This is a genomic window from Aureimonas mangrovi (assembly GCF_014058705.1).
Lineage (GTDB): Bacteria > Pseudomonadota > Alphaproteobacteria > Rhizobiales > Rhizobiaceae > Aureimonas > Aureimonas mangrovi.
The window spans coordinates 1,448,020-1,505,072 of sequence record NZ_CP059692.1; the positions used below are offsets into that span (position 1 = coordinate 1,448,020).

53 protein-coding genes and 1 pseudogene (2 of these 54 only partly in view) are annotated in these 57,053 nt (G+C 67.1%); 36 read left to right on the top strand and 18 right to left on the bottom strand.

The window, feature by feature from the left end; all coding sequences use genetic code 11:
- Window positions 1-203, top strand: the 3' portion of a protein-coding gene (locus H1343_RS06725; protein ID WP_185985128.1) for a pyridoxal phosphate-dependent aminotransferase. 964 nt of this gene lie to the left of the window's left edge; 203 of the gene's 1,167 nt are visible here — the last part of the coding sequence; its start codon lies off the left edge, out of view; its stop codon occupies window positions 201-203.
- A gap of 71 nt (window positions 204-274) precedes the next feature.
- Here the strand turns inward: H1343_RS06725 and H1343_RS06730 are convergent, their stop codons facing one another.
- On the bottom strand, window positions 275-3,034 hold the full coding sequence (locus tag H1343_RS06730) for an Rne/Rng family ribonuclease (RefSeq protein ID WP_185985129.1): 2,760 nt from the start codon (window positions 3,032-3,034) through the stop codon (window positions 275-277).
- A gap of 581 nt (window positions 3,035-3,615) precedes the next feature.
- Here H1343_RS06730 and H1343_RS06735 point away from each other — a divergent pair.
- From H1343_RS06735 to prfB, 3 genes are all read left to right on the top strand, one after another.
- Window positions 3,616-4,809, top strand: coding sequence for an N-acetylmuramoyl-L-alanine amidase (locus H1343_RS06735; protein WP_185985130.1), 1,194 nt, complete (start codon window positions 3,616-3,618; stop codon window positions 4,807-4,809).
- 177 nt (window positions 4,810-4,986) lie between these two features.
- Window positions 4,987-7,431 carry a penicillin-binding protein 1A gene (locus H1343_RS06740; protein WP_185985131.1) on the top strand — a complete coding sequence of 815 codons (2,445 nt, stop codon included), beginning with the start codon at window positions 4,987-4,989 and terminating at the stop codon, window positions 7,429-7,431.
- 87 nt (window positions 7,432-7,518) lie between these two features.
- A protein-coding gene (gene prfB / locus H1343_RS06745; RefSeq protein ID WP_185985132.1) for a peptide chain release factor 2 occupies window positions 7,519-8,647 on the top strand; the annotation gives its coding sequence in 2 pieces (ribosomal slippage) (window positions 7,519-7,587 and window positions 7,589-8,647; 1,128 coding nt in all).
- A gap of 64 nt (window positions 8,648-8,711) precedes the next feature.
- Here the strand turns inward: prfB and H1343_RS06750 are convergent.
- Window positions 8,712-10,178: an HWE histidine kinase domain-containing protein gene (locus H1343_RS06750; RefSeq protein WP_185985133.1), complete on the bottom strand. Its 1,467-nt coding sequence runs from the start codon at window positions 10,176-10,178 to the stop codon at window positions 8,712-8,714.
- Between the two features lie 78 nt (window positions 10,179-10,256).
- Here H1343_RS06750 and H1343_RS06755 point away from each other — a divergent pair, with 78 nt between their 5' ends.
- Complete coding sequence (locus H1343_RS06755; RefSeq protein WP_185985134.1) at window positions 10,257-10,580, top strand: BLUF domain-containing protein; 324 nt, start codon at window positions 10,257-10,259, stop codon at window positions 10,578-10,580.
- Between the two features lie 75 nt (window positions 10,581-10,655).
- On the opposite strand, the gene rpmG is transcribed toward H1343_RS06755, so the two are convergent.
- From rpmG to H1343_RS06805, 10 genes are all read right to left on the bottom strand, one after another.
- A complete protein-coding gene (gene rpmG, locus H1343_RS06760) occupies window positions 10,656-10,823 on the bottom strand; it encodes a 50S ribosomal protein L33 (RefSeq protein WP_185985135.1) in 168 nt (55 codons plus the stop codon).
- A 207-nt stretch (window positions 10,824-11,030) separates the two neighbouring features.
- Window positions 11,031-11,777, bottom strand: a complete 747-nt coding sequence (locus H1343_RS06765; RefSeq protein ID WP_185985136.1) for an NUDIX hydrolase — start codon at window positions 11,775-11,777, stop codon at window positions 11,031-11,033.
- A complete protein-coding gene (locus tag H1343_RS06770) occupies window positions 11,774-12,169 on the bottom strand; it encodes a DUF983 domain-containing protein (RefSeq protein ID WP_185985137.1) in 396 nt (131 codons plus the stop codon). Before H1343_RS06770 ends, H1343_RS06765 begins: the two co-directional genes overlap by 4 nt.
- Window positions 12,166-14,442, bottom strand: a complete 2,277-nt coding sequence (gene rnr / locus H1343_RS06775) for a ribonuclease R (protein ID WP_246333405.1) — start codon at window positions 14,440-14,442, stop codon at window positions 12,166-12,168. The genes H1343_RS06770 and rnr overlap by 4 nt, the downstream gene beginning before the upstream one ends.
- 8 nt (window positions 14,443-14,450) lie before the next feature.
- Window positions 14,451-14,921: a hypothetical protein gene (locus H1343_RS06780; protein WP_185985138.1), complete on the bottom strand. Its 471-nt coding sequence runs from the start codon at window positions 14,919-14,921 to the stop codon at window positions 14,451-14,453.
- Between the two features lie 108 nt (window positions 14,922-15,029).
- Window positions 15,030-17,693, bottom strand: coding sequence for a type I DNA topoisomerase (gene topA / locus H1343_RS06785; protein WP_185985139.1), 2,664 nt, complete (start codon window positions 17,691-17,693; stop codon window positions 15,030-15,032).
- 117 nt (window positions 17,694-17,810) lie between these two features.
- The gene (gene dprA / locus H1343_RS06790; RefSeq protein WP_185985140.1) at window positions 17,811-18,941 is read right to left on the bottom strand and encodes a DNA-processing protein DprA; all 1,131 of its coding nucleotides are present in this window, start codon (window positions 18,939-18,941) and stop codon (window positions 17,811-17,813) included.
- A complete protein-coding gene (gene plsY, locus H1343_RS06795) occupies window positions 18,938-19,552 on the bottom strand; it encodes a glycerol-3-phosphate 1-O-acyltransferase PlsY (RefSeq protein WP_185985141.1) in 615 nt (204 codons plus the stop codon). The genes dprA and plsY overlap by 4 nt, the downstream gene beginning before the upstream one ends.
- Window positions 19,549-20,853: a dihydroorotase gene (locus H1343_RS06800; protein ID WP_185985142.1), complete on the bottom strand. Its 1,305-nt coding sequence runs from the start codon at window positions 20,851-20,853 to the stop codon at window positions 19,549-19,551. Before H1343_RS06800 ends, plsY begins: the two co-directional genes overlap by 4 nt.
- Entirely contained in the window at window positions 20,850-21,797 is a 948-nt protein-coding gene (locus H1343_RS06805; protein WP_185985143.1) for an aspartate carbamoyltransferase catalytic subunit, read from the bottom strand. Before H1343_RS06805 ends, H1343_RS06800 begins: the two co-directional genes overlap by 4 nt.
- A gap of 148 nt (window positions 21,798-21,945) precedes the next feature.
- Here H1343_RS06805 and H1343_RS06810 point away from each other — a divergent pair, with 148 nt between their 5' ends.
- The gene (locus H1343_RS06810; RefSeq protein ID WP_185985144.1) at window positions 21,946-22,455 is read left to right on the top strand and encodes a hypothetical protein; all 510 of its coding nucleotides are present in this window, start codon (window positions 21,946-21,948) and stop codon (window positions 22,453-22,455) included.
- Window positions 22,455-22,679, top strand: a pseudogene (locus H1343_RS16970) (DUF6105 family protein); the annotation flags it as partial. The gene H1343_RS06810 and the pseudogene H1343_RS16970, both read left to right, overlap by 1 nt.
- A gap of 45 nt (window positions 22,680-22,724) precedes the next feature.
- Here the strand turns inward: H1343_RS16970 and ruvX are convergent.
- Complete coding sequence (ruvX, locus tag H1343_RS06815; protein WP_185985145.1) at window positions 22,725-23,195, bottom strand: Holliday junction resolvase RuvX; 471 nt, start codon at window positions 23,193-23,195, stop codon at window positions 22,725-22,727.
- Window positions 23,196-23,283: 88 nt separating this feature from the next.
- On the opposite strand from ruvX, the gene H1343_RS06820 reads away from it, so the two are divergent.
- From H1343_RS06820 to H1343_RS06855, 8 genes are all read left to right on the top strand, one after another.
- The gene (locus tag H1343_RS06820) at window positions 23,284-23,985 is read left to right on the top strand and encodes a metal-dependent hydrolase (RefSeq protein WP_185985146.1); all 702 of its coding nucleotides are present in this window, start codon (window positions 23,284-23,286) and stop codon (window positions 23,983-23,985) included.
- 92 nt (window positions 23,986-24,077) lie between these two features.
- Window positions 24,078-24,365: an Asp-tRNA(Asn)/Glu-tRNA(Gln) amidotransferase subunit GatC gene (gene gatC / locus H1343_RS06825; protein WP_185985147.1), complete on the top strand. Its 288-nt coding sequence runs from the start codon at window positions 24,078-24,080 to the stop codon at window positions 24,363-24,365.
- Entirely contained in the window at window positions 24,362-24,835 is a 474-nt protein-coding gene (locus H1343_RS06830) for a GNAT family N-acetyltransferase (protein ID WP_185985148.1), read from the top strand. The genes gatC and H1343_RS06830 overlap by 4 nt, the downstream gene beginning before the upstream one ends.
- A complete protein-coding gene (gatA, locus tag H1343_RS06835) occupies window positions 24,832-26,313 on the top strand; it encodes an Asp-tRNA(Asn)/Glu-tRNA(Gln) amidotransferase subunit GatA (protein ID WP_185985149.1) in 1,482 nt (493 codons plus the stop codon). Before H1343_RS06830 ends, gatA begins: the two co-directional genes overlap by 4 nt.
- A gap of 19 nt (window positions 26,314-26,332) precedes the next feature.
- Window positions 26,333-27,829 (top strand): Asp-tRNA(Asn)/Glu-tRNA(Gln) amidotransferase subunit GatB, encoded by a 1,497-nt coding sequence (gatB, locus tag H1343_RS06840; RefSeq protein WP_185985150.1) that lies wholly within the window; start codon window positions 26,333-26,335, stop codon window positions 27,827-27,829.
- Window positions 27,826-28,326: a GNAT family N-acetyltransferase gene (locus H1343_RS06845; protein ID WP_185985151.1), complete on the top strand. Its 501-nt coding sequence runs from the start codon at window positions 27,826-27,828 to the stop codon at window positions 28,324-28,326. Before gatB ends, H1343_RS06845 begins: the two co-directional genes overlap by 4 nt.
- A gap of 84 nt (window positions 28,327-28,410) precedes the next feature.
- Window positions 28,411-28,788 (top strand): NADH:ubiquinone oxidoreductase subunit NDUFA12, encoded by a 378-nt coding sequence (locus tag H1343_RS06850; RefSeq protein ID WP_185985529.1) that lies wholly within the window; start codon window positions 28,411-28,413, stop codon window positions 28,786-28,788.
- Window positions 28,789-28,814: 26 nt separating this feature from the next.
- Complete coding sequence (locus H1343_RS06855) at window positions 28,815-29,297, top strand: DUF2155 domain-containing protein (protein ID WP_343048902.1); 483 nt, start codon at window positions 28,815-28,817, stop codon at window positions 29,295-29,297.
- 7 nt (window positions 29,298-29,304) lie between these two features.
- Here the strand turns inward: H1343_RS06855 and H1343_RS06860 are convergent, their stop codons facing one another.
- Complete coding sequence (locus tag H1343_RS06860; protein WP_185985152.1) at window positions 29,305-30,078, bottom strand: NAD kinase; 774 nt, start codon at window positions 30,076-30,078, stop codon at window positions 29,305-29,307.
- Between the two features lie 564 nt (window positions 30,079-30,642).
- Here H1343_RS06860 and H1343_RS06865 point away from each other — a divergent pair.
- The 19 genes from H1343_RS06865 (at window position 30,643) to H1343_RS06955 (ending at window position 50,990) form a co-directional block, all read left to right on the top strand.
- The gene (locus H1343_RS06865) at window positions 30,643-30,813 is read left to right on the top strand and encodes a hypothetical protein (RefSeq protein ID WP_185985153.1); all 171 of its coding nucleotides are present in this window, start codon (window positions 30,643-30,645) and stop codon (window positions 30,811-30,813) included.
- A gap of 201 nt (window positions 30,814-31,014) precedes the next feature.
- The gene (locus H1343_RS06870; RefSeq protein WP_425484653.1) at window positions 31,015-32,367 is read left to right on the top strand and encodes a DegQ family serine endoprotease; all 1,353 of its coding nucleotides are present in this window, start codon (window positions 31,015-31,017) and stop codon (window positions 32,365-32,367) included.
- 4 nt (window positions 32,368-32,371) lie between these two features.
- Window positions 32,372-33,712, top strand: coding sequence for a replication-associated recombination protein A (locus tag H1343_RS06875; RefSeq protein WP_185985155.1), 1,341 nt, complete (start codon window positions 32,372-32,374; stop codon window positions 33,710-33,712).
- Window positions 33,709-34,083 carry a fluoride efflux transporter CrcB gene (gene crcB, locus H1343_RS06880; RefSeq protein WP_185985156.1) on the top strand — a complete coding sequence of 125 codons (375 nt, stop codon included), beginning with the start codon at window positions 33,709-33,711 and terminating at the stop codon, window positions 34,081-34,083. The genes H1343_RS06875 and crcB overlap by 4 nt, the downstream gene beginning before the upstream one ends.
- Window positions 34,084-34,144: 61 nt before the next feature.
- On the top strand, window positions 34,145-35,134 hold the full coding sequence (locus H1343_RS06885) for an RluA family pseudouridine synthase (RefSeq protein ID WP_185985157.1): 990 nt from the start codon (window positions 34,145-34,147) through the stop codon (window positions 35,132-35,134).
- Window positions 35,134-35,826 carry an HAD-IA family hydrolase gene (locus H1343_RS06890; RefSeq protein ID WP_185985158.1) on the top strand — a complete coding sequence of 231 codons (693 nt, stop codon included), beginning with the start codon at window positions 35,134-35,136 and terminating at the stop codon, window positions 35,824-35,826. Before H1343_RS06885 ends, H1343_RS06890 begins: the two co-directional genes overlap by 1 nt.
- Window positions 35,826-36,542 carry an ATP12 family chaperone protein gene (locus H1343_RS06895; RefSeq protein WP_185985159.1) on the top strand — a complete coding sequence of 239 codons (717 nt, stop codon included), beginning with the start codon at window positions 35,826-35,828 and terminating at the stop codon, window positions 36,540-36,542. Before H1343_RS06890 ends, H1343_RS06895 begins: the two co-directional genes overlap by 1 nt.
- A 116-nt stretch (window positions 36,543-36,658) precedes the next feature.
- On the top strand, window positions 36,659-37,594 hold the full coding sequence (locus tag H1343_RS06900; RefSeq protein WP_246333406.1) for a D-alanine--D-alanine ligase: 936 nt from the start codon (window positions 36,659-36,661) through the stop codon (window positions 37,592-37,594).
- Window positions 37,582-38,481, top strand: coding sequence for a cell division protein FtsQ/DivIB (locus H1343_RS06905; protein ID WP_246333414.1), 900 nt, complete (start codon window positions 37,582-37,584; stop codon window positions 38,479-38,481). Before H1343_RS06900 ends, H1343_RS06905 begins: the two co-directional genes overlap by 13 nt.
- Complete coding sequence (ftsA, locus tag H1343_RS06910) at window positions 38,478-39,806, top strand: cell division protein FtsA (protein WP_185985161.1); 1,329 nt, start codon at window positions 38,478-38,480, stop codon at window positions 39,804-39,806. The genes H1343_RS06905 and ftsA overlap by 4 nt, the downstream gene beginning before the upstream one ends.
- A 130-nt stretch (window positions 39,807-39,936) precedes the next feature.
- Window positions 39,937-41,481, top strand: coding sequence for a cell division protein FtsZ (gene ftsZ / locus H1343_RS06915; RefSeq protein WP_185985162.1), 1,545 nt, complete (start codon window positions 39,937-39,939; stop codon window positions 41,479-41,481).
- Window positions 41,482-41,764: 283 nt separating this feature from the next.
- Window positions 41,765-42,712, top strand: coding sequence for a UDP-3-O-acyl-N-acetylglucosamine deacetylase (lpxC, locus tag H1343_RS06920; protein ID WP_185985163.1), 948 nt, complete (start codon window positions 41,765-41,767; stop codon window positions 42,710-42,712).
- A 148-nt stretch (window positions 42,713-42,860) separates the two neighbouring features.
- Window positions 42,861-43,793, top strand: coding sequence for an outer membrane protein assembly factor BamD (locus tag H1343_RS06925; RefSeq protein WP_343048903.1), 933 nt, complete (start codon window positions 42,861-42,863; stop codon window positions 43,791-43,793).
- Window positions 43,794-44,004: 211 nt separating this feature from the next.
- The gene (gene recN, locus H1343_RS06930; RefSeq protein WP_185985533.1) at window positions 44,005-45,678 is read left to right on the top strand and encodes a DNA repair protein RecN; all 1,674 of its coding nucleotides are present in this window, start codon (window positions 44,005-44,007) and stop codon (window positions 45,676-45,678) included.
- A 4-nt stretch (window positions 45,679-45,682) separates the two neighbouring features.
- Window positions 45,683-46,789 (top strand): FAD-dependent oxidoreductase, encoded by a 1,107-nt coding sequence (locus H1343_RS06935; protein WP_185985164.1) that lies wholly within the window; start codon window positions 45,683-45,685, stop codon window positions 46,787-46,789.
- A 27-nt stretch (window positions 46,790-46,816) separates the two neighbouring features.
- On the top strand, window positions 46,817-49,294 hold the full coding sequence (gene ligA, locus H1343_RS06940) for an NAD-dependent DNA ligase LigA (RefSeq protein WP_425484637.1): 2,478 nt from the start codon (window positions 46,817-46,819) through the stop codon (window positions 49,292-49,294).
- Between the two features lie 91 nt (window positions 49,295-49,385).
- Window positions 49,386-49,922: a YbjN domain-containing protein gene (locus tag H1343_RS06945; RefSeq protein ID WP_185985166.1), complete on the top strand. Its 537-nt coding sequence runs from the start codon at window positions 49,386-49,388 to the stop codon at window positions 49,920-49,922.
- Between the two features lie 61 nt (window positions 49,923-49,983).
- Complete coding sequence (locus H1343_RS06950) at window positions 49,984-50,694, top strand: AzlC family ABC transporter permease (protein ID WP_185985167.1); 711 nt, start codon at window positions 49,984-49,986, stop codon at window positions 50,692-50,694.
- Window positions 50,691-50,990 (top strand): AzlD family protein, encoded by a 300-nt coding sequence (locus H1343_RS06955; RefSeq protein ID WP_246333416.1) that lies wholly within the window; start codon window positions 50,691-50,693, stop codon window positions 50,988-50,990. Before H1343_RS06950 ends, H1343_RS06955 begins: the two co-directional genes overlap by 4 nt.
- A gap of 63 nt (window positions 50,991-51,053) precedes the next feature.
- Here the strand turns inward: H1343_RS06955 and H1343_RS06960 are convergent, their stop codons facing one another.
- Window positions 51,054-52,049, bottom strand: coding sequence for a TIM44-like domain-containing protein (locus tag H1343_RS06960; RefSeq protein ID WP_185985169.1), 996 nt, complete (start codon window positions 52,047-52,049; stop codon window positions 51,054-51,056).
- Between the two features lie 119 nt (window positions 52,050-52,168).
- A complete protein-coding gene (locus H1343_RS06965) occupies window positions 52,169-53,248 on the bottom strand; it encodes a Gfo/Idh/MocA family protein (RefSeq protein WP_185985170.1) in 1,080 nt (359 codons plus the stop codon).
- 175 nt (window positions 53,249-53,423) lie between these two features.
- Between H1343_RS06965 and H1343_RS06970 the strand changes: the two genes are divergently transcribed.
- On the top strand, window positions 53,424-53,927 hold the full coding sequence (locus H1343_RS06970; protein ID WP_246333418.1) for a BA14K family protein: 504 nt from the start codon (window positions 53,424-53,426) through the stop codon (window positions 53,925-53,927).
- Window positions 53,928-53,987: 60 nt separating this feature from the next.
- On the opposite strand, the gene H1343_RS06975 is transcribed toward H1343_RS06970, so the two are convergent.
- Entirely contained in the window at window positions 53,988-55,814 is a 1,827-nt protein-coding gene (locus tag H1343_RS06975; protein WP_185985171.1) for an aminopeptidase P family protein, read from the bottom strand.
- Between the two features lie 208 nt (window positions 55,815-56,022).
- Here H1343_RS06975 and H1343_RS06980 point away from each other — a divergent pair, with 208 nt between their 5' ends.
- A complete protein-coding gene (locus H1343_RS06980) occupies window positions 56,023-56,226 on the top strand; it encodes a hypothetical protein (RefSeq protein WP_185985172.1) in 204 nt (67 codons plus the stop codon).
- 101 nt (window positions 56,227-56,327) lie between these two features.
- Here the strand turns inward: H1343_RS06980 and H1343_RS06985 are convergent, their stop codons facing one another.
- On the bottom strand, window positions 56,328-57,053 hold the 3' portion of the coding sequence (locus H1343_RS06985; protein ID WP_185985173.1) for a 50S ribosomal protein L11 methyltransferase. The gene runs 135 nt beyond the window's last position; the window shows 726 of its 861 coding nt (coding positions 136-861); the start codon falls outside the window, past its right edge; its stop codon occupies window positions 56,328-56,330.

Below are 57,053 nucleotides of genomic sequence, written 5' to 3' on the forward strand. Positions count from 1 at the left end.
TCTACGCCTATGCCGCGATCCCGGAGCGCTTCGACAGCGCGAGCGCGCTCGCCGCCGAGCTCCTCCAGAGCTGCCAGGTTGCGATGACGCCGGGGCTCGACTTCGATCTCGCGCGCGGGGAGCGCTTCATGCGCCTGTCCTACGCCTGCGATCCGGCCTCGATGGCGCGCGCGGTCGAAAGGCTCGGGCAGGCGCTCGGCTGAACGGTCTGAGAATGGAAAAGGCCGGGGCGCCTCGCGGAGCCCCGGCCTTTCTATGTCTTTGGAAGCGTCGCTCAGCTCCCCGAGCGCATCCGCGACCACCAGCCGCTCTTCTTCGGCTTGGCGGCGAGCTCTTCCTCGTCAGCCGGTGTGCCGTTGGCGATGAGGCGGGGACCGCGCGTCACCGGCTCGGGCTGATCCACCGCTGCCTCGATCTCGCTCTCGACGATCTTATCGGAAGCCTCGATGGTCTCGTCCGTCATCGGGAAGACCTCGTCGAGCGGGGCGTTGTCGTCGCGGCTGGCGCCGGCTTCGGCGCTGGCAGCCTCGACCTCGTTCTCGTCCGGCGGGGTCGCGGCCTGGTCCATCTCGGCCGCTTCGCCGTCGAGATCGCTGTCGTCGCCGACCTCGCCCGAAAGGACGGCCACAGCCGGCACGAACTCGGGCTCAGGAGACCGCTCGGCCGCTTCGCCATCGTCCTCGTCGCTGCCGTCGATCGGCTCGCTGCGCGAGCCCGCACCGCCCGCCGCATCCATGACCGGTATATCGTTGTCGCCATCGCGGTTGCGGCGCCCGCCGCGACGCCCACGCCGGCGGCGCTTGCGCTCGCGGCCCTCTTCGTCACCATCGCCATCGGCCTGTGCGGTTTCGTCGGCGATAACCTCGGCGTCGTCCTCGTCGGTGTCGGTCGAAGCCTCCGCGCCATTGCCCTCATCGTCACCGCGTCGGCCACGGCCGCGCCCGCGCCGACGGCGACGCTTGTTGCGGCCGCCCTCTTCCCCGCTGCCCGCTTCCGGGCTTTCGGTGTCGGCGGCTTCCATTTCGGGCTCGGCGACGTCCTCGACCTCCTCGATCTCGACATCGACGGCCGCGAGCGGCTGCACCGGCTCGGGGCGCGGCTTGCGGGCAGCCTCGGCTCCGTTCTCGATCGAGATGTGCTGATGGCCGTCCTTCGTTTCGGAGGCCTGCAGCATGATGTGCAGCCCGTAATGGCGCTCGAGATCGGTGATCGTGGAGCGCTTCTCGTTGAGGACATAAAGCGCGGTCTGCGGCGGCACCTTGACGATGATGTCATGCGTGCCGTGCTTCTGCAGGTGCTCCTCGATGGAGCGCAGGACGTGCAGCGCGAGCGAGGACTCCGAGCGAATGTAGCCGTTGCCGGCGCAGACCGGGCAGGGCTGCATGGTCGATTCGAGCACGCTGGCGCGGATGCGCTGGCGGCTCATCTCCATGAGGCCGAAATGGGAGATGCGGCCCACCTGGATGCGCGCGCGGTCGTTCTTAAGGCAGTCCTTCAGCTTCTTCTCGACGGCGCGGTTGTTGCGCTTCTCGTCCATGTCGATGAAGTCGATGACGATCAGGCCGGCGAGATCGCGCAGGCGCAGCTGGCGCGCGACCTCCTCGGCCGCCTCGAGGTTGGTCTGGTAGGCCGTGTCCTCGATCGAGTGCTCGCGCGTCGAGCGCCCCGAGTTCACGTCGATCGCGACGAGCGCCTCGGTCTGGTTGATGATGATGTAGCCGCCGGACTTCAGCGTCACGTTCGGCTGCAGCATCTTGTCGAGCTGGCCCTCGATGCCCTGGCGCGCGAAGATCGGCGTCGCGTCGCGGTAGGGCTGAACGACCTTCGCCTGGCTCGGCATCAGCATCCGCATGAAGTCCTTGGCTTCGCGGTAGCCGGCCTCACCGGAGACGAGGATCTGGTCGATGTCCTTGTTGTAGAGGTCGCGGATCGAGCGCTTGATCAGCGAGCCCTCCTCGTAGACGAGGGCGGGCGCGGTGGAGGACAGCGTGAGTTGGCGGACCATCTCCCACAGGCGCATCAGATACTCGTAGTCGCGCTTGACCTCGGCGCGGGTGCGGTTGGCGCCGGCCGTGCGCAGGATGATGCCCATGCCCTTCGGCACCTCGAGGTCGCGCGCGACCTCCTTAAGGCGCTTGCGGTCGGCCGCGTTGGTGATCTTGCGCGAGATGCCGCCGCCACGCGCCGTGTTCGGCATCAGGACCGAGTAGCGGCCGGCGAGCGAGAGATAGGTGGTGAGGGCCGCGCCCTTGTTGCCGCGCTCTTCCTTGACGACCTGCACAAGCAGGATCTGGCGGCGCTTGATCACCTCTTGGATCTTGTACTGCTTGCGAGGCGTGCGGTTGCGAACCGGCACCTCTTCCATCGCGTCCTCGGAGCCGAGATCGTCGACCTCCTCGGCCTCGCTGTCCCCATCAGCCTCGGCGGCGGCCTCCTCGGCCGGCTCCTCGGAGCGGCGGCCGCGGCGGCGCGAACGCGAACGGGTGCGCCCCTTGGGCCCCTCGCTCGCGGCCTCGTTGCTCTCGGGAGCGTCAGCGTCTTCGCCGTCGGCAGGATCAGCCTCGGACGTCGGGGCATCCGCCGACACCTCTTCGCCGGCCACAGCATCGCGGTCGGCGTCCTCGACGACCTCGGAGACGCTTTCGCTCTCCTCGCTCGCGGCGGCCTTGGCCGACTTGCGGCGCGTGCGGCCGCGTGCGGGCTTGGCGGCCGCCTTGCCGTCCTCGTGCTCTTCTTCCTCGGCAACCCGCGCGAGTTCCTCCTCGATGAGGGCCTGACGGTCCGCCATCGGGATCTGGTAGTAGTCAGGATGGATCTCGCCGAAGGCGAGGAAGCCGTGACGGTTGCCGCCGTATTCGACGAAGGCGGCCTGGAGCGAAGGCTCCACCCGCGTCACCTTCGCCAGATAGATGTTACCCTTGAGCTGCTTCTTGTGTTCGGATTCGAAGTCGAATTCCTCGATCCGGTTGCCTTTTACGACAACGACGCGCGTCTCTTCGGGATGAGAGGCGTCGACCAGCATCTTGTTTGCCATGTGACCTGTACTCCCGGACCGGCGGGCCCCCGGCGCGGCCGGCTTGCGGCGACGGCGATGGCTGGGCTGGCGGGTCCGAATGGGCCGTTGCGGGGCGTTCCGTTCCGGCCCGAGGCGAGCAGCCGCGACCCTTGCGGGCGGAGGCAGGCCTGGGACGATGAACTGGAGAAAGCTGAAACCACGCAGGCGACCTGAAACAACAACGGTTGGTCGCGTTTATGCGACCGATGAAAGCCGCACGCAGGAAGATGGATTTTTGATCCGACCGACAGCATGCGGATGATCCGACCGGAACGGTGCGTCCGGTGGAAAAACTGTTCGAGACGGCCAGAGAAGCGGCTGCCGGGTGTCCTCTCGCGCATGGCGGTCCACCGGCCCTCACTGCCGAATGGTCCTGGGCCATGCTCCAAGGCCCGTGAGCCCGATCTGCATGTCTCACTTATGCTTTTATGATGCGCCAGCCTTGGAAACAAGTGTAAAGCCGAACGCGTGCGCAGCAGCGCCGAGGTCGAACGACGGTCCGTGCCGCGTTTCACCTTGCGGCTCTTTTTCTCACACCAAACGCCCAGATGCCCGCTTTCATGACAATCGCGTCGCCTCACCGCCTTCTGGCCGTCTTCTTTGCCTTCTTCTGCGCCATCCTCGCGCAGCCGGCGGCCGCGACGTCGGTCGTTACCAGCTTCGAGCGCACGGCCGCCGAAAACGCGGAAACGGTGACGATCCGCGTCGACAGCGAGCCGGAAAGCGAGATCATCCTGCTTCGCAACCCGGATCGAATCGCCCTCGACCTCTCCGACACGCTCACAGCCGTGCGCCCTGAGCTGAGCGAGGTGGAGGAGGCGATCGTCTCCGGCGTACGCGACGGGCTGGTTTCGGCCGATCGCTACCGCATCATCTTCGAGCTGTCGCAGCCGGCGATCCCGCGCTTCACCTCGCGCGCCGACGGTCCGGACACCGTCCTGGAGCTCGTCTTCGAGCCCGTCGAGGCAGCGGCCTTCGTGCGGGCCGCGCGAGACCGGGCCGGCCGCACGGTCACGGCCAACACTCCGGAGGGGGAGGGCGGTACGCCGACGACCTTCACGGTTGTTCTCGATCCCGGCCACGGCGGTGCCGACAATGGCGCGGTGGGGCGGGGCGGCACGCAGGAAAAAGACTTGAACCTCGCCTTCGCCAAGGTGCTCCGCGATACGCTTGCCGAGCGGGACGAGGCACTCGATATCATCCTCACCCGCGAGGAGGACGAACTGATTCCGCTCGCCGAGCGCTCCAATATCGCGCGGCGCGCCGGCGCCGACCTCTTCATTTCGATCCATGCCGATTCGATCCGCTATCGCGATCTGCGCGGTGCCACCGTCTACACGCTTTCGGCGCGCGCCTCGGATGCGCTCTCGAGCGAGATCGCAGAGCGCGAGAACGCCGCAGACCGCTTCGTCGGCAACGAATGGACCCAGGACACGCCCGAGATCCACGACATCCTCGTCGATCTTGTGAAGCGCGAGACCGAGACGCTTTCGCAGCGCTTCGCCGACGAACTCGTGATCGAGCTTCGGCGCGCCGACGTGCGCCTCATCAACAACCCCAAGCGCTCTGCGGGTTTCCGCGTGCTGATGGCGCCCGACGTCCCCTCCGTCCTCCTCGAGATGGGCTATCTGTCCAACGAGGATGACGAAGCGCTGATGCAGACGCGCGAGTGGCAGGAAGAGACGGCGGCCGTCGTCGCCGGTGCGATCGCGGACTTCGTGCGAGCGCGCGCGGTGCTCGCCGGGCAGCCATGACGGTCACGAGCGCAAGGTTGCAGGAAAACAACAGCTGCGTGGCCGTCGCCGGTCGCAACATGGCCGCGCCTTAATTATACTACAACGCCAGTCACTTCGTTCGACGACCGCGCGGCGGGACACAGACCAGGCCATCGGCTGCGATCGCGGCGATGCGCTATTCGGGGGCACCAGATCATGATCCGACTGCTCGGTTACTTTTTCGGTATCGGCACGGCGCTTGCGCTCGTCGCGGCAGGCGGCGTCGGGCTCTATGTCTCCGAGATGAGCAGCGATCTGCCGGACTACCAGGTGCTGGCAGACTACGAGCCGCCGGTGACGACGCGCATCCACGCGAGCGACGGCGAGATGATGGCCGAGTACGCCCGTGAGCGCCGCCTGTTCCTGCCGATCCAGACGATCCCGACGCTTCTCAAGGACGCCTTCCTCTCGGCTGAGGACAAGAACTTCTATGAGCATGCCGGCATCGACTACGAGGGCGTCGCGCGCGCCGCGCTCGTGCTGGCACGCGGGGGACCGATGCAGGGCGGCTCGACCATCACGCAGCAGGTCGCCAAGAATTTCCTACTCACCAACGAGCGTTCCGTGGAGCGCAAGGTGAAGGAGGCGATTCTTTCGCTGCGCATGGAACGCGCCTATTCGAAGGACGAGATCCTCGAGCTCTATCTCAACGAGATCTATCTCGGCATGGGCTCCTACGGCGTGGCCGCCGCCTCGCTCGCCTATTTCGACAAGGCCGTGAGCGAGCTCGAAATCCACGAGGTCGCCTATCTGGCCGCGCTTCCCAAGGCGCCCGAGAACTACAATCCGTTCCGCAGCCCGGGCGAGGCGATCGGCCGGCGCAACTGGGTCATCGCGCGGATGCAGGAAAACGGCGTCATCACGCCGGAGGAAGCTGCCGAGGCCGCCGCCCAGCCCCTCGACGTCAATCCGCGCCCCAGCGGTACGTATCTGCCGTCGGGTGAGTACTTCACCGAGGAGGTGCGCCGCCAGATCATCGCGCGCTACGGTGTCGACGCGCTGTACGAAGGCGGCCTTTCGGTGCGAACGACGCTCGATCCGCGCACGCAGCTCGAGGCGCGTGCCGCGCTCCAGCGCGGGCTGGTCGCCTTTGACGAGGCTGAAGGCTATCGCGGCCCCGTCGAGACCGTGGACATCGGTGACGACTGGGGCGCTGCGGTGAGCGAGATCGCCGCGCTCTCCGACGTTCCGGAATGGCGCCTCGCTGTCGTTCTGGAGACGAGCGGGGACAGCGCCCGTCTCGGTCTGCAGCCGCGCCGTGAGATTTCCGGCGCGATCCGCGAGGAGCGTGAGACGACCGACCTGGCGCTGGCCGATATGCGCTGGGCGTTGCGCGTGCGCCGCGAGGGCGAGCGCCGGGACGCCTCGCGCGTGGATCAGGTGCTGGCGCCCGGCGACGTCGTCTACGTCCAGGAGAAGGGCGAAGGCGACACCGGCTATCGCCTGCGTCAGCCGCCCCGTGTGCAGGGCGCCCTCGTGGCAATGGACCCGCATACGGGCCGCGTTCACGCGCTTGTCGGCGGCTTCTCCTACGCGCAGTCGGAGTTCAACCGCGCGACGCAGGCGCTCCGCCAGCCGGGCTCCTCGTTCAAGCCCTTCGTCTACGCGGCCGCTCTCGACAACGGCTATACGCCGGCCTCTGTCGTCATGGACGGGCCGATCTCGATCTCGGACGGGCGGGGCAATGTCTGGTCGCCGACCAACTACGGTGGCGATGGCGCCGGTGCCGGCCCCTCGACGCTGCGCTCGGGCATCGAGCGCTCGCGAAACCTGATGACCGTGCGTCTCGCACAGGAAGTCGGCATGGATCTCGTCGGCGAATACGCCGAGAAGTTCGGCATCTACGATCACATGGGCCGGTACCTGCCGATGGCGCTGGGCTCGGGCGAGACCACGGTTCTCAAGCTGGTTTCGGCCTACTCGGTGCTAGCAAATGGCGGGCGCTCGATGGAGCCCTCGCTGATCGACCGCATCCAGGACCGTTACGGCCGGACCGTCTTCCGCCATGACCAGCGCGTCTGCGATGGCTGCAACGCGCAAGGATGGGGCCATCAAGCCGAGCCGCAGCTTGTCGACAACCGCGAGCAGGTGCTGGACCCCATGACGGCCTACCAGATCACCTCGATGATGGAAGGCGTCGTCCAGCGCGGCACCGCGACGTCCGTGCGCGAACTCGGCGTGCCGATCGCCGGCAAGACGGGCACCACCAACGAATCGAAGGACGTCTGGTTCGTCGGCTACACGCCCGACCTCGTGACTGGCGTCTTCATCGGCTACGACAATCCAGCGCCGCTGGGCCCGCGCGCCACGGGCGGCGGCCTCGCCGCGCCGATCTTCATCGACTTCATGCGCCAGGCGCTCGAGGGCAAGCCTCCCGTCGATTTCCGCATCCCGGACGGTATGACGCAGATCATGGTCGACCGGCGTACCGGCATGGAGGCGCCGGCCGGCGGCGAGGGCACGATCCTCGAAGCGTTCAAGCCCGGCACCGGCCCGTCGGACGTCTACGAGGTCATCGGCATGGATTCGATGGCGGCGGCGCCTGCCCCCTCCGAGCAGGTCGAGCGGGCGATCATGTCGGGAGCCGGCGGCCTGTTCTGATTTCGGCCTTCGGGTTTACAGCTTGCGGGGCGGCCACTATGGTCCGCCCCGTTTTCCTTTCAGCGCGAGCATAGAGGGTAGCGGCATATGCGTGCCGAGATCGAAACGATCGTCGACGAAATCAAGCAGGCCGTAAGCCTGCTGAGGAGGCATCTTTGACTGGGATCACTCGGTCAAGGAACTCGAAAGACTGAACGCTCGTGCGGAGGACCCCTCGATCTGGGATGATCCGCAGGAAGCGCAGAAACTGATGAAGGAGCGCCAGCGGCTCGATGAGACGATCGCGGGAATCCGCGCGCTCGAGCAGTCGCTGTCGGATTCCATCGAACTCATCGCCATGGGCGAGGACGAGGGGGACGCCTCCATCGTGCAGGAGGCGGAGACCACCATCCGCGGGCTCCAGAAGGAAGTCGCGCAGCGCCAGATCGATACGCTTCTGTCGGGCGAGGCGGACGCCAACGATACTTACCTCGAGGTGCATTCAGGCGCCGGCGGAACCGAGAGCCAGGACTGGGCCTCGATGCTGCTGCGCATGTACATGCGGTGGGGCGAGCGGGCGAAGATGAAGGTCGAGGTGCTAGAGTCGAACTCGGGCGAGGAGGCGGGGATCAAGTCCGCCACCATTCTCCTCAAGGGGCACAACGCCTACGGCCGGATGAAGGTGGAATCGGGCGTGCATCGTCTCGTGCGCATCAGCCCGTACGATTCGGCTGCGCGGCGGCATACCTCCTTCGCTTCGGTCTGGGTCTATCCGGTGGTGGACGATTCGATCGAGATCGACGTCTCGGAAGGGGATGTTCGCATCGACACTTACCGTGCATCGGGCGCGGGCGGCCAGCACGTCAACACCACGGATTCGGCCGTGCGCATCACGCATCTGGCGACGGGTATCGTTGTGCAGTGCCAGTCCGAGCGCTCGCAGCACAAGAACCGGGCAACCGCCTGGAACATGCTGCGCGCCCGCCTCTACGAGGAGGAACTGAAGAAGCGCGAAGAGGCAGCGAACGCACAGGCCGCGTCGAAGACCGACATCGGCTGGGGCCACCAGATCCGCTCCTACGTGCTGCAGCCCTATCAGCTCGTGAAGGACCTTCGCACGGGCGTGGAGCACACGACCCCGCAGGATGTTCTGGACGGCGATCTCGACGAGTTCATCGAGGCCGCGCTCGCCCATCGCGTGCACGGCGGCGATCTTCAGGTCGAAGACGTCGACTGACCGCCTCGGATCGTTTGGATCGCAAAAGGCGGTGGGCGCAAGCCTGCCGCCTTTTGCGTAAGAGCTACTCGGTGAGGCTCGACAACGGGCTCTCGAAGGCGAAGCGCAGGCCCTCGCGGGCGTAGTCGATCTTCATTTCCTCGCCGATCTCGGCGGCGAGCGAGCGCTCGATCATCCGGCTGCCGAAACCACGGCGTGTGGGTGCCTCGTTGATCGGCGGACCGCCCATCTCGCGCCATTCGAAGGCGAGGCGACGTTCGCCATCGACGTCGAAGGTCCGCCAGGAAACGTCAATGCGGCCGGTTTCGTTGGAGAGCGCGCCATACTTGACGGCGTTGGTCGCCAGCTCGTGCAGCGCGAGAGACAATGCCGTCGCGACCTTCGGCAGAAGGCGAACGCGCGGGCCTCTTTCGCTGACACGCCCGTCCTCGCCGCGGAACGGGTCGAGCGACCGCGCGACGACCTCTCCAAAGAGCGCGCCCGCCCAGCCTTCACGGGTCAGAACGTCGTGCGTGGCGGCGAGCGCCTGCATGCGACCCGCCATCGTCTCCTGCGCCTGGTCCAGGCTGTGGGCGTTGCGCAGCGTCTGCGAGAAGATCGACTGCACCGTCGCCAGCACGTTCTTGACGCGGTGGTCGAGCTCGCGCGTGAGGAGCTCGCGATGCAGTTCGGCGCGCTTGCGCTCGGTGATGTCCGCGCAGACGCCGGAGAGCAAAATCGGATCGCCTTGCGCGTCGAAGGATGTCTGGCCGCGCAACTCGATCCAGAGCTCTTCATCGTCTTCCTTGAGGATGCGGCTCTCGATCTCCAACTCACCCGAGCCCGACATCGCGGCCCTCATCTCCGCGCGCCAGAGCAAACGGTCGGCCGGGTGGAGAGCCGATTCGAGGTCCTGCTGTGTGACGCTGTCCGCCACCTCCAACCCGAACATATGCCGGAAACGCTGCGAGGCGACGACCCGTCCGCCTTTCAGGTCGATCGCCCACGCGCCGAGCCGCCCGGCGTCCAGCGTGAAGCGCAGGCGCTCCTCGGTCCGGGACAAATCCGCGATGCGCCGCTCCAGCTCCTGTTCCAGCGAGGAGCGATCGGTCTTGAGGCGCGCCAGACGATTGATCTCGGCCGTCACGTCGAACTGCGAGGCGAAGAAATACATGAGGTCGCCGTCGGCCGCGAAGACCGGCGAGATGAGAAGGCGGTTCCAGAAGGTGGTGCCGTCCTTGCGATAGTTCAGGAGATCGATCTCGATCGGAACCCGGTTGGCGACGGCGTCACGGACGCGCCCGACGTCGTCGCGATTCGTCGCCGGCCCCTGGAGGAAACGGCAGTTGCGATTCAGCGTCTCGTCGCGGGAGTAGCCGGTGAGACGACCGAAGGCGTCGTTGACGAAGACAATCGGATTGTCGGGCTGCCGCGGATCGGTGATGAGCATCGGCATGCGGGTGGTGCGCACGGCCGAGGCGAACGGATCGGTCCCGTTATCGACACGATGGAGCTCGTGCTCGATCCGGCTTTCCTCACGCCTGTCTACCAAATGCCTGCCCCACAGCCCCCGGACGGCGAAAGCGCCGTCATGTCGGGATCGTATCCATATCGTCCGTCGTTATGAAGCATGGCAGTTCGTCTCGTCTACGCTTCCAAGCTCGCGTCCGGCGTCAAATCGTCCGACATCGACGCTATCGCCGCGACCTCCGCAGACCGCAACGCCCGTCGAGGCATAACCGGGATACTCGCGCTTGACGGTGATCATGTGTGTCAAATCCTCGAGGGGCCGGACGCCGACGTATCCAGCCTGTTCGACACAATCATCAAGGATCGGCGACATGAAGGCGTCGTGGAACTTCATCGCACGCCCATCGACAGGCCGCGCTTTGCCGGGTGGGGCATGGCGCGGCGGCCGATGATCGACGTGGTGATGATGGCCTACGCCGACTGACGCGCGGTTGGGTCCTGAAACGAAAAACACCGCCCGAGGGCGGTGTTTCGATCCGTCGTACGGCTGGCGAGAAGATTACTTGATCTTCGCCTCACGGAACTCGACGTGCTTGCGCGCGATCGGGTCGTACTTCGTCTTCGTCATCTTGTCGGTCATGGTGCGGCTGTTCTTCGTTGTCACGTAGAAGAAGCCGGTGTCCGCCGTCGAGAGAAGCTTGATCTTGATGGTCGTTGCCTTGGCCATGTCCTGTCCATCCGCCTTGCGATAGGTGCCTCTCGACATCCCCCTTGCGGGCTGACGGCGCTGGAGCGAGGCGTCTGTATCGGTTGTTCGTCTTGAAGCATCGCCCGGCTGGCCGGACAAGCCGCCGCTGGACCATTCGAGTGGACCCGCAGCATTCGAGCGCGGACACTAGCCAAAGACGCGCCGAAGTCAAGCTGCCGCGTTCTTCTACACGAACTCGCGCTGAAACTTCGCACCCTTGCGGCGATAGAAGGGCATCGGAACATCAGCGTCGCGAAGATCGCCTCGTTCGAGGCGCCGCGAAAGATCGCCGAGCACCTGCCGAGTGATGGGTGCCAGGTCCTCTCCGAGCATCTCGTCGACGGTGATCCAGCGCACGAGGTCGAATTCGTTCGTCGGCCGTTCCTCGAAAGGAACCTGCCGCGCGATCGAGGAAACGGGCACCGCGAAGAAGCGCGTGTCGTAGCGGCGCACGCGCTGAGGAGGGGTGATGGCGCGGGCGAAGGGAATCAGCACCTCGGGTTCCGGCGATATCCCGCACTTTGCGAAATCGCTCCAGAAGGGCGCATTGCTCACGAAGGCTACGCCGGCACGGCCGAGCATGATGCCGGTCTCTTCGAAGGTTTCGCGAATCGCAGCGAGCGCCAGGGCGCAGGCGCGCTTTTCGTCGAAGCGGCCTCCCACGCGTGCCATCAGCCGTGCTTCGGCCGGTCCTTCGATCGAGAAGGAGGGGGCGAGGGCGAGGTCGGACCGGTCGATCCGGCCGCCGGGGAAGACGAGCTTGCCGGCCATGAAGACGTGCGCGTCGGCTCGCCGCCCGACGAGGATGCGCGGCGGCTCGGACGTGTCGTCGATGATCACGACGCTCGCCGCGTCGCGCACCCGCACGCGCTTCGCATCGACGCGCGGAGCGGGCCGGCTCAGCGCCTCCCGCGCCGGCCCCGCCTCGATCAATGCCCAGCCCCCTCTTCGCCTCCCGCAAAACCATGCATCCGCATGGCCCATTGCAACCCGATCGTCGCGCCCTTGAGCGGCTTGAGAAGAACGAGCGACAGAAGCGTCGTCACCGGAATCCAGATCGCCAGATGCGCGACGAGCGAAAGCTCGGCCATCTGTTCGGCCGCCATGAACAGCGCCACCACGATATGGCCGACGATGAAGACGGTCAGATAGGGCGGCAGGTCGTCGGCCCGATGATGGTGGAAGACTTCGCCGCACTCGGCACAGGCGTCGACACTGGTCAGGAAGCCTTTGAACAGCCGCCCCTTGTCGCAGTTCGGGCAACGCAGGCAGAACCCACGCCACATCGCCTGCGCGACCGGTCTGGTTGAATGATCGATGCTCATCGTCTTTTCCCCGCGCGGTTGCGCGCCCGGCCCGGCACGCTTGAGGCTCCACGCTGGAAGCGCTTGCCCGCCTTGTGGAAAGAGGCGTTGGAACGCGGCAGTTCGCGCGCCTCGCTCAGCATCTCGAAGCGCATGGCACCGGCCAGCGGCGCTGCCTCGACAAGCCGGACGTCGACCATATCGCCGAGGCGGAAACCGTGCCGGCTGCGCTCGCCGACGAGGCTGTGCGCGGCTTCGTCGTAATGGAAATACTCGTTGCCGAGTGTGGAGATCGGCACGAAACCGTCGGCGCCATAGTCCGGCAGCCTGACGAAAAGGCCCGCTTTGGTCACGCCCGTCACGCGGCCGGTGAAGTCCGCCCCGACTCGGTCGACGAGGTGATGGGCGATGAGGCGATCCACCGTGTCGCGCTCGGCAGCCATCGCACGCCGCTCGGCCTGGCTGATCTCGTCGGCCGTCTGGTCCAGCCGCTCCTCATCCTCGCGCGAAAGCCCGCCCGGTCCGAGCCCGAGAGCGGTGACGAGCGCGCGGTGGACGAGAAGGTCCGCATAGCGCCGGATGGGCGAGGTGAAATGCGCGTAGCGAGACAGGTTCAGGCCGAAATGGCCGACATTCTCGCGCTGGTAAAGCGCCTGGCTCTGCGAGCGCAGCACCACCTCGTTGACAAGGCTCTCATGCTCCGTGTCCTTCACGCGGGCGAGGATGCCGTTGAAATGCGCCGGGCGCAGGTTGCCACTCTTGGCCAGTGGCATGTCAAGCGTCTTCAGGAAGTCCCGCAGCGATTCGAGCTTGGTCATCGAGGGGGTGTCGTGTGCGCGGTAGAGAAGCGCCTGGCGCTTGGCCTCCAGCGTCTCGGCCGCCGCGACATTGGCCTGGATCATGAACTCCTCGATCAGCCGGTGGGCATCCAGGCGGGCGGGCACGACCACACGCTCGACACGCCCTTGGCTGTCGAGGAGGATCTTGCGCTCGGGCAGATCGAGATCAAGCGGCTGGCGCTTCTCGCGTGCGATCTTGAGCGCGGCGTATGCGGCCCAGAGCGGGCGCAGCACTTCAGAGACGATCGCCGGATCCGCGTCACCCTCGACGCCGTCGATAGCCACCTGCGCCATCTCGTAGGCGAGCTTGGCATGGCTGCGCATCATGATGCGGTGGAAGCTGTGACGCCGCTTTTCGCCCTCGGCCGAGAAGACCATGCGCACGGCGAGCGCCGGGCGGTCCACAGCCTCGCGCAGCGAGCAGAGGTCGTTGGAGATCCGTTCGGGCAGCATCGGCACCACGCGATCCGGGAAATAGACGGAATTGCCGCGCAATCGCGCCTCGGCGTCGAGCTTCGAGCCGGGGCGGACATGAAACGAGACGTCGGCGATCGCGACCGTCACGATGTGGCCGCCGGGGTTGGCTGGATCCTCGTCGGGCGCGGCGAAAACCGCGTCGTCATGGTCCTTGGCGTCGCGCGGGTCGATGGTGACGAGAGGGAGGGCGCGCCAGTCCTCGCGCGATTCCATTGTGGCAGCGCCGGCCTTCTCGGCCTCTTCCAGCACGGCCTTGGGGAAGACATGCGGAATCGAATGAGCGTGCAGGGCGATGGTGGAAATGGCGCGCTCGGACGCCATCGACCCGACGATGCGGGTGACGCGCCCACGCGGGAAGCCTGCGCGCGGACGCGAAAGCGCCTCGACTTCCACGAGATCGCCGCCCTTGGCCTCGCCGGCGTCCTCGGCGGAAACGGCATATTCCAGCCCGCGCCGTTCCACCGGCTCGACACGCCCGCCGCCGCCCGGCATGGGACGAAAGACACCGAGCGCAATCGACCGGTCGGCCTCCAGAACGCGGATCACCCGCGCCGTCGGTCCGTCCTCGGCCTCGTAGTTCAGGTTGCAGAGTGCGCGGTCGCCGACACCGGCCGTGCGCGCATCCCGGCTCTGCTTGAGACGGAAGCGCGGCGCCTCGTCCTCGCCTTCCCAGGAGACCGGCTCTGCGAGAAGTCCGCCTTCGTCGTCGCGGCCGGTGACGCGCAGCACGGCGACGGAGGGCAGGGCGCCCGGCCGCGTGTAGCGCTTGCGGCCACCTTCCACGACGCCTTCGGCCTGCAGGTCAGCCAGAATGTCTTTCAGCAGAACGCGCTCGTCGCCCTTCACGCCGAAAGCCTTGGCCAGATCGCGCTTGGTGGCGCGCTGTGGATTCTCGGCGATGAAGCGCAGGACCGCTTCGCGGTCGAGCGTCGGGGCGTTGCCGTTACCGGGTCGTTGGCCCGCGCGCTTTTTCTGCAAGATCGATCCTATCGATTGAACGTCTCCAGGGAGAGTACAGCATCGCAGTAGCTCCCGTCATGCGTCCCGACCCAGATATCGAGCCATCCGTTCGCGGGGCGCGTCAGGTTGATCTTCGCATCGAGATTGCCGGCGTCGTCATCGTCATAGAACCAGTTCTCGGACGCCGTGTTGATGAGGAGGACGCTGTCGCATTCGCTCTTGACGGAAACCGTAAGCGTATAACCGCTCATCCCGCTGAGGTTGAAGGAGAAATCCGGCTTGCTCATGACGTAGCCCTGCCCATCGTCCGTGCCGGGGGCGACGTTCTTGCAGCGCTGGATGCTCGTGTCGCCGCCCGCCCGCACGCGGAAGGTCTTCTCAGAATAGAGTTCGGAGCCGGAGAAACGGTGCGTCGATCCGTACTGGCTGGGATCGGGGCAGGCGAAGGCCGCCGCAGGCAGGACAAGGAGAAAGAATGCTGCAATCAGGAGGCGCATGATCAGGGCCTTTGGCGTGGAAGGAATGTGTCCACACTAAGGCAGCTTGATTGTCATATGCAATGACGTTGCGGAAGGTGGCGGACGATCTACGTCCGCCGCCGACGCTCAGTCTTTTGCCGCTGCCTTCTTGGGCGCTGCCGTCTTGGCCGTGGACTTCGAGGCGGCGCTCTTCTTCGTCGCAGACTTCTTGGCAGCCGCCTTCTTCGGTGCGGCCTTCGGCTTCCCCTTGCCGGTCTTCTCGGCGCGTTCCGTCAGAAGCTGGATCGCCTCCTCCAGCGTCACGGAGGCGGGGTCCTTGCCCTTCGGCAGCGTCGCGTTGACCTTGCCCGTGTTGACGTAGGGGCCGAAGCGTCCCTCGCGAACCGTGATCGATCCGCCGAGCGTCGGATGCTCGCCGAGCGTCGCGATGGCGGCCGGCGTGCCGCGCCCGCGCCCGCCGCGCTCCTTCTTCTCGGCGATGACCGTGACGGCGCGGTTGAGGCCGACGGTGAACACGTCCTCGACCGTCTCCAAATTGGCATAGGCGCCGTCATGCTGGAGGAAAGGGCCGTAACGGCCGAGACCGGCCAGAATCGGCTTGCCGCTTTCCGGGTGCAGGCCCACCTCGCGCGGCAGCGCCAGAAGCTGCAGGGCCTTGGTTAGGTCCATCTCCGCGACTTCCCAGCCCTTCGGCAAGGAAGAGCGCTTGGCCTCCTTGCCTTCGCCGCGCTGGACGTAGGGCCCGAAGCGGCCCGAGCGCAGCGTGACGCCCTCGCCGGTATCGGGATCGGTGCCGAGCTCCTTCGGGCCGTCGAGCCCGCCATCGTCGGCGCCTTCGGCCGAAAGCGAGGTGCCGAGCTGCTTGGTGTAGTTGCACTCGGGATAGTTCGAGCAGCCCACGAAGGCGCCGAACTTGCCGAGCTTGAGCGACAGGCGGCCGTTGCCGCAGCGCGGGCAGGCGCGCGGGTCCGATCCGTCGCCCTTCGGCGGGAAGACGAGGGGGCCGAGCTCTTCGTTCAGCGCGTCGAGGACGTCGGAGACGCGGAGTTCCTTGGTGCCGTCGACATGTGCGGAAAAGTCCTTCCAGAAGTCGCGCAGGACCTCCTTCCAGGACAACTCACCGGCCGAGATGAGATCGAGCTTCTCCTCGAGGCCTGCCGTGAAGTCGTATTCGACGTACTTTTCGAAGAAATTGTGCAGGAAGGCCGTCACGAGACGGCCCTTGGAATCGGGCAGGAGCTTGCGCTTCTCCTGCACGATGTAGTCGCGGTCCTGCAGTGTCTGGAGCGTCGCGGCGTAGGTCGAGGGACGCCCGATACCGAGCTCCTCCATCTTCTTGATCAGCGAGGCTTCCGAATAGCGCGGCGGGGGCTCGGTAAAGTGCTGCGTCGGCTCGACGGACCGCTTCTTCAGCGTCTCGTCGGCGCCGATCTGCGGCAGCCGGGCCGAATCGTCGTCCTCCTCCGCCTGATCGGCCTGGGATTTCGAATCGTCGCGATGGTCCTGATAGGCGCCGATGAAGCCATCGAAGCGGATGACGGACCCCGTCGCGCGCAATTGGGCCTTGCGGCCTGCGTTCTCGGCGAGGATCTCAACCGTGGTGCGCTCGATCTCGGCCGACGCCATCTGCGAGGCGATGGCGCGCTTCCAGATGAGGTCGTAGAGGCGCGCCTGATCGCGGTCGAGGAAACGCTCCATGTCCTTCGGCAGACGATCGAAGGAGGTAGGGCGGATCGCCTCGTGCGCTTCCTGCGCGTTCTTGGCTTTGGTCGAGTAATAGCGCGGCTTCTCCGGCACGTAGCGTTCGCCGAAGGTCTTCCCGATGGCCTTGCGCGCGTCCGCGATCGCCTCCGGCGCCATCTGCACGCCGTCGGTACGCATGTAGGTGATCAGACCGACCGTCTCGCCGCCGATGTCCATGCCCTCGTAGAGGCGCTGCGCCACCTGCATGGTGCGCGAGGCGCCGAAGCCGAGCTTGGCCGAGGCCGCCTGCTGCAGCGAGGAGGTCGTGAAGGGCGGCGAGGGGTTGCGCCTGGTCGGCTTGGCCTCGACGCCGAGCGCTCGGAAGGACGCGCCCTCCAGCATGTCGCGGATCTCGAAGGCACGCGCCTGGTTGCCGATCGACAGGCGCTGAAGCTTCTCGCCTTCATAGGCGGTGAGGCGCGCCACGAAGTCCTCGTCGCGCGGCGTGCCTAGCTTTGCGACGATCTGCCAGTATTCGTCGGTCTTGAATCGCTCGATCTCCGCTTCGCGGTCGCAGACGAGGCGCAGCGCGACGGACTGGACACGGCCGGCCGAGCGCGCGCCCGGCAGCTTCCGCCACAGGACGGGAGAGAGGGTAAAGCCCACGAGATAGTCGAGCGCGCGGCGCGCCAGGTAGGCGTCCACCAGCGGCTCGTCGATCTGGCGCGGATTGGCCATCGCGTCGAGGACGGCCTTCTTGGTGATGGCGTTGAATACGACGCGGCTGACCGGCTTGTCCTTCAGCGCTTTCTTCTGACGCAGGACCTCCAGCACATGCCAGGAGATGGCTTCGCCTTCGCGATCCGGATCGGTTGCGAGGACGAGGGCATCCGCGCCCTTCATGGCCTGGGCGATCTCGTTCAGGCGCTTCTGCGAGGGCTTGTCGACCTCCCAGTCCATCGAGAAGTCGTCTTCCGGGCGCACCGAGCCGTTCTTGGCCGGCAGATCGCGCACATGGCCGAAGGAAGCGAGAACCTTGTAGTTCGAGCCCAGATATTTGTTGATCGTCTTCGCTTTGGCGGGCGATTCGACGATGACGACGTCCATGCGCTGGCGATCCCGGAGAGTTCTGGGGAAAAGCCGTCGTGGCTTCCCGATGTTGCACCGCTCACATGGACAGCGCGGAAAGCGCGGTCAACCCCGGCTTGCAGGAGGGTGTGTCCGTCACACCCCATCCGGCAGCGAGACCGCGCCACCGGGATGGCGCTCGAGGCGGCCCGCGAGGTCAAGTTCGAGGAGCACGAGCTGGACGGCGCCGGGGGAGAGGCCGAGATGCGCGACAAGGTCGTCCAACGTGACGGGAACCGGGCCCAGCGCCGAGATGATCGCGCCGCGTTCGGACGCATCGGCGGGCCCCTGCGGGGCGGACGCTTCGGGGCCCGGCTCGCGAAGCGCGGGGCGCGCCACGCCGCTCATGCGCGAATCGAGCGGGCGCAGCGCGTCGATGACGTCCGCCGCTTCGGTGACGAGTATCGCGCCGTCCTTGATCAGGCGGTTGGTGCCGGCCGCGCGCGGATCGACCGGCGAGCCGGGCACGGCGAAGACGAGGCGCCCGAGCTCGCCGGCCATGCGGGCCGAGATGAGCGAGCCCGAGCGCAGCGCCGCCTCGACCACGAGCACACCGAGCGAGAGGGCGACGACGACGCGGTTTCGGCGCGGGAAGTCCACCGCGCGGGGCGTCCAGCCGAAGGGCATCTCGGTCACCAGGCAGCCGCCGCCGTCGACGATGCGCCGCATCAGCGGCTTGTTCTCCGGCGGATAGGGCTTGTCGAGGCCGCCGGCGAAGACACCCGTGGTTCCGGTCGAGAGGCCTGCCTCGTGGCCAGCCGTGTCGATGCCGCGCGCAAGACCGGAGACGATCGCGTAGCCTGCCTCGCCGGCCTCCATCGCCAGCGTGCGCGCCATCTTCATTCCCGCGGTGGACGCGTTTCGCGACCCGACAACAGCCAGCGCCGGGCGATCGAGCAGGGCGGGATCGCCCATCACGGAAAGCACGGGCGCTGCGGAATCCTCGCTCGCCAGGATCGCGGGATACTCGAGCTCACCGCGGAAGAGAAAGCGCGCGCCGAGACGTTCGGCTCGCGCCATCTCGGCCTGCGCGTCGTCGAGATCGGCGACCTTGATGCGGCGTGCCGAGCCGCCACGTGCGGCGAGATCGGGCAACGCCTCAAGCGCGGCCGACGCGTTGCCGAAGCGCTCGACGAGCGCGTTGAAGGTGACCGGGCCGACATTCTCGCTGCGGATGAGGGCGAGGCGTGCGAGGCGCTCTTCCTGCGAGAAGGCTGCCGCGTTCATCCGCTTTTCGCGCCGATCTTGCCTTCGGTGCCTGCCATCAGGCGCCGGATGTTGGCGTGGTGCTTGGCGTAGACGATGACAGTGAGGAGCGCGGAGAGCCCGGCGGCCGGCAGGTTTCCAACGACGAGAAAGACAAGTGGCACCACGGCCGTGGCGACGAGCGCGGCCAGCGAGGAGTAGCGGAAGAGATAGGCGACGGCGAGCCAGTTGACCGCGAAGACTGCGACGCCGAGCGGTGCGAAACCAAGCAGCACGCCGATATAGGTCGCGACGCCCTTGCCGCCTTTGAAGCCGAGCCAGACCGGGAAGAGATGGCCGAGAAAGGCGCCGAGACCCGCAAGCGCGGCCGCCGGCTCGCCCCAGCGCCAGGCGATCAGAACCGGCACCGTGCCCTTCAACAGATCACCGAGTAGGGTAAGCGCGGCGACGAGCTTGTTTCCGGTGCGCAGGACGTTGGTCGCGCCGATATTGCCTGAGCCGATCTTGCGCACATCCCCGAGGCCGAAGAGGCGCGCGAGGATCAGGCCGAATGGGATCGAGCCGCAGAGATAACCGAGCGCAAGCGACAGGACGAGGAACGCCGACGCGCTCTGGTAGAGGAAATCGCTCATCCAAGCTCGCTCTCGGCTTCGAAGACGGTCTTGCCGGCAACGATGGTGCGCGTGACCCGGCCCTGGAAGCGGGCGTTCTCGAAAGCCGTGTTCTTGGAGCGCGAGCGCATGGCCGGCTTCGAGAAGACGAAGGGGGCGTCGAGGTCGACGAGGGTGATGTCGGCCGGGCGGCCGGGCTGGAGCGTGCCGCGATCGAGCTTCAGGAGGCGCGCCGGAGCGGACGTCAGCGCCTCGGCGATGCGCATCAGCGGCACGGCGCCGGAATGGTGAAGGCGAAGGGCGGCCGGCAGTAGGCTTTCGAGCCCCGCCGCGCCCGCTTCCGCCTCGGCGAAGGGGCGTCGCTTGCCGTCCGCATCCTGCGGGTCGTGCGAGGAGACGATGATGTCGATCGTGCCGTCAGCCAACGCCTCGATCATCGCCTGCCGGTCGTTCTCGTGGCGCAGCGGCGGGGCGAGGCGGAAGAAGGTGCGATACTCGCCGATGTCGTTCTCGTTGAGCGACAGGTGATGAATGGAGACGCCGCCGCTTGCCTGAACGCCGGCCGCTTTGGCGCGGCGCAGGGCCTCGGCCGAGGGCGCGACGGAGAGCTGCGCGGCATGGTAGCGGCAGCGCGTGAGCGCGGCGAGGCGCAGATCGCGCTCCAGCGGGATCAGCTCTGCCTCGCGGGGCACCCCGGCAAGCCCCAGCCAGGAGGCGAGCAGCCCCTCGTTCATCACGCCCGTGCCGGTCAGGTCGGCGTCCTGCGTCTCGTGGAAGACCAGTGCATCGAAGTCCCGCGCATAGGTCATGATCCGGCGAATGAGCGCCGGGTTGGAGAGCGTGTGCCGCCCTTCCGTGAAGGCGGTGACGCCGGCCGAGGAGAGGAGGCCGATCTCGGTCATCTCGCGCCCGAGGAGCCCCTTGGTCATCGCGGCCGAGGGAAAGACATTGACCGGACAGGTCTCGCGGGCCGTGCGCATCACGAACTCGGCGAGCGCGACATCGTCGATGACGGGGTTGGTGTCCGGCATCGTCAGGATGGAGGTAACGCCGCCGGCCGCGGCAGCCCGACCTGCCGAGCGGATCGTTTCGCGATGCTCGTAGCCGGGCTCGCCGATGAAGACCCGCGCGTCGACGAGGCCGGGAAGGGCGAGGAGGCCGCTCGCGTCGATGATCTCGGCGCCCTCGGGGCGGCCTTGGTTCAGCGCGTCGGCGCCGGCGGACAGGATGCGACCGTCCTCGACGAGGATCGTGCCGATCTCGTCCAGCCGGCGCGAGGGGTCGAGGATGCGAGCGTTCTCGATGACAAGGGAGCGGGTCATGCGTTGCCCCCCGTCATCCATTCCATGACGGCCATGCGCACGGCGACGCCCATCTCCACCTGTTCCTCGATGACGCTCTGCGGGCCGTCGGCGATGTCGGAGGCGATCTCGACGCCCCGGTTCATAGGGCCGGGATGCATAACCAGCGCGTCAGGTGCGGCAAGGTCGAGCTTCTGTGCGTCGAGCCCGTAGAAGCGGAAATATTCGCGGATCGAGGGCACGAACGAGCCTTCCATGCGCTCGCGCTGGAGGCGCAGCATCATGACGACGTCCGCACCCTTCAGGCCGTCCTCCATGTTGCGGAAGACCTCGACTCCCATCTCCTCGATGCCGGCCGGCAGGAGGGTGGAGGGGCCGACGACGCGCACGCGGGCGCCAAGCGCGTTGAGGAGGAGGATGTTGGAGCGCGCGACGCGGCTGTGCAGGACGTCGCCGCAAAGGGCGACGGTCAGGCCTGCGACGTCGCCCTTGCGACGCTTGATCGTCAGTGCGTCGAGCAGCGCCTGCGTCGGATGCTCGTGGGCGCCGTCGCCCGCGTTCACGACCGAGCAGGCCACCTTCTGCGCCAGCAGCGCGACCGCCCCGGCGGCGTGATGGCGTACGACCAGGATGTCCGGACGCATGGCGTTCAGCGTCATCGCGGTGTCGATGAGCGTCTCGCCCTTCTTCACCGAGGAATTGGCGACCGACATGTTCATGACGTCGGCGCCCAGGCGCTTGCCCGCGAGCTCGAAGGAAGCCTGCGTGCGCGTCGAGGCCTCGAAGAAGAGGTTGATCTGCGTCAGCCCCTTCAACGCGCTCTTCTTCTTGTCGCGCGAGAGCGAGACAGCCACCTCGCGCTCTGCAAGCTCCAGAAGCGTATGGATCTCGTGAACGGAAAGCTGCGCGATGCCGAGAAGGTGGCGGCGGGCAGCGGCGGACGAGGTGGGGGGCTGAGCGCTCATCTGAAAGCCGCTCATAGGCAAAAGAGGGCAAGGCGGCAAGCGCGTCGGTGTCGCGCCGTTAAGGTTAACAAAGCCTTTCGATTGCGCTGGGCGAACGCGAAGGCGCACACATCGTTAATGTGCCATCAACCATGACGGAGCCGGGCCCGTGCGCAACGTCCTACCCATTGCGGCGACCGCCGCCTTCGCTGGATACCAGGCGGTGTGGGCGTGGGGGCTGGCCACGGGCGCACTCAACGCATCCCCCGGTGTTTCCCAGACGGGCCTTTTCCTGCCGTCGGCCGGCGAGATGTCGTCGCTCCCGGCGCTGTTTCTGTCGGCCTCGCATCTGGCGGCGGCGGTCCTCTTCGCCTTCTCCTGCGCGGCCTATGGTGCCGGCCGGCACCATAGGCACGCGGAGGCAGCGGGACTCGTCGCCGTCCTCGTGAGCGCCGCTCTGTTTCTCGCGCACGGCATCGCCGGCGCGGCGCCGCTCTCGCTCGGCGGGGAGGGGATGGCGCTGGCAGCGCTCGCCTTCGCGCTCCTGATGGGTCGGCTCGACGAGGAGGGCGAGAGCGACGACGAGGCCGACCATGCGGCCTTCATGCGCCTTGCGGCCGAACTCGGCGCTGCGTCCAGCCCGCACCGTGCCGACACGGCGCGGGATCTGCGCGGCTGATGCGCAAGTTCCTCGTCCTGTGGGTGGCGCCGATTTCGTTCCTGATCGGCTGGTATCTGCTGGCATCGAACGACATCAGCTTCGGGATGTGGTTCTTCTCCCGCGAGATGCACGACCTCACCTTCTCGCTGTACGGCGAGACGCTCGGCATCGACCCCGAATCGATCCCGCCGCTGGTCGCCCGTGCGCTGGTCATCGACACCGCGCTGGTCCTGGCCATCTTCGCTTTCCGCCGCCGCAAGGCGATCGCTCGCTGGTGGCGCGAGCGCTCAATCCGCCGCGGCGGCCATACGGTCGAGCGCGCCTTGCAGGATGAAGGCGGCCGCGGCCGAATCAATGCGGTTGGCGCGCTTGGCGCGCGAGACGTCGGCCTCGATCAGCCCGCGTTCGGCCGCAACGGTCGACAGCCGCTCGTCCCAGAAGGCCAGCGGCCGGTCGTCAAGGCGTAGGAAGTTCCGTACGAAGGCGCGGGTGGACTGGGCGCGCGGCCCCTCCGTTCCGTCCATGTTCACAGGCAGGCCGATCACGATCGCGCCGCAGCGCTCGGCGTCGAGCGCCTTCGTCAAAGCCTGCGCATCGGCGGTGAATTTCGCGCGGCGGATGACGGTGCGTGGCGTGGCGAAGCTCAGGCCGAGATCGGACACGGCGAAGCCGATCGTCTTCGTCCCGAGATCGAGCCCGGCCACGACCTTGCCCTGCGGCAGGAGCGCGGCGAGTTTAGTGATGTCGACGATCGCCATTCAGGCTCCTTGATTGCGGCGCGGCGGCTTGATTAAGGCGAGCCCGCGCCAAGTTACCGGGCCAACCGCGAGAGAAGGGAACGGCTAGATGAAGATCACCTATTTCGGGCATTCCGCGTTCAAGATCGAGACGGGCGCCTCCGTTGTCCTCATCGATCCTTTCCTGACGGGCAACCCGCATTTCAAGGGAGACGTCGCGGCCGCGACCGAAGGCACGACGCATATCGCGCTGAGCCACGGCCATTTCGACCATGTCGGAGATACGGTGGAGATCGCCAGGCGCACCGGCGCGAAGGTGATCGGCACCTTCGAACTCGTCTCCTGGCTGAACAAGAAGGGCGTCGAGAACATCGAGCCCGGGAATACCGGCGGTACGGTGAAGTTCGACGACTTCTCCGTCACGCTGACGCAGGCCTTCCACTCTTCCGGCAACGTGGAGGAGAACGGCACCGTGACGTATCTCGGCATGCCGAACGGCCTCGTCTTCCACTTCTCACAGGGGCCGAGCGTCTATCACATGGGCGACACGGACATCTTTGCCGACATGGCGCTGATCGAGGAACTGCATCACCCGAAGATCGGCCTCGTGCCGGTCGGCGACCGGCTGACGATGGGAGCGGCCGTCGCCGCGCTCGCCTGCCGCCGCTACTTCAATTTCGAGAAGATCGTGCCGATGCACTGGGGCACCCTGCCGATCCTCGACCAGAGCCCGGACCGCTTTTCACAGGCGATGGAGAGCGAGGCGGGCCGCGTCGTCAATCCGACCGTCGGCGAGCCGTTCGAGGTCTGACGCCGCACCCGCGTCGGCCGCCGGGCGTTGTCTGCGCGCGGCGGCCTCGCTATAGCCGGGGAAATCTGCAGGATCTCTCCGGGAAGCTCGCCTTGTCCGTCGACCAGAACACCGTCCGCCGCGTCGCAAAGCTCGCGCGCATCGCCGTCAACGACGAAGACGTCGCTGCCATGCAGGGCGAACTCAACGCCATCCTGGGCTTCGTCGAGCAACTCGGGGAAGTGGACGTCACGGGCGTGGAACCGATGACCTCAGTCATCCCGATGGAGATGAAGAAGCGCCAGGACGTCGTGACCGACGGCAACAAGGCCGACGACATCGTCGCCAACGCCCCGGCCACCGAGGACCATTTCTTCGTGGTCCCGAAGGTCGTCGAATGATCGAGGGCCTTTCGATCGCGGCCGAGAGCCCGCTGCAGGACGACGTGCGCGCGATGGTCGCCGCGCTCAATGCGCATATGCAACCGCTGAGCCCGCCCGAGTTCCAGTTCCAGCTCACCGTCGAGCAGATGGCCGGGGAGGGCGTCACGGTGTACGTGGCGCGCGACGCGTCCGGCCAGGCCGTCGGCATGGCGTCGCTGAAGGAGCATGGCGAGGGCTTGGGCGAGGTCAAGCGCATGTTCACCACGCCCGCCGTGCGCGGTAAGCGCGTCGGCTCTCAGCTCCTCCGGCGCGTGGAAACTCTTGCGGCTGAACGCGGCATCTCGAGGCTCGTCCTCGAGACGGGAGAGGCGCCCGGCTTCGAGCCCGCATGGCGGGTCTACGAGCGCGGCGGCTACACCGTCTGCGGCGCCGTCCTCGACTATCCCGATTCCGGCTGGTCCCGGTTCTACGAGAAGACGCTATCATGACCGATCTCACCGCCCTGACCATCGCCGAAGCGCGCGAGAAGCTCGCCGCGAAGCAGTTCTCAGCGCGTGAGCTGACCGACGCCTATCTCACCGCCATCGAGGCGGCGAACCCGGCGCTGAATGCCTATGTCGCCGTGACGGGAAGCCGCGCCACGGAAATGGCGGCGGCTTCGGACGAGCGCATCGCCAGGGGCGAGGCGGGCGCGCTGGAAGGCATTCCGCTCGGCATCAAGGATCTGTTCGCGACAGAGGGCGTCCACACGCAGGCCGCCTCGCACATCCTCGACAAGTTCGAGCCGCGCTACGAATCGACCGTCACCGCCAATCTGTGGGCGGACGGGGCGGTGATGCTGGGCAAACTCAACATGGACGAGTTCGCAATGGGCTCTTCCAACGAGACCAGCCATTACGGCCCGGTCGTCAGCCCCTGGCGGCGTACGGGTTCCGATCTCGACCTCGTGCCGGGCGGCTCGTCCGGCGGTTCGGCGGCGGCCGTGGCCGCGCAGCTGTGCGCAGGCGCCACCGCCACCGATACGGGCGGCTCGATCCGCCAGCCGGCCGCCTTCACCGGCACGGTCGGCATCAAGCCGACCTACGGGCGCTGCTCGCGCTGGGGAACGGTGGCCTTCGCGTCCTCGCTCGACCAGGCCGGGCCGATCGCGCGGGACGTGCGCGACGCGGCGATCCTTCTGAAGTCGATGGCCTCGGTGGATGATAAGGACACGACCTCGGTCGATCGCGCGGTGCCGGACTACGAGGCCGCTGTCGGCCGCTCGGTGAAGGGATTGCGGATCGGCATTCCGAAGGAATACCGCGTCGAGGGCATGCCCGCCGAGATCGAGACGCTCTGGCAACAGGGCATCGAGTGGCTTCGCGAGGCTGGCGCGGAGATCGTCGAGGTTTCGCTGCCGCACACGAAATACGCGCTGCCGGCCTATTACATCGTCGCGCCGGCGGAGGCCTCGTCCAACCTCGCCCGCTACGACGGCGTGCGCTACGGGCTTCGGGTGCCCGGCAAGGACATTGCCGAGATGTACGAGAACACCCGCGCGGCCGGCTTCGGCCGCGAGGTGAAGCGCCGCATCATGATCGGCACCTACGTGCTTTCGGCTGGTTATTACGACGCCTATTATCTGCAGGCGCAGAAAGTCCGCACCCTCATCAAGCGAGACTTCGAGACCGTCTTCGCGGACGGCGTCGATGCGCTGCTCACACCCGCCACGCCATCGGCCGCCTTCGGCGTCGCCGATCAGGAGATGAACTCCGATCCGGTGAAGATGTACCTGAACGACGTCTTCACCGTCACGGTGAACATGGCCGGACTGCCGGGCATCGCCGTGCCGGCGGGCCTGTCGGGCGAGGGCACGCCGCTCGGCCTGCAGCTCATCGGCCGCCCCTTCGACGAGGAGACGCTGTTCGCGACCGCCTCTGTCGTGGAGAAGGCAGCCGGGCGCTTCAGCCCGGCAAAGTGGTGGTAAGGCGAGAAAGAACGAGACCATGATCATCGTCGATACCCGCACGCCCGACCCGAAGAAGTTCATCCCCGGCGCCACCGGCGACTGGGAGATCATTGTGGGCATGGAAGTCCATGCGCAGGTGCTGTCGGACGCCAAGCTCTTCTCCGGCGCCTCCACGCAGTTCGGCAAGGGCCCGAACGAGAACGTCAGCCTCGTCGACGCGGCGATGCCCGGCATGCTGCCCGTGATCAACGAGGAGTGCGTGCGCCAGGCCGTGCGCACCGGCATCGGACTGAAGGCGCAGATCAACAACCGCTCGGTCTTCGACCGGAAGAACTACTTCTACCCGGACCTGCCGCAGGGCTACCAGATCTCGCAGTTCGCGCACCCGATCGTCGGCGAGGGGATCGTGAAGGTCTCCGTCGGCCCCGATTCCAAGGGCGGTTTCGAGGAGATCGAGATCGGCATCGAGCGGCTGCATCTCGAGCAGGACGCCGGCAAGTCGATGCACGACCAGCATCCGTCCATGTCGTTCGTCGATCTCAACCGTTCGGGCGTCGCGCTGATGGAGATCGTCTCCAAGCCGGACATTCGCTCGGCCGAGGAAGCGCGCGCCTATCTCACCAAGCTGCGCACGATCCTGCGTTATCTGGGCACCTGCGACGGCAACATGGACGAGGGCTCCATGCGGGCCGACGTCAACGTGTCGGTGCGCAAGCCCGGTGGAGAATTCGGCACGCGCTGCGAGATCAAGAACGTCAACTCGATCCGCTTCGTCGGCCAGGCGGTCGAGGCCGAGGCTCGGCGCCAGATCGCCGTGATCGAGGACGGCGGGACGATCGACCAGGAGACGCGCCTGTTCGATCCGGTGAAGGGCGAGACGCGCTCGATGCGCTCCAAGGAGGATGCGCACGACTATCGCTACTTCCCCGATCCCGACCTCCTGCCGCTGGAGTTCGACGATGCCTTCGTGGCGGCGCTTGCCGAGAACCTGCCCGAGCTGCCGGACGACAAGCGCGCGCGGCTGATAGACTCCGGCCTGTCGGCCTATGACGCCTCGATCCTCGTCTCGGAAAAGGCGATCGCCGACTTCTACGAGAAGGTCGCGGAAGGCCGCGAGGGCAAGCAGGCGGCCAACTGGGTGATCAACGATCTTCTCGGCGCGCTCAACAAGAGCGGCAAGGACATCGAGGAGACGCCGGTCTCGGCCGATCAATTGGGCGCGATCCTCGATCTCGTGCGCGAGGGCACCATCTCCGGCAAGATCGCCAAGGACCTGTTCGAGATGGTCTGGGCGGAGGGCGGAGACCCGCGCGAACTCGTCGAAAGCCGCGGCATGAAGCAGGTCACCGACACCGGCGCCATCGAGAAGGCGGTGGATGAGGTGATCGCCTCCAACCCGGAGAAGGTCGAGCAGGCCAAGGCCAAGCCGACGCTCGCCGGCTGGTTCGTCGGCCAGGTCATGAAGGCGACAGGCGGGAAGGCCAACCCGCAGGCCGTGAACGACCTGGTGAAGGCCAAGCTCGGGATCGAATGAACCGCTTCTTCGTCAGAACGGCCGGGCCCGGCGACCTGAAGGCGATCAGCACGCTCCTCACGGAGACGTGGCAGGCGACCTACGATCGCATCTACGGCCCGGATCGCGTGCGCGAGATCAACGCGTCATGGCATGGCGAGGACACGCTGCGTCCGCGCCTCGAGCGGCCGGACTCGGAGTTCCTCGTCGCCGACGACAGTGTGGAAATCGCCGGCATGGCCTTCGCCGCGCTGCCTCTGGCTTCGGAAGGCAAGGCGCGAGACTGCGTCTTCCTCCACCAGCTTTACGTTCACCCGGCGCACCAGCGTTCGGGGATCGGCGGCGATCTCTTCGCCGAAATCGAGAGCTCCTTCTTCGAGGCGCGCCGCATCCGTGTAGAGGTCGAGGCCGCGAACGATGGCGCCATCGCCTTCTGGCGCCGGGTCGGCTTCTCGCCGACGGCCGGCGAGGGGGAGGGCTCGGTTCTTGTGATGGAAAAGGCGCTGGCCGTCGACTGACGGCTCACGAAGAGACGAATGGACTTTTCGCGCATGCGGGACGATAAGCGCGGGACGGAACGAGGAATGCCCATGTCGAAGACCATGGAATGGCTGACGCAGATCTTCACCTGGTGGAACGGCCAGACGATCGGCACGCGCTTCTACACCTGGCGCTTCGGCGAGCGGGTCGGCGAGGATGAGCGCGGCAACGTCTTCTATCGTACCGCCGACGGCAAGCGCCGCTGGGTGATCTACAACGGTCCCGCCGAGGCGAGCGCCATCGGTGCCGGCTGGCACGGCTGGATGCATCACCGCACCGACGTTGCCCCGCCGCAGGAGAACTACGTCGCGCGCGAGTGGGAGAAGCCGCATCAGGAGAACCTGACCGGCACCGGCCGCGCCTACCGCCCGAAGGGCTCGATCCTCAACACGAGCGAGCGCCCGCGCGTGACAGGCGACTACGACGCCTGGCAGCCTTGAGCGCCGGCAAGTCTTCGGCTCGATCGATGATGCGAAGCTTCCGCCTGCTCGGCACCCTCGCGGCCCTTCTTCTCATCTCGCCGGTCTACGCGCAGGACATCCAGCCGCAGACAGGCTTCGAGCTGCCTATGGACCTCGACACGCCGCGTGAGGCCGCGCCGCCGCCGGAAGCGCTGCGCGTCGAAAACCCCGTCGCGGTCTTCTCCGGGCTCGACAAGATCACCGGCCGCATCACGTCCTTCGATGTCTATGTGAATGAGACGGTGCAGTTCGGCGCGCTGCAGGTGACGCCGCGTGTCTGCTATTCGGCCGCGCCCGAAGCTTCGCCGCGCACGGACGCCTTCATCGAGGTGGACGAGATCACGCTCGACCGCGAGATCCGGCGCATCTTCACCGGATGGATGTTCGCCGATTCGCCCGGCCTCAATGCCGTGGAGCACCCGATCTACGACGTCTGGCTCCAGGACTGCCGCGCCGAATCCTCTGTCCCGGCCCCGCCGAGCAACTGACTGCTCGTCAGTAGCGGAACTGCTCGGCAATGATCCGCTCGTCCCAGGAGTGATCCGGGTCGAAGAGGATCACGGAGCGGGCGCTGCGCAGCTCGCGCACCCGCACGCGCCGCACCGATTTCACCTCCTGATGGTCAGCCACCGCGTTCACCGGCCGCTTGTCCGGGTCCAGCACCTCGAACTCAACCACCTGCCGGTTCGGCAGGAGCGCTCCGCGCCAGCGCCGGGGGCGGAAGGGGCTGACAGGGGTAAGCGCAAGAAGCGGCGCGTCGATCGGGATGATCGGCCCCTGCGCCGAAAGATTGTAGGCGGTCGAGCCCGTGGGCGTCGCAACCATCACGCCGTCGCAGGCCAGCTCCTCGAGCCGCACCTTGTCGTCGATCGAGATGCGCAGCCGGGCGATCTGGTAAGATTGGCGAAACAGCGCGACCTCGTTGATCGCCAGCGCCTCGTGGGCGACGCCGTCGCTGTCGATCGCCTCCATTGCCAGCGGGTGGATCTGCGAGCGAGAGGCGCGCGCCAGACGCTCGGGCAGACCGTGTTCGCTGTAGGTGTTCATCAGGAAGCCGACGGTACCCCGGTTCATCCCGTAGATCGGCTTGCCCGTGTTCATGAAGCGGTGCAGCGTCTGAAGCATGACGCCGTCGCCGCCCAGAACGACGATAGCGTCCGCGGCTTCGGGCTCGCAGCTTCCGTAGAGCGCGGTCAGGCGGCTCGCGGCCTCCTGCGCGTCCGGCGTTTCGCCGGCAAGGATCGCGAAGGAAGGAATGGGACCTCGCACCGGTTGGTTGGCAAGGGCCCGTGCTTATCATCTCACCGGTTAACGCGCGACATAGGGTTGTGGCCATCGCGCGCGGTCCTTAACGCCCACACCGGAATTTGATCGCAACCTGCAATGGAATCGCAACACAATCGTGCCACATTATAGCCATCGTCGCTCTGATGGTTGGGTGGAAGCCGTGCGTGTCGAGACCTTCGTTGCCGTCCTGGTGAATCTCTTTGGGCTCTCCATCCTGGCGGGCGCTCTTATGCTCGCCGTGACCATCCTGTTCCCGTAGCATCAGCCGCTGCTGCCGCGGTCCTCCCTCTCGGAGGCGCGACGTTGCGAGGCGGCCACGGCTTTGAACCATTTGGAACGAATGCGCTGGAAAACCGTGCGATGTGGAGGGGTGTTGCGCGGTTGCGATAGCGCGCGCCATCGCATGGTGGCATGTGCTCGCCGCGAACCGGAGGCGTAATTTTCTCGAGCGAGGCGGCAACCGAACTCGCCCAGCGGCATTACACCGACAACTGATACGCGCGGCTGGAAAATGGCGCGAAAATTTACGCGGATGAAACAACTGCCATGAACAATACCGAGCTCCAGAGCAACGCGGGCGGGTTCTCTATGCGTCGTACCTTTCTCACGCTTCTCGGCGGCATGGCTGCGTTCGGTATCCTGACGGCCAGCTACGCCACGGCTGATCTGCCCGCGCCGGAGATGCAGCCGACCCAGCAGACCGTGATCGTCGACTGACGATCCCTCACGCCTTCGAACAAAAGGGCCGCGAGGCCCTTTTTTCGTGCCAGCTTTCCGATACGAAGCGCGTCTGACGACGCGGCGGAGAAAGCGGCCTTCATGACGATGCGTACCCTCCTTGCCTGCGCGCTTCTGGTCACCGGGCCGGCCGGCGCGCAGAGCCTGTTCGAACCGGGCCAGAACGGCCAGCGCGCACCGATGCCGCCCGTCCCCGCCGTCCCGACGGAGAGTGCTGGCCAGATTCCGCAGAATTCGGCACAGATTCAGCTCACCTTTGCTCCGCTCGTGAAGGCGACGAGCCCGGCCGTGGTGAACGTCTACGCTGCCCGGCAGGTGCAGGCGCGCTCTCCCTTCCAGGGCGATCCGTTCTTCGAACAGTTCTTCGGCAACCGCTTCCAAAGCCGGCCGCGCATCGAATCCTCGCTCGGTTCGGGGGTGATTGTGGACGCGGACGGGCTCGTCGTCACCAACAACCACGTCATCGAGGGCGCAGACGAAGTGCGCGTCGCTCTCGCCGACGGGCGCGAATTCGCCGCCGAAATCCTGACGCGAGACGCGCGGATCGATCTCGCGGTGCTTCGCATCGATTCCGACGAGACGTTCCCGACCGTTCCCATTGCCGATTCCGACGGTGCGGCCATCGGCGACCTTGTGCTGGCGATCGGCAATCCGTTCGGCATCGGCCAGACGGTGACGAGCGGAATCGTGTCGGCGCTTGCCCGCTCGCATGTGGGCGTCAGCGATTCCAGCTTCTTCATCCAGACTGACGCGGCCATCAATCCCGGCAATTCCGGCGGCGCGCTGATCGACATGCGCGGCCAGCTCGTCGGCGTGAACACGGCGATCTTCTCGCGTTCGGGCGGCTCGCTCGGCATCGGCTTCGCGATTCCGTCCAACATGGTGCGCGCCTTCGTCGAGGCCGCCGAGCGCGGCGAGCGCTTCGAGCGGCCCTATATCGGCGCGGGGTTCACGCAGGTCACGCCCGACATCGCGGAGGCGCTGGCGATGCCGCGGCCGACGGGTGCGCTCGTCCAATCCGTCGATGAGGGCGCTGCGGCTGAGCGCGCCGGGCTCGCCCCCGGCGATGTGGTCCTCTCCATGGACGGCTTTGCGATCAACGGCCCGGACGCGCTCGGCTACCGGCTGGCGACCACCGGGATCGGGCGGACCGCGCGGCTCGAGGTCCTCAAGGATGGCGCCAGCGAGGAAGTGGAGCTCGAACTCACCGCCGCTCCCGAGACGCCGGAGCGCGACGAACGGCGACTCGACGGCAACACGCCCTTCGCCGGCGCGATCGTCGCCAATCTCTCGCCACGGCTCGCCGACGAGCTAGAAATGCCGCAGACGCTGCGCGGCGTGGTGGTGGCGGACGTCCAGCGCGGTTCTCCCGCCATGCGCTTCGGCCTCCAGCCCAAGGACATCGTCCGCTCCCTGAACGGGCAGGAGGTCGAATCGAGCTCGGCGCTCGAGGACCAGCTCTCGCGCGGTGGCCGGGGTTGGCGCTTCGAGATCGAGCGCGATGGCCGGCGCATGACGCAGACGATACGCTAGCGGGATGAGCGACCTTTTCGGCGACCCACCCGCGCCTGCCGACCGGCGTTCCGAGCCCGCCCCGGCGGCGGATCGCTCGCGGCCGCTCGCGGACCGGATGCGGCCGGAAAGCCTGTCGCAGGTCGTCGGCCAGGAGCATTTGACCGGGCCGGACGGGATCCTCTCGCGGATGCTGGACGCCGGCTCTCTCGGGTCGATCATCCTCTGGGGGCCGCCCGGCACCGGCAAGACGACGGTCGCGCGGCTTCTGGCGCGCGAGGTCGATTTCGCCTTCGAGCAGATTTCAGCCATCTTCTCAGGCGTCGCGGATCTCAAGAAGGTGTTCGAGGCCGCGCGCCTTCGCCGCCGCAACGGACGGCAGACGCTGCTCTTCGTGGACGAGATCCACCGGTTCAACCGCGCGCAGCAGGACAGTTTCCTGCCGGTGATGGAGGACGGCACGATCGTCCTCGTCGGCGCGACGACCGAAAACCCGTCCTTCGAGCTGAACGCCGCGCTCCTCTCTCGCGCGCGCGTCCTGACCTTCCACCCGCACGATGCCGACAGCCTGTCGCAGCTTCTGGCGCGGGCCGAGGGAATGGAGGGGCGCACGCTGCCGGTGGACGACGAGGCGAGGGCGGTGCTCCTGCGCATGGCCGACGGGGACGGGCGTGCTATCCTGACGCTGGCTGAGGAGGTGTGGCGCGCCGCGCGAGAGGGCGAGACCTTCGACGCCGACACCGTTCAACGCGTGGTGCAGCGGCGCGCGCCTGTCTACGACAAGAGCCAGGACGGCCATTACAACCTGATCTCGGCCCTGCACAAATCGGTGCGCGGCTCGGACCCGGACGCCGCGCTCTACTATCTCTGCCGGATGCTCGATGCCGGCGAGGAGCCGCTCTATCTCGGCCGCCGGCTGGTGCGCATGGCCGTCGAGGATATCGGTCTTGCCGATCCGAACGCGCTCGTCGTGGCAAACGCCGCCAAGGATGCTTACGACTATCTCGGCTCGCCCGAAGGCGAACTCGCGCTCGCGCAGGCGGCCGTCTATCTGGCCGCGGCGCCGAAATCGAACGCGCTCTACACCGCCTACAAGGGCGCGATGCGCGCCGTGAAGGAGAACGGCTCGCTCCTGCCGCCCAAGCACATCCTGAACGCCCCCACCAAGCTGATGAAGGGTGAGGGCTACGGTTCGGGCTATCTCTACGACCATGACCAGCCGGACGCCTTCTCGGGCCAGAACTACTTCCCCGAGGAGATGGGGCGGCAGAGCTTCTACCGGCCCACCGATCGCGGTGTGGAGCAGAGGATCGGCGAGCGGATGGCGCGCTGGGCTGCGCTGCGCCGGGAGCGGGGCGAGCCGTGAACGTGCTTCTCGTCGCCCTCGGCGGGGCGCTCGGCTCGGTCCTGCGCTATGGCGCCGGCGTCCTTTCCTTACGCCTGTTCGGGCCGGCCTGGCCGGTCGGAACGCTCTTCGTCAACGTGACAGGCTCGTTCCTGATGGGGCTGCTGGTGGAGGCGATCGCGCGCCGTCTCGGAGCATCGGCGGAACTGCGGCTGTTCCTTACGACAGGCCTTCTGGGTGGCTACACGACCTTCTCCGCCTTCTCGCTGGACGCGCTTGCACTCTACGAACGAGGTGAGGTCGCAAGCGCCGCGTTGTATGTCGGCGCCTCGGTTCTTCTCGGCCTCGCGGCTATCGCCGCCGGGCTCGCACTGGGGCGTCAGATCTTCTGAAGGTTTCGATCCGCCGCGACTTGCGCTATCGGGAGGCACAAACTTCAAGGAACGTAGCGCCATGTCCGCCGTCGAGCAGGTCAGAGTCGAGACGGACGAGCAGGGGCTTCGGCTCGATCGCTGGTTCAAGATCCATTATCCGGGCCTCGGCTTCGGCCATCTTCAGAAGCTTCTGCGCTCCGGCCAGATCCGGCTCGACGGCGGCCGCGCCAAGGCGGACACGCGGCTTGCGCCCGGCCAACTCGTGCGCGTGCCGCCGCTCGGCATCGACCGGGCCGACGTGAAGGCGAGGCCGCTCACCGCCAACACGATGCGCGATCGGCATGACGGGGACGTCCTTTCGCAGATGCTGCTATACGAGGACGAGAAGGTCTTCGTCTTCAACAAGCCCGCCGGCCTTGCCGTGCAGGGCGGCTCGGGCGTGTCTCGCCATGTCGATGCCATGCTGGAAGCCTGGCGTTCCAAGAAGGGCGAGAAGCCGCGCCTCGTCCACCGCCTCGACCGCGACACCTCCGGCGTCCTCGTCGTCGCCCGCACGCGCGGCGCGGCCGTCGAGCTGACCAGGGCCTTCCGCGAGCGCGATACCAAGAAGACCTACTGGGCGATCGTGAAGGGCGTGCCCGCCCCGCATGACGGGCGCATCTCGACCTATCTCGTCAAGGAACAGACGCCGGACGGCGACCGGATGCGCGTCGCCCGGCACGGGGAGGAGGGCGCCGACCACGCGCTGTCGCACTATCGCGTGCTCGATCAGGTGGCGCAAAATTTCGCCTGGCTGGAGATGGAGCCCTACACCGGCCGCACCCACCAGCTTCGCGTCCACGCCGCCCATATCGGCCACCCGATTCTGGGCGATCCGAAATATTTCGAGCACGACACCAACTGGGACTTTCCCGGCGGTGTGCAGAACCGGCTGCACCTCCACGCCCGGCGCATCGTCATCCCGCACCCCGCCGGCAAGGGTGTGATCGACCAGATGGCCCCGCTGCCGCAGCACATGGTGCAGACGTTCAACCTCTTCGGCTTCGACGAAGCCCTGATGGGCGATTGATGAAGGCGATCCTCTTCGACTGTGACGGCACACTCGCCGACAGCTTCGGCACGATCGTCTCCGCGATGGCCGAGACGTTCCGCCACCACGGGCGTTCGGTGCCGGCCGCCACCGACGTCCACGGCGTGATCGGGCTTTCGCTGGAGCATGCCATCGCCGACCTCCTGCCGGTGCCCGAAAGGGCGGAAGCCGGAGTCATGGCGGGCACTTACCGGGCGGTCTTCCACGAAATGCGCAACGACCCCAGGCATCGCGAGATGCTGTTCGAGGGCGTCGCCGAAATGCTGGCCGACCTCGCCGGGCGCGACGACGTGCTTCTCGGCATTGTCACCGGCAAGTCTCGCCGGGGTGTCGCGGCAATCGTCGCGGCGCACGGGCTCGACGGCGTCTTCACAGCGGTTCGCACGGCCGATGACTGCCCCTCCAAGCCGCATCCGGCGATGGTGCTCGAATGCTGCGGCGCGTTCGGCCTCGACCCGGCAGACGCCGTTGTCGTCGGAGACGCGGTCTTCGACATGCAGATGGCACGTGCTGCGGGTTCTCGAGGGATCGGCGTCGCATGGGGCGCGGGCTCGGCGAACGCGCTGGAGGAGGCCGGCGCCACGCTCGTCGCGCGCGAGGTCGCCGAACTGCGCCTTCTGCTCGACGGCTTCATCGAGACGGGCGCGCTTCCGCAACTGGCGAGAGCGTGATGATCGAGAACACGAGTCTCCCCAAGCGCTTCTACAAAACGGTTTCGGTGCAGCCTGAAGGCGAGGCCCATGCCGTGCTGCTCGACGGGCGCCCGCTGAAGACGCCCGGACGGCGCTCGCTCACCCTGCCATCCGCCGCCGCCGCTGAGGCGGTTGCCGAGGAATGGCGCGGGCAAGGCGAGCGCATCGATCCCGCGACGATGCCGGTCACGCGGCTTGCCAACACCATCGTGGACGCCATCGCGGACGACCCCTCCGCCGTGCGCGAGGACCTGAAGCGCTACGCCGAGACCGACCTCCTGTTCTACCGGGCCGATGGACCGGAGCGCCTCGTCGAGCGCCAGAGCCGCGAGTGGGACCCGGTCCTGCGCTGGGCCGAGGAGCGCGTCGGCGCCCTCTTCCTGACGGGCGCCGGCGTGATGCACATCGCGCAGCCGCCGGAGAGCGTCGCGGCCGTGGCGGCTCTCCTCGAAGCGCGCACGAGCGGCTTCGAGATTGCGGCGCTCCATCAAATGACGACGCTGACCGGCTCGCTGATCCTCTCGCTGGCGGTGATCGAGGCGCGCCTGGACGATGTCGAGGCCTGGCGGCTCGCTCATCTCGACGAGGACTGGAACATCGAGCAATGGGGCGAGGATGCCGAGGCGAGCGCCCGGCGCGCGGCGCGCTTCGCCGACATGCGGGCGGCCGCGCTCATCGCCGCACGGGCACGATGAGGTAAACGCCGTCTTTGCAAACGGCCTTACGATTTTCTTGCTTTGGCCATAGTGCCTTAACCACCGCTTAACCATCGCGAGGCGATGAATGTTCTCCGGCCTGATGGCTATGGGGAATGAGCGGATTCATGACGACGCATGTCGCAATGCTGATGGGTGGTTTCTCGTCCGAAAGGCCGGTCAGCCTCTCTTCGGGCAATGCCTGCGCCGATGCTCTCGAGGCCGAGGGCTTCCGCGTCACCCGCATCGATGTCGCCCGCGACGTGGCGTCCGTCCTGCGTGAACTGAAGCCGGATGTCGCTTTCAATGCCCTTCACGGGCCGTTCGGCGAGGACGGGACGATCCAGGGCATCCTGGAGTTCCTGACGATCCCCTACACGCATTCGGGCGTTCTCGCCTCGGCACTGGCTATGAACAAGGAGAAGGCGAAGATCGTCGCCAAAGCGGCCGGCATTCCGCTGGCCGAATCCCGTCTCGTCGACCGCCGAGAGGCTGGGCGCGCGCATGTGATGACCCCGCCCTACGTCGTGAAGCCCGTCGCGGAAGGTTCGTCCTTCGGCGTCCTCATCGTGCGTGAGGATCACGCCCATCCGCCGCAGGAGCTGACGGGCGCCGAGTGGGCCTTCGGCGAGACGGTGATGATCGAGCGCTATGTCCACGGGCGCGAACTGACCTGCGCTGTGATGGGCGACGTCGCGCTCGGCGTCTGCGAGATCAAGTCGAACGACCACGCGTTCTACGATTACGAATCCAAATATTCGCCAGGCGGCTCGACGCACATCGTGCCGGCCGACCTGCCGGCGCACGTCACCGCGAAGGTGCAGGAACATTCCCTGGCCGCGCATCGCGCGCTCGGCTGCAGGGGCGTGACGCGTTCCGACTTTCGCTACGACGACCGCTTCGGCGAGGGCGGAGAACTCGCCTGGCTGGAGATCAACACGCAGCCCGGCATGACGCCGACATCGCTCGTGCCGGACATCGCGCGCGCGGCCGGCCACTCCTTCGGCGAGCTCTTGAGCTGGATGGTGGGAGATGCCTCGTGCGCGCGCTGACCCACAGGGCCTCGCCCGAGGAGCGCATGGAGCGGCTGGCGCTGCGTGCCGGCATTGCCATGAAGCGCATCAACGGCTACGCGCATCGTCTGCAGCGCCTGCCGCTGCCGCGCTTCTGGATGATGGCGAGCGTCGTCCTCTCGTCTTCCGCGCTCTACGGCACGGCACTCGGCGGCCATGCGCCCGTCGTCCTCGATACGATCAGCGCGCCCTTCGGCTTCTCGATCGATCGCGTCGACGTCTCCGGCAATTCGGAGACCTCGCAGATCGACATCCTGCAGACGCTCTACATGACCGGCGCGCAGACAGTCGCCGGGCTCGATGTCGAGGCGACCCGCGAGGCCATCGAGGCCATGCCGTGGATCGACCAGGCGAGCATCACCAAGGTCTATCCCGACCGCGTCGCCGTCGAGGTGGTGGAGCGCGCGCCCTACGCCGTGTGGCAGCGCGGGCGCGAGCTCATGGTCATCGATCGCGATGGAAACGAGATCGTCCCCTACGCGACGACCCGCTTCACCGATCTGCCCTTCGTGGTGGGGGCGGGGGCGGAGCGCGACGCCGCCGAGCTGCTCGACCGGATCGAGGTGATCCCGGAGCTGACGCCGCGGATTCGCGCCTATGTGCGCGTCGCCCACCGGCGATGGGATCTGCATCTCGACAACGGGGTGATCGTGAAGCTGCCGGAGATCGACCCGATCGAGGCCGCGGCCGAAGTGGTCCGCATGGACCGCGACACCGGTCTCCTGTCGCGCGACATCGTCTCGGTCGACATGCGCGTCGACGACCGGATGACCGTCAAACTGACGCCCGAAGCGAAGGAGCGGCGCGAGGCCGCGCTTGCGGAACGGGCGCGTCTTGCCAAGGCCCGCAGGGAGAACCCCGTATGAGCCTCTTCGCGTCCCGAGCCGGCGCGCTGCCCCGTGTCCCCCGTCTCTCGCAGCGGCGCGCCAGCGTCGTCTCCGTGCTCGACGTCGGATCGTCCAAGGTCACGTGCCTGATCGCCCGGCTGAAGCCGCGCGCCCACGGCGAGGTGCTGCCGACGCGCACCCACCTCGTCGAAGTGATCGGCGTCGGCCATCACCGCTCGCGCGGCATCAAGTCCGGCGTCGTGGTGGATCTGGCTGCGGCCGAGACCTCGATCCGCGCCTGCGTCGATGCGGCCGAGCGTATGGCGGGGCTGACGGTGGAGTCGCTTGTCGTCTCGATCAGTGCCGGGCGCCTGAAAAGCTCGCGCGGCCATGCCGAGCTCACCATCGCCGGCAACGAGACCTCGCAGAGCGATCTCAAGCGCGTCCTTAACAACGCTTCGCGTGCCCAGATCGAGACAGGCCGCCTGCCGCTGCATTCGATACCCTTCGACCTTTCCCTCGACGGCGAGGGCGGCTTGGAGGATCCGGTCGGCATGACCGGCGAGACGCTGGGCGCCGAGCTGCACGTCCTTTCGGCGGAAGAGACGCCGCTGCGCAATCTCGAGATGGCGGTCAACCGCGCCCAGCTCGTGGTCGAGGCCTTCGTCGCCAGCCCGTATGCCAGCGGCCTCGCGACCCTCGTCGAGGACGAGGCGCAGATGGGCTCGGCCTGCATCGACATGGGCGCGGGCACGACGACGATCTCGATCTTCAACAACGGTCGTTTCGCCTATGCCGACGCGGTGGCGCTCGGCGGCCAGCACATCACGATGGATCTGGCGCGCGGCCTTTCGATCCGCACCGAGCAGGCCGAGCGGCTGAAGGTCATGCACGGCAACGCCATGACCGAGCTTCTCGAAGACGGCGAGACGATCACGGTCGCTCCCTTGGGCTGCGACGGCGTCGACGAGCCGATGAGCGTGTCGCGCTCTCTCATCGCGCGCATCATCCGTCCGCGCGTCGAGGAAACGCTGGAGGCCATCCGCGACCGGCTGGCGGCCTCCGGGCTCGGCCATGTCATCGGCAAGCGCGTCGTCCTGACGGGCGGGGCGAGCCAGCTCGCCGGCTTGCCGGACGTGTGCCGGGACATCCTCCAGCGCAACGTGCGCCTCGGCCGGCCCGTCGGCATCGCAGGCCTGTCGGCGTCCAACAAGGGCCCGGCCTTCGCCACCGCTGCCGGCCTCCTGATCTACCCGCAGGTGGCGCTGCATGAGTTCGTGCCGGAGAGCTCTCCGATCGACTTCGCCTTCGACGAGGCGACGCGCATCGGCCGGGTCGGCTCCTGGCTCCGGAGAAGTTTCTGAGAAGTGAACGGCGCAAGCTTCGAGCTTGCCCCGGCGTTTACGGTGCCAGCCACGCACTGGCGGAACAAATCTTGAGACGATCAGCGGCCGGCGCGGCGAGACGGCCCACTGCGAAAGGAAATTCGAGGTCATGAGTATCAACCTGCAGAAGCCGGACATCACCGAGCTCAAGCCCCGCATCACCGTCTTCGGTGTCGGCGGCGGCGGCTGCAACGCCGTCAACAACATGATCAACGCCGGCCTTGAGGGCGTGGAGTTCGTGATCGCCAACACCGACGCCCAGGCGCTGCGCTCCTCGCGCGCTGAGCGCGTCATCCAGATGGGCGTGGCCGTCACCGAAGGCCTCGGCGCCGGCTCGCAGCCCGAGGTCGGCCGCGCGGCCGCCGAGGAATCCCTCGACGAGATCTGCGATCACCTCCTCGGCTCGCACATGTGCTTTGTGACCGCCGGTATGGGCGGCGGCACCGGCACGGGCGCTGCGCCCGTCGTCGCTCGTGCTGCGCGCGAGAAGGGCATCCTGACCGTCGGCGTCGTCACCAAGCCTTTCCACTTCGAAGGTCAGCGCCGCCTGCGCATCGCCGAGCAGGGCATCGAGGATCTGCAGAAGAGCGTCGACACGCTCATCGTGATCCCGAACCAGAACCTCTTCCGCATCGCCAACGACAAGACCACCTTCGCCGATGCCTTCGGCATGGCCGACCAGGTGCTCTACTCGGGCGTCGCCTGCATCACCGACCTGATGGTCAAGGAAGGCCTGATCAACCTCGACTTCGCCGACGTCCGCTCGGTGATGCGCGAGATGGGCAAGGCGATGATGGGCACGGGCGAGGCGTCCGGCGAGGGCCGCGCGATGGCCGCCGCCGAGGCCGCGATCGCCAACCCGCTCCTCGACGAGACCTCGATGAAGGGCGCCAAGGGCCTTCTGATCTCGATCACCGGCGGCCGCGACCTCACCCTCTTCGAGGTGGACGAGGCGGCGACCCGCATCCGCGAGGAAGTCGACCAGGACGCCAACATCATCCTCGGCGCGACCTTCGACGAGGCGCTGGAAGGCGTGATCCGCGTTTCGGTCGTGGCGACGGGCATCGACAAGACCGCCGCCGAGGCGTTCGACCGCCAGCCGGAGACGCGCGCCGTTCCGGCTCCGCGCCCGGCCGCCGTGCCGGCGGCTGCCGCCCCGGCGCCGCAGGCTCCGGTCCATGTGCCCGCGCCGCAGCCGGCCGCTCCGGTCTATGCGCATGCTCCCCTCGCTGCCGCGCCGGCACCGGTCATGCACGATCTCGAAGACGACTTCACCGCCGCTCTCGAAGCCGAAATCGCCCAGGTCGCCCCGCAGGCCGCTGCCCCGCGCATGCCGCGCGTGGAGGACTTCCCGCCGGTGGTGCAGGCCGAGATGGAGCGTCGCGGTGCCCAGCCGGACGCTCACGCCGACGACAAGGGCCCGATGGGCCTCCTGCGCCGCCTGACGACCGGCCTGACCCGCCACGAGGAGGAGGCCGGCATGGCCGCACCGCGTGCGCCCGAGCTGCGCCGTCCGGCGCACGGGGAGGCCAGCCCCTACGCCCCGCGCCGTGCCGCTGCCGATTCGGCAGCGCGCCCGGTGAGCCAGGTTCGCCAGCCGAGCGAAGACGACCAGCTCGAAATCCCGGCTTTCCTTCGCCGCCAGTCGAGCTGACGCGTTCACGAAACTCACTTCGTAACAGTGAAGCCCGCTTCCACCGGAAGCGGGCTTTTCGTTTAAGGCTTTGTTTTCGCTGTCGTTAACGAGCGCTTAATTCGACGAATGGTAATAAGAAGTAAGAAACCGTGATTTGGTTTCAGGCATCGCATTCCACTACCTAGAGGCCATACGGCGCGCATGTTTCGCGCTGAATTGAAATGGCGTTGAGCGGTGTCGGGATGGTTGCTGTCTTCCTCGTCCGAACGACCCGCGATTTCGCGTCAGGGGAAATGCCAGAGTGACTCAGCATCAACAGACCATCGGCGCCCGCATCGGCTTCAACGGGGTGGGCGTGCATAGCGGTGCTGCGGTGGAAATGGCGATTCATCCTGCCGACGCCGATACTGGTATCGTCTTCCATATCTTCGAGCCCTCGGGCCTGATCCGCGAGATCGCGGCCGTTTCCACCAATGTCTCCGTCAACGACCTCTCCACCGTGGTCGGCGACATGGCCGGCGTGCATGTCGCGACGGTCGAGCACCTGATGGCCGCGCTTTACGCGATGGGGATCGACAACGCCGTCGTCGAGATCGACGGCCGCGAAGTGCCGATCATGGAAGGCGATTCCCGCGCCTTTGTCGAGGCGATCGAGGGCGCCGGCATCGTACGCCAGCGGGCCCGCCGCCGCTTCATCCGCGTGTTGAAGCCCGTCAGCGTCGAGATGAAGGGCGCGACGGCGCAGTACCTGCCCTACGAGGGCACGCGCTTCGAGATCGAGATCGATTTCGCGACGGCCGCGATCGGGCGCCAGCGCTTTGCCGCGGACCTGACGCCGGAAACCTTCCGCAACGAGCTCTCCCGCGCGCGCACCTTCGGCTTCATGAAGGACGTCGAGCGGCTTTGGGCTTCAGGCCATGCGCTCGGCTCCTCGCTCGACAATTCCGTAGTCATCGGAGACGACGATCGCGTGATCAATCCGGGCGGCCTGCGCTACCCGGACGAGTTCGTGCGGCACAAGACGCTGGACGCGATCGGCGATCAGGCGATGGCGGGCGTGCGCATCCTCGGCTGCTATCGTTCCTACCGCGGCGGGCATCGGCTGAACGCCCTGGCGCTGCGTGCGCTTCTGGCCGACCGGACCGCCTACGAGGTCGTGGAAATGCCGGCCCGCGTGGCCGCGCGCGGCGGCAAGGCTGCGCCGCTGGCCGCGGTCGCGGCTTCGGCCTACGGCCCGCAGGTGCTCTGAGGCATCTGCGCGGCAGACCGCACGCGCCTCAAAAAAGGCGCCTTGGCGCGGCTTGAAGCGTTGTCGGCCTGCCGTCTTCTGATCTAAGAGCGGTGCGAAGGCCTCGATGATACGCATGCCAGGGGCGAGGGGAGCAGAGGATTTGACGATGATGCGCCATTCTTCGAACGGACGGTCTGCGATCGGGCGGGCCTCGCTCGGCATGGCGCTCGCGGCCTCGCTGATTTCGCTGTCGGCCTGCATGGGCGGCGGGGACGACAATTTCGACGCGCTCGCCCTCGCGTCGCAGACCGAACCGGCAGACGTCCTTTACAATCAGGGCCTGGCCAATCTCGACGCCGGCAATCTCGGCGAAGCGCAGGCGAAGTTCCAGGCGATCGACCGCCAGCATCCCTACTCCGAATATGCGCGACGAGCGCTCATCATGCGCTCCTTCGCCGCCTATCGCGCGGCCGATTACGATGAGGCGGTTTCCTCGGCGCGTCGCTACGTGTCGCTCTATCCGGGTTCGGATGAAGCGGCCTACGCTCAGTACATCACCGGCATGTCCTACTTCCGGCAGATGCCCGACGTGACGCGCGATCAGGCCCAGACGGCACGCGCCGCCGCTGCCATGCAGGAGGTGATCGACCGCTATCCAGAGTCCGAGTACGTGGCGGATGCCGAGGCGAAACTTCGCCAGACGCGCGACCAGCTCGCGGGCAAGGAAATGCAGGTCGGCCGCTACTATCTCGAGCGGCGTGAATACGTCGCCGCCATCAACCGCTTCAAGAACGTCGTCGATACCTATCCGCGCACCCGCCATGTCGAGGAGGCGCTGGCGCGCCTGACTGAGGCCTACATGGCGATGGGCCTGCGGCAGGAAGCACAGGCTTCGGCCTCGGTGCTCGGCCAGAACTTCCCCGATTCTCAGTGGTACAACGACAGCTACGCGCTTCTTCAGAACGACGGGCTTCGCCCGCAGGAGGCAGGCCCGACCTCCTGGTTCTCGAGCGCGACGCGTCTTATCACCGGCGGCCAGCGCGAAGCAGCACCTGCCGCCACCGCAGAGCCCGTCGTCGGGCCGCCGCCGGTTTCCTGATCCGGTAAGCTATCGCGAGAAAAGGCCGGCCAGAGCGCCGGCCTTTTTCTTGACCGGGTGACAGCGCCGTAGAACCAATCGCGGGAGCGGCCGTGGGGCGTTCGAAAAGACGCACGTCGCCGCACGGGGCTTTGCCCCGGGGCCGTGAGCGCCTATCTTCGCGCGTCGCTGCCAGATGAGCAGCTCCAGGCGAAACCGCTTCGACCCCTTCATGCTCGTCCATCTCTCGATCCGCGACATCGTTCTCATCGAAAGGCTCGACCTCTCGTTGAAGAACGGCCTTTCCGTGCTGACGGGCGAGACCGGCGCGGGCAAGTCCATCCTCCTCGACGCCCTCTCGCTGGCGCTCGGGGGGCGCGGCGACGGCTCGCTCGTGCGCCACGGCGCCAAGCAGGGCGAGATCAGCGCGGTCTTCGACTTGCCGGCGGGCCACCGCGCGCGCGACCTCCTGCGCGAGAACGGTTTCGAAGACGACGGCGATCTCGTCCTGCGCCGCGTGCAGGGTGCGGACGGGCGCACGCGCGTCTTCGTCAACGATCGCCCGGCCAGCGTTGCCATGATGCGCGATCTCGGCGTCGGCCTCGTCGAGATCCACGGCCAGCACGACGACCGCGCACTCGTCGATCCCGAGGCGCATCGCGCGCTTCTGGACGCCTTCGGCGGACATCAGGTCGAGGCGCAGGCGGTTTCGGCCGCCTTCATGAAGTGGCGCGCAGCGCAGGCCGAACTCTCCCGGCACCGCGTGCGCGTCGAGGAAGCGGCGCGCGAGGCGGACTATCTGCGCGCCTGCGTCGACGAATTGTCGGAGCTCCAGCCGCTGCCCGGCGAGGAGGAGGAACTGGCCGACAAGCGACAGACGATGATGCGCTCGGAGAAGATCGCGAGCGACGTCAACGACGCGCATGAGGAACTGTCCGGTCCGGCGTCTCCCATTCCGGCTCTCGCCGGGCTTCTTCGCCGGCTAGACCGGCGCAAGGACGAGCTTCCCGGCCTTCTCGACGAGGCGTTGAGCCGTCTCGATGCGGCACTGGATTCGCTCTCGGACGCGCAGATGAGCCTGCAGGGCGCGCTGCGTTCGCTGGAGTTCGATCCGCGCGCGCTGGAGACCACCGAAGAGCGGCTGTTCGCGCTGCGTGCGGCGGGGCGCAAGTTCAACCGGCCGGTCGACGATCTGCCTGCGCTCGCGGAGAAGATGATCGCCGATCTCGCCGAACTCGATGCCGGCGAGGAGCGTGTTGCCGTCCTCGAGCGCGAGGTGGCCGAGCGGCGCGAGCACTTCCATGCGCTGGCAGCCAGTTTGTCCGCCAGACGTCACGAGGCGGCTCGTCTCCTGGAAGCCGCCGTCATGGCGGAGCTGCCGGACCTCAAACTCGAGCGCGCCCAGTTCATCGTTGAAATGGTGAGCGATCCCGAGCGGGCGAACGAGGCCGGCATCGACACGGCTGAATTCTACGTGCGCACCAATCCCGGCACGCGTGCGGGACCGATGATGAAGGTCGCATCGGGCGGTGAACTCTCGCGGTTTCTCCTGGCGCTGAAGGTGGCTCTGGCCGATCGTGGCTCAGCCCCGACCCTCGTCTTCGACGAGATCGACACCGGGGTCGGCGGCGCGGTGGCGGATGCGATCGGGCGCCGCCTCAAGCGCCTGGCCGAGCGCGTGCAGGTTCTGTCCGTCACCCACGCGCCGCAGGTGGCGGCGCGCGCGGCCAATCATCTCCTGATCTCCAAGAGCGGAGCGGCCGGGGCCGAGGAGCGCGTGGCAACGCGGGTGGCCGAGATGGACCTAGTCGCCCGAAGGGAGGAAATCGCCCGCATGCTGGCGGGCGAACACGTGACGGAGGAGGCGCGGGCCGCGGCCTCCCGGTTGATAGGACAGGAGGCCTGATGCGATGGACCGCACCGTTTCGATCCTGATCGCCGGTGCTGGTCCAACGGGGCTCGCCGCCGCCGTCGAGCTGAAGCGATACGGTTTCTCGCCGCGCATCGTCGACCGCGACGACGGGCCGACGCCGCCGGATCAATCCCGCGCGCTGGGCATCCTTCCGCCGACGCTTCGCGTTCTGGAGGCGAGCGGGCTCACGGAACGGCTCCTCGCCGAAGGCCAGCGCGTCCAGCGCCTCACCATCCATCTCGACGGGCGGGCGCTCGCCACGATGCGCACACAATGGGCTCGCGAGACGCGCTATCCTTTCATGCTCACTTTGCCGCAGGGCAGCACCGAGCGGGCGATGCTCGACTGGCTGGAAGGGCAGGGCGTTTCCGTGGAATGGAACAATCCCGTGACGTGGCTTCGCTCAGGGCCGGGCGGGGCAGAGGTCGAACTTGCGAGCGGCGAAAGGATACGGGCCGACATCGTCTTCGGCGCGGATGGCGCCCGCTCGATCGTACGGCGCGATGCCGGGATCGAATGGGGCGGGGAGGACTATCCAGCACGGTTCGCGCTGGCCGACCTGCGCCTGTCGAAGCCGATCGACCCGACCGAGCTTCACGGCCTGCTGCGCTCGGAAGGCGGCGCGACGGCTCTGTTCCCGCTGCGGGCCGATCTTCTGCGCGTCGTTGGCTTCGATGTCTCGACGCGGGACGTTATCGATAAGACGCCGAATGTCGCGAAGATCGTCTGGGAATCGGACTTCACAGTCACTTTCCGCCATGCCGGACGCATGCAGGCCGGGCGCGTTTTTCTGGCTGGAGACGCGGCGCATGTCCATTCGCCCGTCGGCGCGCGGGGCATGAACCTCGGCATCCACGATGCGGCGACTTTCGCTTTTCTGCTCTCGCAGGGCCGTGAAGGCGAGTACGAGGGCGAGAGGCTGCCGGTGGCGCGGCGCGTGGTCGCCTCCACGCGGCGGATGACGGACTTCGTGCGCAGGCGTCCGGCCATTGCCAGCCGCGCCCTGCCCATCGCCCTGCCGCTTGCCGCCCGAACGCCTTTCCTTCGTCGGCGCATCGTCGAGAACGTTCTCGGGCTTGACCTGACGCCATCCTGGCTTCGATAGCTCCAAGCGTTATCGATCCGAACGGGCATGCCAGATATGAGCCGCGAAACCGCCGTCGAAGCCCTCTCGCGCGAACAGGCCGAGGCCGAACTGGCGGCACTCGCCGGCGAGATCGCGGCGGCTGATGAGCGCTATTACGCGGACGACGCGCCGGAGATCACCGACGCGCAGTATGACGAACTGCGTCGGCGCAACACGGCGATCGAGGAGCGCTTCCCCGACCTCGTGCGGCCCGACACGCCGTCGAAGCGCGTCGGAACCGCACCGGCAGCGAAGTTCGGCAAGATTCGCCATGCCCTGCCGATGCTCTCGCTCGACAATGCCTTTTCCGACGAGGACGTGGCGGACTTCGCACGCCGCGTGCGCCGCTTCCTGAAGCTCGGCGACGATGCGCCGCTGGCCATCACCGCCGAGCCGAAGATCGACGGACTTTCGCTGTCGCTTCGCTACGAGGGCGGCAAGCTCGTTTCGGCGGCGACGCGCGGCGACGGGTCGGTCGGCGAGGACGTCACACAGAACGCGCTGACGCTCGATGATATTCCGCGTCGGCTGAAAGGCGAGGCGCCCGACATTTTCGAGGTGCGCGGCGAGGTCTATATGAGCCACGCCGATTTCGCAGCCCTCAACGCCCGACGCGAAGCTGAGGGGCTCGCACTCTTTGCCAACCCGCGCAACGCGGCGGCTGGCTCGCTGCGTCAGCTCGACCCGGCGGTCACGAGATCCCGGCCACTGCGGTTCTTCGCTTATGCCTGGGGGGAAGCGAGCGCGCTGCCGGCCAGCACCCAGATGGAGATGGTCGCCGCGCTCGGCCGGTTCGGCTTCCCGATCAACGAGCGGATGAAGCGCTTCACCGGCATCGCAGAACTCATCGCGCACTACCATGCCATCGAGGAGGCGAGGGCCTCGCTCGGCTACGACATCGACGGCGTGGTCTACAAGGTCGACGACCTCGGTCTTCAGGAGCGGCTCGGCTTCGTCTCGCGTTCGCCGCGCTGGGCGATTGCCCACAAGTTCACGGCCGAGAAGGCGACGACGGTGGTGGAGGCGATCGACATCAATGTCGGGCGCACCGGCAAGCTCGCTCCGTTGGCGCGACTGCGGCCCGTGACGGTGGGGGGCGTCGTCGTCTCCAACGTCACGCTCCACAACGAGGACTATATCGCCGGGCGGGACGCTTCGGGCGAGCCGATCCGGGGCGGGCGCGACATCCGCATCGGCGACGCGGTGGTGATCCAGCGCGCCGGCGATGTGATCCCACAGGTGCTCGACGTCGTCGAGGAGAAGCGCCCGGCCGGTGCCGTGCCCTTCGCATTTCCGGACCACTGCCCGATCTGCGGGTCGAAGGCGGCGCGGGAGATCAACGCGCGCACCGGACGCCCGGATTCGGTGCGCCGCTGCACGGCCGGGCTTACCTGCCCGGCGCAGGGGCGCGAGGGGCTGAAGCATTTCGTCTCGCGCGCAGCCTTTGACATCGACGGTCTCGGCGACCGGCTGATCGAGGCGATGTTCGACGAGGGTATGGTCCACCAGCCGGCGGACATCTTCAAGCTGTCGCTCGGGCCGGTGAAGGCGTTGATGGAACAACGCGCGCTTGCCATGCGGCTGGAACGCGAGGCTGCCGAGGACGCCGAACTGGCGGCATCCGGCAAGGAGGCGCGCAAGCGCGGTGATCGCAAGACCTACGACTACTCCAAGGCCGCACAGAACCTTCTGGCCGCGATCGAGGCGAAGAAGACGGTGGACCTCAACCGCTTCGTCTTCGCGCTCGGCATTCCGCATATCGGCGAGACCTCGGCCAAGGCGCTCGCACGGCATTTCGAAGATGTGCGCGCGCTGATCGACGGCGCTGCCGCTGCAGCGAAAGCGCGCCCGGGGGAGGCGTGGGACCGGCTGACCGCGCTTCGCGGTTTCGGCGAAGGCTCGAAGGCACTGGAGGGCCTTGTGGCGGCCGTGGAAGAGAAGGGCGAAACGCCTGACTTCGACCCGACGCAGCATGCGGGACTGCGCCTCAACGCGCCCCAGCGCGTCGCCCTGCGCGAGAGCTTCGGCGCCGGCAGCGCGATGGTGGAGGGTTTGAGGACGGCGATCGGCGCGCGGGCGGGTGAGGCGTACCGGGCGATCGCCGCCGACAGCGACATCGGCCCCGTCGCGGCGCACTCGCTGATCGGTTTCTTCGACGAAGCGCACAACCGCGAGGCCGTCCAGGCGCTTCTGGATGCCGGCGTCTCGACCGAGAACCCGCTCTTCCACCGGGCCGAGGTGGCGTCGCCCGTCGCTGGGAAGACGGTGGTCTTCACCGGCTCCCTCGAGAAGATGACGCGGGACGAGGCCAAGGGCATGGCCGAAGCTCTGGGCGCGCGTGTCGCGGGCTCGGTCTCGGCCAAGACAGACCTCGTGGTGGCTGGCCCTGGCGCGGGCTCCAAGCTCTCGAAGGCTGCCGAACTCGGGATCGAGGTTCTCGACGAGGACGGCTGGTTTGAGCGCATCGGGCGAACGCCGGGCTGAGCCTTCTGGGCGTGACGCCACGCTCCATCTTGGCGTGACGCCACGCTCCATCTTGGCTAATGTCGCAGGCGACGCTCCCGGAGACTTCGACATGCGCGCCACTGCCTTCGCCCTCACGATCGGCCTCGCAAGCATCGTTCAGCCGGCTGCGGCGCAGGACATGGTCGATGCGACGAACCCGGAAATCATCGCCGAACTCGTGCGCGGCTTCGGCTCGGCTCGCCTGAGCGTGGCGGGCGACAACACCCCGATGATCGAGGGACGCATCGAGGGAACGGCCTTCTCGATCTTCTTCTACGAATGCGACGAGACGGACGCCAATTGCCGATCCGTCAGCTTCTCCGCGAGTTGGGACATCGACGGCGTGAGCGTCGAGATGGTCAATGCCTGGAACCGCGACAAGCGCTTTGGGCGCACCTACGTGGACGACGAGGGTGACCCCGTTCTGGAGATGGACGTCAATCTCTATAGTTCCGTTTCCGCCGCCAATTTCGAGGACACGATCGACTGGTGGCGGATCGTTATGGCGGACTTCAAGTCGAACGTCATCGACATAGCCTCTACGGGCTCGGGTGCGACCCAGCCGAATGACGACGCGGAATTGATCCCCGGCGCCGAACGCCTCTGACAGGCTTTTCAAGGGCGCTTGGTCCGCGTTAGGAAGCTGCCTCACGACCTGGGGCTCCTCAATGACAGCGCGTCCGGAATTCGCCCTAGCGGTGCGCGATACCGCGCCGCTTCTCCTTGCGCTGATGCCGTTCGGCGTGGTGTTCGGTGCGCTTTCGGTCGACAGCGGGCTGAGCGTCGTCGAAACGCTGGGCTTCTCCATGATCGTCTATGCCGGAACGGCGCAGTTCGTGGCGCTCCAGTTGATAGCCGTCTCGGCGCCGCTGTGGTCAATCCTGCTCGCCGTCTTCGCACTCAACTTCCGGCATGTCCTGTATTCCGCCTCGCTCGGGCGTCAGTTCACGCGCTTCACCATGGGCCAGAAGGCGGCGGCCTTTTTCGTTCTCGTCGATCCGCTCTTCGCCCTCGGCGAGACACGCGCGGCGGAACGTGAGTTGACGCGCACCTACTACTTCACCTCCGGCTTGGTGCTCTATTTGGGATGGCAGATCGCGACGCTTGCCGGCGCGATCTTCGGTGGCCTCATCACGGACCAGCGCGCCGTCGGGCTCGATCTGGCGCTGCCGGTCTACTTCCTGGCGCAGACACTCGCCTTCCGCGCTCGTCCCGGCTTCCTGGCGGCCGCGGGCGCGGCGGCGATCACGGCGATACCTGCCTATCTCTTCCTCGGCACGCCATGGCACGTCACGATCGGCGGCGTGACGGGGATTGCGGTCGCCGCAATGTTGCCGCCGCGACAGGCCGATCCCGCGCCGGTGGAGGCAACGCCGTGAACGCCGATCTCTGGCTCCTGATCGTTCTTGCCGGCGTCCTCACCTATATCACCCGCTTCGCTGGCCATCTTCTTCTGTCGAGACTGGGGACGATTCCACCGCGACTTGACGCGGCGTTGAACGCGGTACCGCCGGCCATGCTGATCACCATCGTCGTGCCCGCCTTCGTCGACGGCGGCTGGGTCGAGAGGCTGGTGATCGTCGGCTCGGGGATTCTCGCCTTGCGGATCTCGGTCCTCAACTCGGTGATCATCGGGGTCGGCGCGATCGCACTCCTGCGCGCGCTCGGGGCCTGAAACGAAGAGAGGCGCGGCAGCCTCTCGGCCCCGCGCCCCTCGTTTAGATCGCTGTACTTGCGCTCAGACGTCCTGAATCGCCGTCAGCTTCCACTCATCCTGATGGTCGCGCAGGAAGGTCCAGATTTCGGTCGATTCGACCGCGTCGGTGTCGCTGCCCTCGACGATCGCGCCACTCTCCCGGTCACGCAGCCACTGTACCATCGAATAGCGCATGGCGACCGTGGCGTACTCGCGCGAGCCTTCCTTCCAGCTTTCGGCGATGTCGCCCTGCAGCAGCTTGACCTCGCCGACCTCGCTTTTCACGCCACGCGTAGCGTTCTGCGAGAGTTCCTCGGAGAGGTAGGAGGCGATCTCCGGCGTCGTGATCTCGCGGATCGCGGCGTAGTCCTCCCGGGCGAACGCATCCTGGAGCTGATAGAGTCGCTGCTCAAAGATATCGAGGTCCGCGCCGGTGACACCCAACTCGTCGCCCTTGGACACGCTGGCGGCCGATGCCGTGCCACCGCGGCCGAGGCCGGCGCCGAGATGGCGGAAGTCCGGCCGGCCCGAGCCGCCCGTCGGCGCCGGGGACCCCCCGCCATAGGCGGCACGCTGCATCGGCTGTCCGCCGCCAGCTGCCGCGGGCTGCGAACGCGAGCGGAAGAGACGAATCAGCAGGAAGGCGACACCGGCGATCAGCAGGATCTGCAGGAGGAAGCCCATCATGCCGGCAAGGCCGCCGAAGCCGGTGCCCATGAGCACGCCGAAGAGACCGCCGAGGAGAAGGCCGCGCATCAGCGGCGAGCCCATGAAGCCGCCGCGGGTGGCCGCCGCCCGGCCTGCCACTGCGCCCGCGGCCGGGGCGGCGGCGCCAGGATTGCCAGGCGTCATGGAGCGCTGGACGGGCGCGGCCGAAGGCGCCGTGTTGGTGGCCGGCGCCGACTGGAAGGTGCGCGCACCGCGCGAGCCGAAGCCGCCGCCGCGCCGTGCCTCGGCGAAATCGACCGCGACCGACGAGAAGATCAGCGTGAAAACGGCAAGAAGCGTTGCGAACCTGAACCTGTGAAGCGCGATCATTCCCATCTCCCACGCATGTCGTTCGTCGATGATATGGACGAGGCGCGAGACGTTTTGAAGGCCATCGATCGTGTAAAGGCAGTGCTTTGCGAGAAAAGATCGGGAAAGCCCGGTAAACTCTACGTGGTACTAGCCCCGCGAACGAGACGATCAGCCTTGCGAACGATCTCAAGCGTTTCGATCGACTGCGATAGAGGCATGATCGGGCTATCCGTCATGTCGGCGCGAACGCATTCGACGAAGTGGTCGGCCTGGTACTGAAGGCCGGTGCCTCGCAAGGCGATCGGTATCGGCCGCGCCTTGATGGCGGCGGCAGCGGCGCGAAGGCTCTTCACCCGTTCGCGCCAGGGCGATGGTGTCTGCGAGATCGTCACGCCACTGCCCGTCGGCTGTTTGCGGATGGTGCGGCGCACGGACAGAAGCGGCGGATTGATGAATGCGCGGTGTGCGCGCAGCGTGCCTTCGCGACCCGTCAACACGGCCTCGTTCGGCCCCTCGGCGCCGAAGCCGCAGGACAGCGTGGCGAGGGCGCCCGAAGCGTAGGAGAGGACGATCGCGGCTTCCGCTATCGAGCCGTTGGGCGCGAGCGTGCCAGCTGCCGCGACATTGTCGGGCCTGCCGAGAAGGTCCAGCGCAAGGGAGACGGGGTAGACGCCGAGATCGAGAAGGGCGCCGCCTGCGACGGGATCATGGACCGGCTTCGCGGCATCGAAACCGTGGCCGAAGGAGAGCGAGGCTTCGAGTCGCACAGGCTCGCCCACAACTCCTTCTCGCGTCATCATGCGCAGCCGCTCGATGCCCGGCGTGAAGCGCATCCACATCGCCTCCATCGCCAGGAGGCCTGCTTCTTGGGCGGTCTGCGCGAGACGCATCGCGTCCTCCGCGTTCGGAGCGATCGGCTTCTCGACGAGGACGTGCTTTCCGCTCGCGATGACCGCGAGCGCATACTCCAAATGCTGCGCGTTCGGCGTCGCGACGTAGATCGCGTCGAGTGTGTTGTGTGCCAATAGCGTTTCGATATCGAGCGCGGCGACGTTCGGCCCCACCGCCGCCGCCAATGCCCGTGCAGCCTCGGGACGCCGTGCACCGACCGCCGCGATCCTGCCGTGGCGCGAATATGGCATGTCGGCACAGAAACGGCGTGCAATGCCGCCGGCTCCGATCACGCCCCAGCGGAATGGCGTCTGTGGCGTGGTCATTTCGATTCTCCTGCTGCACCTGCCCAAGACTGCACGCAGTCGTGCTCCACCTCGACCTCCGGCGTTCGAGGCACGCGACCTTTCGGACGTTAACGATTCTTGAGCGTTCAGGAACCGTTCAGGCGCGCTCCTGTTAATACATCGACATCTTTCGACCGCACGCCAGGAGGCGATCATGAACATGAGAAAATTGCTGGGTGGAAAATCCTTGGCTGTGGCGCTCGCCTTTGCGATGCTGCCGGCCTCGATCGCCGTTCCGCAGTCCGCGCCGCTCATCGGCTCGGTGGCCGGTGTATCCGAGGCGAACGCACAGTACCACGGTGGCCGTCACTATCGCGGTGGTCGCGATCGCCACTGGCGCGGCGGCGGCCGTCATTGGCGCGGTGACCGTGGCTACTATCGCGGTGATCGCCGTTATCATCACCGCCGCGGCAACAACACCGGCGCCGCGATCGGCGGTGCGATCGCGGGTCTCGCGGCGGGCGCCATCATCGCTGGGGCAGCCAACCAGCCACGCTACGTCGAACGCCGCTACATCGAGACAGCGCCGTCCTACGGCTACCGTCCGGCCCCTTGGACCAATGAGTGGTACCGCTACTGCTCGCAGCGCTACCGGTCCTTCGACGCGCGCTCGGGTACCTTCCAGCCGTACAACGGTCCGCGTCGCCTCTGCCAGTAACGGCATCGCACTGAGTTGAATGAAAGCCCGCGGCGAGCCATCGCCGCGGGCTTTTTCACGTCAGTCTTCGAGCGGGCGTGCCACTCCCCGCAGCCATGTCGCATCCGCCTCGTCGAGTAGGGGAGCGGTCCTTCTCACGACCTCGGCGTGATAGGCATCGAGCCAGCTTCGTTCCTCGGCATCCAGCAGTTGCGCAACGATCAGCCGGCGATCGATCGGCGCGAAGGTCAGCGTCTCGAAGCCGTGCATGGGCAGGTCGCCGCCCGGAACCGGCTCGGCCGGCAGTGTGAGGAGGAGATTCTCGATCCGGATCCCGAACGCACCCTCGCGGTAGTAGCCGGGCTCGTTCGAGACGATCATTCCGGCTTCGAGCGGCGTGACGCCGCGCCGCGAGATCGACTGCGGCCCTTCGTGGACGCTGAGGAACGAACCGACGCCGTGGCCGGTGCCATGTGCGAAGTCCATCCCCGCCTTCCACAGAGCGATGCGCGCCAGCGGGTCGAGTTCGCTGCCGCGCGTGCCTTTGGGGAACCGTGCCCGAGAGATCGCGATCATGCCCTTCAGCACCAGCGTGAAGGCGCGCGCGATCTCCGCCGCGGGCGCGCCGATGGCGATGGTCCGGGTAATGTCCGTCGTGCCGTCATCGTACTGGCCACCCGAGTCCACCAGATAGACGGTACCGCCCTCGATCCTGCGATTCGAAGCCGTCGTCACGCGGTAGTGGGGCAGGGCGGCATTGGGGCCGGCCGCCGAGATCGTGTCGAAGGATATGTCGCGCAGTGCCATGCCGTCCTTTTCGCCAAAGGCCGCGCGGATATCCGCGAGCTTCGAGGCCGCATCGATCTCCGTCAGGCTGCCGACCGGCTGCGCGTCGAGCCATGCGAGGAACGAGACGATCGCCGCGCCGTCGCGCAGATGCGCGGCGCGCGAGCCCGCGATCTCGATTTCGTTCTTGCGGGCGCGTGGCAGGATGGCCGGGTCGCGCGCCTCCACGACTTCACCCCCGGAAGACTCGACGATGTCGGCAATGCGCCGCGCGGCGCGCGTAGGGTCGAGCATCACGCGGGTGTTCGCCGCAAGGCTGCGCAGCGTCCGCTCGAAGCTCTCAGGAGCGGCGAGTTCGACCTGGTCCTCCAGCGCGCCGCGATCCTCGGCGTCCAGACGCGCGGGGTCGAGGAAGAGAATGGGCTTCTCGCCGCGGCGAAGGAGCGCGAAGGCGAGTACGAGGGGTGTGTGCGGCACGTCGGAGCCGCGAAGGTTGAGGACCCAGGCCGTCGTCGTCGGGTCCGAAAGAACGCAGAGCGCGGCATTGCTCTTCGCCATCTCCGCGTCGATTACCGCCAGCTTCTCCTTCGCGCTGCGGCCGGCATATCGCTCGGAATGCACTCTCGCCTTCGTCGCGGGAGCGGCCGGGCGGTCCTGCCAGACGAGGTCGATCGGGTTGCGCGAAAGTGCCACGAGTTCGAAGCCTGCCTCCGAGGCCGCCTTGCGCAGGGCCGCAACCTCACCCACCGTGTGCAACCACGGATCGAAGCCGATCTTCAGGCCCTGGGCGTTCTCCTTCAGGAAATCGGGCAGGGTGGTCTTCGTCGAATCGCTTGCCGCGAAGACCTTGCCGTCGAGCTGCGCACCGAGTTGCACGGTGTAACGCCCGTCCGAGAAGGCATAGGCGCGATCGGGGAAGACGACGGCATGACCGGCAGAGCCGGTGAAGCCCGTCAGCCAGCGCAGGCGCTCGGCATTGGCGGGGATGTATTCGCCCTGGAACTCGTCGGCGCGCGGCACGAGAAAGCCATCGACACCGGCCTGTGACAGCACGGTGCGCAGGCGGTCGACCCGGCTGGCGCTTTCGGCCGAACTGCCGGCCTCCTCGAAGGTCTGGAACATGGCCGGGTCTCCTCGTTTCATGGCACGGCGATCAGGGGGGGCACGAAGCCCGCCGCAGACGAGCCCGCCATTGTGAAGAAAGAATGAAGAAGCACGGCGAACTCCCGCGCAGCGGGTGCAGACGAGCTATGCGAAGTCGTGCGTAGCGAGAGCACCGCCCAGCCGGCATAAAGGCTACGGGAGAACACACTCACGCACGAGCGTTCCCGTGACCGACATGACCCACGATCACCGCCCTCAGCCTTCATCGCCGCGCGTCTGCTTTCCGGCCCGGCGTGCGAGTGAGATGAGCGGTCACCGCCTGCCCAATCGGCTGACCCAAAGCGTCCAGCAACTCGTCGTCGAGCCTCTCGCCGGCCTCTCCGCCGCGCGCGGCTCTCGCTTCGAAGCCTGCTCGCTGGCGCGTTTCTAGAGCACCGTGCGTCCTTTCGTTCGCGCAACGCTCTAACCGATCGAATCCACGTATCAGGTCTTCCGGTAACCGAACACGACTTCCGGGACGATGCTGTCGCCTCAACGGCTGAGATGCAGAGTGACCCATTCGCCGCGGGTCAGCGTCTTGCGGTGGTAGAGCCCCTGCGCCGAATAGGCCGCCAGAACCGCACGGCGCTGCCGGGTGAGAATGCCTGACAGGACGACATCGCCGCCCGGCGCAAGGTGGCGCGCCATCTGCGGGGCGAGCTTCATCAGTGGCCCCGCCAGGATATTGGCGACGATCAGGTCGAAGGGCCGCGCCTGAGAAAAGGCGCTGGCGTGGAAGCCGCCAGCCGTCACACAGTCCACCAGCCCGGCCACGCCGTTCGCCCGCACATTGGCTTTCGCCACGCGGACGGCCACGGGGTCGATGTCGGTCGCCAGCACAGGCACGCGCACGAGCTTGGCGACGCCGATGGCCAGGACCGCACTGCCGGTGCCCAGATCGAGCACGCGCGCCGGGAGGCGGCGCCGGGCGATCTCCCCGATCATCGTCAGGCACCCCTCGGTGGTACCGTGATGACCGGTTCCGAAGGCCTGGCCAGCCTCGATTTCGATGGCTATGTCGCCCGCCGAGACCTTGTCGCGATCATGCGCGCCGTGGACGAGGAAGCGTCCCGCGCGCACAGGCTTCAGATCCGCGAGAACCGACTGCATCCAGTCGATCTCGGGCAGGTCTTCGCGGTCGGCGGTGACCGGCGCGAACGCCGCCTCTATCGCCTCGCGGCCGAAGGCGCCGTCGTCCTCGAAATAGGCCGAGACCTC

Bases quoted from the DNA above. Each gene is read 5' to 3' on its own strand.
- H1343_RS06755 (WP_185985134.1), top strand. From the start codon at position 10,257: ATGGCAGTTCGTCTCGTCTACGCTTCCAAGCTCGCGTCCGGCGTCAAA.
- H1343_RS06800 (WP_185985142.1), bottom strand. From the start codon at position 20,853: ATGACCCGCTCCCTTGTCATCGAGAACGCTCGCATCCTCGACCCCTCG.
- H1343_RS06890 (WP_185985158.1), top strand. From the start codon at position 35,134: ATGAAGGCGATCCTCTTCGACTGTGACGGCACACTCGCCGACAGCTTC.
- H1343_RS06970 (WP_246333418.1), top strand. From the start codon at position 53,424: ATGAACATGAGAAAATTGCTGGGTGGAAAATCCTTGGCTGTGGCGCTC.
- H1343_RS06855 (WP_343048902.1), top strand. From the start codon at position 28,815: ATGATGCGAAGCTTCCGCCTGCTCGGCACCCTCGCGGCCCTTCTTCTC.
- H1343_RS06895 (WP_185985159.1), top strand. From the start codon at position 35,826: ATGATCGAGAACACGAGTCTCCCCAAGCGCTTCTACAAAACGGTTTCG.
- H1343_RS06950 (WP_185985167.1), top strand. From the start codon at position 49,984: ATGACAGCGCGTCCGGAATTCGCCCTAGCGGTGCGCGATACCGCGCCG.
- H1343_RS06865 (WP_185985153.1), top strand. From the start codon at position 30,643: ATGAACAATACCGAGCTCCAGAGCAACGCGGGCGGGTTCTCTATGCGT.
- gatB (WP_185985150.1), top strand. From the start codon at position 26,333: ATGATCATCGTCGATACCCGCACGCCCGACCCGAAGAAGTTCATCCCC.
- plsY (WP_185985141.1), bottom strand. From the start codon at position 19,552: ATGAGCGATTTCCTCTACCAGAGCGCGTCGGCGTTCCTCGTCCTGTCG.
- H1343_RS06975 (WP_185985171.1), bottom strand. From the start codon at position 55,814: ATGTTCCAGACCTTCGAGGAGGCCGGCAGTTCGGCCGAAAGCGCCAGC.
- recN (WP_185985533.1), top strand. From the start codon at position 44,005: ATGCTCGTCCATCTCTCGATCCGCGACATCGTTCTCATCGAAAGGCTC.
- rpmG (WP_185985135.1), bottom strand. From the start codon at position 10,823: ATGGCCAAGGCAACGACCATCAAGATCAAGCTTCTCTCGACGGCGGAC.
- ftsA (WP_185985161.1), top strand. From the start codon at position 38,478: ATGAGCCTCTTCGCGTCCCGAGCCGGCGCGCTGCCCCGTGTCCCCCGT.
- dprA (WP_185985140.1), bottom strand. From the start codon at position 18,941: ATGAACGCGGCAGCCTTCTCGCAGGAAGAGCGCCTCGCACGCCTCGCC.
- H1343_RS06805 (WP_185985143.1), bottom strand. From the start codon at position 21,797: ATGAGCGCTCAGCCCCCCACCTCGTCCGCCGCTGCCCGCCGCCACCTT.
- H1343_RS06885 (WP_185985157.1), top strand. From the start codon at position 34,145: ATGTCCGCCGTCGAGCAGGTCAGAGTCGAGACGGACGAGCAGGGGCTT.
- H1343_RS06945 (WP_185985166.1), top strand. From the start codon at position 49,386: ATGCGCGCCACTGCCTTCGCCCTCACGATCGGCCTCGCAAGCATCGTT.
- H1343_RS06820 (WP_185985146.1), top strand. From the start codon at position 23,284: ATGAAGATCACCTATTTCGGGCATTCCGCGTTCAAGATCGAGACGGGC.
- H1343_RS06730 (WP_185985129.1), bottom strand. From the start codon at position 3,034: ATGGCAAACAAGATGCTGGTCGACGCCTCTCATCCCGAAGAGACGCGC.
- H1343_RS06850 (WP_185985529.1), top strand. From the start codon at position 28,411: ATGGAATGGCTGACGCAGATCTTCACCTGGTGGAACGGCCAGACGATC.
- H1343_RS06925 (WP_343048903.1), top strand. From the start codon at position 42,861: ATGATGCGCCATTCTTCGAACGGACGGTCTGCGATCGGGCGGGCCTCG.
- H1343_RS06735 (WP_185985130.1), top strand. From the start codon at position 3,616: ATGACAATCGCGTCGCCTCACCGCCTTCTGGCCGTCTTCTTTGCCTTC.
- H1343_RS06845 (WP_185985151.1), top strand. From the start codon at position 27,826: ATGAACCGCTTCTTCGTCAGAACGGCCGGGCCCGGCGACCTGAAGGCG.
- ligA (WP_425484637.1), top strand. From the start codon at position 46,817: ATGCCAGATATGAGCCGCGAAACCGCCGTCGAAGCCCTCTCGCGCGAA.
- H1343_RS06900 (WP_246333406.1), top strand. From the start codon at position 36,659: ATGAGCGGATTCATGACGACGCATGTCGCAATGCTGATGGGTGGTTTC.
- H1343_RS06965 (WP_185985170.1), bottom strand. From the start codon at position 53,248: ATGACCACGCCACAGACGCCATTCCGCTGGGGCGTGATCGGAGCCGGC.
- H1343_RS06960 (WP_185985169.1), bottom strand. From the start codon at position 52,049: ATGATCGCGCTTCACAGGTTCAGGTTCGCAACGCTTCTTGCCGTTTTC.
- ftsZ (WP_185985162.1), top strand. From the start codon at position 39,937: ATGAGTATCAACCTGCAGAAGCCGGACATCACCGAGCTCAAGCCCCGC.
- H1343_RS06830 (WP_185985148.1), top strand. From the start codon at position 24,362: ATGATCGAGGGCCTTTCGATCGCGGCCGAGAGCCCGCTGCAGGACGAC.
- H1343_RS06740 (WP_185985131.1), top strand. From the start codon at position 4,987: ATGATCCGACTGCTCGGTTACTTTTTCGGTATCGGCACGGCGCTTGCG.
- gatA (WP_185985149.1), top strand. From the start codon at position 24,832: ATGACCGATCTCACCGCCCTGACCATCGCCGAAGCGCGCGAGAAGCTC.
- H1343_RS06780 (WP_185985138.1), bottom strand. From the start codon at position 14,921: ATGCGCCTCCTGATTGCAGCATTCTTTCTCCTTGTCCTGCCTGCGGCG.
- H1343_RS06870 (WP_425484653.1), top strand. From the start codon at position 31,015: ATGCCGCCCGTCCCCGCCGTCCCGACGGAGAGTGCTGGCCAGATTCCG.
- ruvX (WP_185985145.1), bottom strand. From the start codon at position 23,195: ATGGCGATCGTCGACATCACTAAACTCGCCGCGCTCCTGCCGCAGGGC.
- H1343_RS06770 (WP_185985137.1), bottom strand. From the start codon at position 12,169: ATGAGCATCGATCATTCAACCAGACCGGTCGCGCAGGCGATGTGGCGT.
- topA (WP_185985139.1), bottom strand. From the start codon at position 17,693: ATGGACGTCGTCATCGTCGAATCGCCCGCCAAAGCGAAGACGATCAAC.
- H1343_RS06935 (WP_185985164.1), top strand. From the start codon at position 45,683: ATGGACCGCACCGTTTCGATCCTGATCGCCGGTGCTGGTCCAACGGGG.
- H1343_RS06875 (WP_185985155.1), top strand. From the start codon at position 32,372: ATGAGCGACCTTTTCGGCGACCCACCCGCGCCTGCCGACCGGCGTTCC.